51 protein-coding genes and 1 tRNA gene (2 of these 52 cut by a window edge) are annotated in these 57,671 nt (G+C 68.9%); 33 read left to right on the forward strand and 19 right to left on the reverse strand.

Annotation, left to right across the window (positions count from 1 at the left end; translation table 11 throughout):
* The 3 genes from typA to LQZ87_RS03785 form a co-directional block, all read left to right on the forward strand.
* Positions 1-1,582: the 3' portion of a translational GTPase TypA gene (typA, locus tag LQZ87_RS03775; RefSeq protein ID WP_230102121.1), read on the forward strand. It extends 332 nt beyond the left edge of the window; only the last 1,582 of its 1,914 coding nucleotides appear in the window; its start codon lies beyond the left edge, outside the window; the stop codon is at positions 1,580-1,582.
* A gap of 172 nt (positions 1,583-1,754) precedes the next feature.
* Entirely contained in the window at positions 1,755-2,762 is a 1,008-nt protein-coding gene (gene glsA, locus LQZ87_RS03780) for a glutaminase A (RefSeq protein WP_230102122.1), read from the forward strand.
* A gap of 5 nt (positions 2,763-2,767) precedes the next feature.
* A complete protein-coding gene (locus LQZ87_RS03785) occupies positions 2,768-4,393 on the forward strand; it encodes an MFS transporter (RefSeq protein ID WP_230102123.1) in 1,626 nt (541 codons plus the stop codon).
* Between the two features lie 10 nt (positions 4,394-4,403).
* On the opposite strand, the gene LQZ87_RS03790 is transcribed toward LQZ87_RS03785, so the two are convergent.
* Entirely contained in the window at positions 4,404-4,949 is a 546-nt protein-coding gene (locus tag LQZ87_RS03790) for an XRE family transcriptional regulator (protein ID WP_230102124.1), read from the reverse strand.
* A 64-nt stretch (positions 4,950-5,013) separates the two neighbouring features.
* On the opposite strand from LQZ87_RS03790, the gene LQZ87_RS03795 reads away from it, so the two are divergent.
* The 6 genes from LQZ87_RS03795 (at position 5,014) to LQZ87_RS03820 (ending at position 9,432) form a co-directional block, all read left to right on the forward strand.
* A complete protein-coding gene (locus LQZ87_RS03795) occupies positions 5,014-5,754 on the forward strand; it encodes an AzlC family ABC transporter permease (protein WP_230102125.1) in 741 nt (246 codons plus the stop codon).
* Positions 5,751-6,065, forward strand: coding sequence for an AzlD domain-containing protein (locus tag LQZ87_RS03800; protein ID WP_230102126.1), 315 nt, complete (start codon positions 5,751-5,753; stop codon positions 6,063-6,065). Before LQZ87_RS03795 ends, LQZ87_RS03800 begins: the two co-directional genes overlap by 4 nt.
* 37 nt (positions 6,066-6,102) lie before the next feature.
* The gene (locus LQZ87_RS03805; protein WP_230102127.1) at positions 6,103-6,504 is read left to right on the forward strand and encodes a histidinol dehydrogenase; all 402 of its coding nucleotides are present in this window, start codon (positions 6,103-6,105) and stop codon (positions 6,502-6,504) included.
* A 9-nt stretch (positions 6,505-6,513) separates the two neighbouring features.
* Positions 6,514-6,834, forward strand: a complete 321-nt coding sequence (fdxA, locus tag LQZ87_RS03810; RefSeq protein ID WP_227530477.1) for a ferredoxin — start codon at positions 6,514-6,516, stop codon at positions 6,832-6,834.
* Positions 6,835-6,837: 3 nt separating this feature from the next.
* Complete coding sequence (gene dapC, locus LQZ87_RS03815; protein WP_230102128.1) at positions 6,838-7,950, forward strand: succinyldiaminopimelate transaminase; 1,113 nt, start codon at positions 6,838-6,840, stop codon at positions 7,948-7,950.
* Between the two features lie 186 nt (positions 7,951-8,136).
* Positions 8,137-9,432, forward strand: a complete 1,296-nt coding sequence (locus LQZ87_RS03820) for a citrate synthase (protein ID WP_230102129.1) — start codon at positions 8,137-8,139, stop codon at positions 9,430-9,432.
* A gap of 83 nt (positions 9,433-9,515) precedes the next feature.
* Here the strand turns inward: LQZ87_RS03820 and LQZ87_RS03825 are convergent, their stop codons facing one another.
* Both LQZ87_RS03825 and dapD read right to left on the reverse strand, forming a co-directional pair.
* Positions 9,516-11,000 carry a DEAD/DEAH box helicase gene (locus tag LQZ87_RS03825; RefSeq protein WP_230102130.1) on the reverse strand — a complete coding sequence of 495 codons (1,485 nt, stop codon included), beginning with the start codon at positions 10,998-11,000 and terminating at the stop codon, positions 9,516-9,518.
* Between the two features lie 205 nt (positions 11,001-11,205).
* On the reverse strand, positions 11,206-12,165 hold the full coding sequence (dapD, locus tag LQZ87_RS03830; protein WP_230102131.1) for a 2,3,4,5-tetrahydropyridine-2,6-dicarboxylate N-succinyltransferase: 960 nt from the start codon (positions 12,163-12,165) through the stop codon (positions 11,206-11,208).
* Between the two features lie 51 nt (positions 12,166-12,216).
* Between dapD and dapE the strand changes: the two genes are divergently transcribed.
* The 4 genes from dapE (at position 12,217) to LQZ87_RS03850 (ending at position 15,488) form a co-directional block, all read left to right on the forward strand.
* Positions 12,217-13,290: a succinyl-diaminopimelate desuccinylase gene (dapE, locus tag LQZ87_RS03835; RefSeq protein ID WP_230102132.1), complete on the forward strand. Its 1,074-nt coding sequence runs from the start codon at positions 12,217-12,219 to the stop codon at positions 13,288-13,290.
* A complete protein-coding gene (locus LQZ87_RS03840; protein ID WP_230102133.1) occupies positions 13,272-14,504 on the forward strand; it encodes a hypothetical protein in 1,233 nt (410 codons plus the stop codon). The genes dapE and LQZ87_RS03840 overlap by 19 nt, the downstream gene beginning before the upstream one ends.
* A gap of 115 nt (positions 14,505-14,619) precedes the next feature.
* A complete protein-coding gene (locus LQZ87_RS03845; RefSeq protein ID WP_147039918.1) occupies positions 14,620-14,787 on the forward strand; it encodes a DUF3117 domain-containing protein in 168 nt (55 codons plus the stop codon).
* A 149-nt stretch (positions 14,788-14,936) separates the two neighbouring features.
* Complete coding sequence (locus LQZ87_RS03850; protein WP_230102134.1) at positions 14,937-15,488, forward strand: hypothetical protein; 552 nt, start codon at positions 14,937-14,939, stop codon at positions 15,486-15,488.
* Between the two features lie 151 nt (positions 15,489-15,639).
* Here LQZ87_RS03850 and LQZ87_RS03855 read toward each other — a convergent pair whose 3' ends face one another.
* Entirely contained in the window at positions 15,640-16,275 is a 636-nt protein-coding gene (locus LQZ87_RS03855) for an O-methyltransferase (RefSeq protein WP_230102135.1), read from the reverse strand.
* A 74-nt stretch (positions 16,276-16,349) separates the two neighbouring features.
* On the opposite strand from LQZ87_RS03855, the gene LQZ87_RS03860 reads away from it, so the two are divergent.
* Positions 16,350-16,742: a Sec-independent protein translocase TatB gene (locus LQZ87_RS03860; RefSeq protein WP_230102136.1), complete on the forward strand. Its 393-nt coding sequence runs from the start codon at positions 16,350-16,352 to the stop codon at positions 16,740-16,742.
* A gap of 22 nt (positions 16,743-16,764) precedes the next feature.
* Here the strand turns inward: LQZ87_RS03860 and LQZ87_RS03865 are convergent, their stop codons facing one another.
* From LQZ87_RS03865 to LQZ87_RS03880, 4 genes are read right to left on the reverse strand one after another with little or no spacing between them, the layout of a single operon-like run.
* Entirely contained in the window at positions 16,765-17,280 is a 516-nt protein-coding gene (locus tag LQZ87_RS03865; protein ID WP_230102137.1) for a YcxB family protein, read from the reverse strand.
* 12 nt (positions 17,281-17,292) lie between these two features.
* Positions 17,293-18,435 carry an Mrp/NBP35 family ATP-binding protein gene (locus LQZ87_RS03870; protein ID WP_230102138.1) on the reverse strand — a complete coding sequence of 381 codons (1,143 nt, stop codon included), beginning with the start codon at positions 18,433-18,435 and terminating at the stop codon, positions 17,293-17,295.
* Positions 18,432-18,989, reverse strand: a complete 558-nt coding sequence (locus LQZ87_RS03875) for a DUF1003 domain-containing protein (protein ID WP_230102339.1) — start codon at positions 18,987-18,989, stop codon at positions 18,432-18,434. The genes LQZ87_RS03870 and LQZ87_RS03875 overlap by 4 nt, the downstream gene beginning before the upstream one ends.
* Complete coding sequence (locus tag LQZ87_RS03880) at positions 18,989-20,254, reverse strand: CBS domain-containing protein (protein WP_230102139.1); 1,266 nt, start codon at positions 20,252-20,254, stop codon at positions 18,989-18,991. Before LQZ87_RS03880 ends, LQZ87_RS03875 begins: the two co-directional genes overlap by 1 nt.
* A gap of 68 nt (positions 20,255-20,322) precedes the next feature.
* Between LQZ87_RS03880 and LQZ87_RS03885 the strand changes: the two genes are divergently transcribed.
* Together LQZ87_RS03885 and LQZ87_RS03890 are read left to right on the forward strand one after the other, a co-directional pair.
* On the forward strand, positions 20,323-21,150 hold the full coding sequence (locus LQZ87_RS03885) for a general stress protein (protein WP_230102140.1): 828 nt from the start codon (positions 20,323-20,325) through the stop codon (positions 21,148-21,150).
* A 1-nt stretch (position 21,151) separates the two neighbouring features.
* Positions 21,152-21,799: an alpha/beta family hydrolase gene (locus tag LQZ87_RS03890; protein WP_230102141.1), complete on the forward strand. Its 648-nt coding sequence runs from the start codon at positions 21,152-21,154 to the stop codon at positions 21,797-21,799.
* 34 nt (positions 21,800-21,833) lie between these two features.
* Here LQZ87_RS03890 and LQZ87_RS03895 read toward each other — a convergent pair whose 3' ends face one another.
* A complete protein-coding gene (locus LQZ87_RS03895) occupies positions 21,834-22,433 on the reverse strand; it encodes a YdcF family protein (RefSeq protein ID WP_230102142.1) in 600 nt (199 codons plus the stop codon).
* A gap of 13 nt (positions 22,434-22,446) precedes the next feature.
* On the reverse strand, positions 22,447-23,874 hold the full coding sequence (locus LQZ87_RS03900) for an aminopeptidase P family protein (protein ID WP_230102143.1): 1,428 nt from the start codon (positions 23,872-23,874) through the stop codon (positions 22,447-22,449).
* A 36-nt stretch (positions 23,875-23,910) separates the two neighbouring features.
* Here LQZ87_RS03900 and LQZ87_RS03905 point away from each other — a divergent pair, with 36 nt between their 5' ends.
* Complete coding sequence (locus LQZ87_RS03905) at positions 23,911-24,273, forward strand: DUF3054 domain-containing protein (protein ID WP_230102144.1); 363 nt, start codon at positions 23,911-23,913, stop codon at positions 24,271-24,273.
* Between the two features lie 9 nt (positions 24,274-24,282).
* Here the strand turns inward: LQZ87_RS03905 and LQZ87_RS03910 are convergent, their stop codons facing one another.
* Positions 24,283-25,299: an endonuclease/exonuclease/phosphatase family protein gene (locus LQZ87_RS03910; protein ID WP_230102145.1), complete on the reverse strand. Its 1,017-nt coding sequence runs from the start codon at positions 25,297-25,299 to the stop codon at positions 24,283-24,285.
* Between the two features lie 85 nt (positions 25,300-25,384).
* Here LQZ87_RS03910 and LQZ87_RS03915 point away from each other — a divergent pair, with 85 nt between their 5' ends.
* Positions 25,385-26,251 (forward strand): PHP domain-containing protein, encoded by an 867-nt coding sequence (locus LQZ87_RS03915; RefSeq protein ID WP_230102146.1) that lies wholly within the window; start codon positions 25,385-25,387, stop codon positions 26,249-26,251.
* Between the two features lie 13 nt (positions 26,252-26,264).
* Here LQZ87_RS03915 and LQZ87_RS03920 read toward each other — a convergent pair whose 3' ends face one another.
* The gene (locus tag LQZ87_RS03920; RefSeq protein WP_230102147.1) at positions 26,265-27,785 is read right to left on the reverse strand and encodes a DEAD/DEAH box helicase; all 1,521 of its coding nucleotides are present in this window, start codon (positions 27,783-27,785) and stop codon (positions 26,265-26,267) included.
* 171 nt (positions 27,786-27,956) lie between these two features.
* On the opposite strand from LQZ87_RS03920, the gene LQZ87_RS03925 reads away from it, so the two are divergent.
* Complete coding sequence (locus LQZ87_RS03925; RefSeq protein WP_230102148.1) at positions 27,957-28,667, forward strand: ferritin-like fold-containing protein; 711 nt, start codon at positions 27,957-27,959, stop codon at positions 28,665-28,667.
* A gap of 91 nt (positions 28,668-28,758) precedes the next feature.
* Here the strand turns inward: LQZ87_RS03925 and LQZ87_RS03930 are convergent, their stop codons facing one another.
* Both LQZ87_RS03930 and LQZ87_RS03935 read right to left on the reverse strand, forming a co-directional pair.
* Positions 28,759-29,046, reverse strand: coding sequence for a hypothetical protein (locus LQZ87_RS03930; protein ID WP_230102149.1), 288 nt, complete (start codon positions 29,044-29,046; stop codon positions 28,759-28,761).
* Positions 29,047-29,050: 4 nt separating this feature from the next.
* Complete coding sequence (locus tag LQZ87_RS03935) at positions 29,051-29,275, reverse strand: DUF3107 domain-containing protein (protein WP_230102150.1); 225 nt, start codon at positions 29,273-29,275, stop codon at positions 29,051-29,053.
* Between the two features lie 163 nt (positions 29,276-29,438).
* On the opposite strand from LQZ87_RS03935, the gene LQZ87_RS03940 reads away from it, so the two are divergent.
* Positions 29,439-32,711, forward strand: coding sequence for an ATP-dependent DNA helicase (locus LQZ87_RS03940; protein WP_230102151.1), 3,273 nt, complete (start codon positions 29,439-29,441; stop codon positions 32,709-32,711).
* Entirely contained in the window at positions 32,708-36,163 is a 3,456-nt protein-coding gene (locus tag LQZ87_RS03945) for an ATP-dependent DNA helicase (RefSeq protein ID WP_230102152.1), read from the forward strand. Before LQZ87_RS03940 ends, LQZ87_RS03945 begins: the two co-directional genes overlap by 4 nt.
* Here the strand turns inward: LQZ87_RS03945 and LQZ87_RS03950 are convergent.
* Positions 36,109-37,428, reverse strand: a complete 1,320-nt coding sequence (locus tag LQZ87_RS03950) for a phosphotransferase (RefSeq protein WP_230102153.1) — start codon at positions 37,426-37,428, stop codon at positions 36,109-36,111. The genes LQZ87_RS03945 and LQZ87_RS03950 overlap by 55 nt on opposite strands.
* Before the next feature lie 65 nt (positions 37,429-37,493).
* Between LQZ87_RS03950 and nudC the strand changes: the two genes are divergently transcribed.
* Entirely contained in the window at positions 37,494-38,378 is an 885-nt protein-coding gene (nudC, locus tag LQZ87_RS03955; RefSeq protein WP_230102154.1) for an NAD(+) diphosphatase, read from the forward strand.
* A complete protein-coding gene (locus LQZ87_RS03960) occupies positions 38,375-40,096 on the forward strand; it encodes an ATP-dependent helicase (RefSeq protein ID WP_230102155.1) in 1,722 nt (573 codons plus the stop codon). Before nudC ends, LQZ87_RS03960 begins: the two co-directional genes overlap by 4 nt.
* Before the next feature lie 814 nt (positions 40,097-40,910).
* Here the strand turns inward: LQZ87_RS03960 and LQZ87_RS03965 are convergent.
* Entirely contained in the window at positions 40,911-42,302 is a 1,392-nt protein-coding gene (locus LQZ87_RS03965; RefSeq protein WP_230102156.1) for a zinc-dependent metalloprotease, read from the reverse strand.
* A 117-nt stretch (positions 42,303-42,419) separates the two neighbouring features.
* Here LQZ87_RS03965 and LQZ87_RS03970 point away from each other — a divergent pair, with 117 nt between their 5' ends.
* Together LQZ87_RS03970 and LQZ87_RS03975 are read left to right on the forward strand one after the other, a co-directional pair.
* Positions 42,420-43,514, forward strand: coding sequence for a S16 family serine protease (locus tag LQZ87_RS03970; RefSeq protein ID WP_230102157.1), 1,095 nt, complete (start codon positions 42,420-42,422; stop codon positions 43,512-43,514).
* A gap of 40 nt (positions 43,515-43,554) precedes the next feature.
* The gene (locus LQZ87_RS03975; protein WP_230102158.1) at positions 43,555-46,485 is read left to right on the forward strand and encodes a UPF0182 family protein; all 2,931 of its coding nucleotides are present in this window, start codon (positions 43,555-43,557) and stop codon (positions 46,483-46,485) included.
* Positions 46,486-46,648: 163 nt separating this feature from the next.
* On the opposite strand, the gene LQZ87_RS03980 is transcribed toward LQZ87_RS03975, so the two are convergent.
* Positions 46,649-46,722: transfer RNA gene (locus tag LQZ87_RS03980), tRNA-Met, on the reverse strand.
* A 70-nt stretch (positions 46,723-46,792) separates the two neighbouring features.
* Between LQZ87_RS03980 and LQZ87_RS03985 the strand changes: the two genes are divergently transcribed.
* Positions 46,793-47,584 carry a carbon-nitrogen hydrolase family protein gene (locus tag LQZ87_RS03985; protein ID WP_230102159.1) on the forward strand — a complete coding sequence of 264 codons (792 nt, stop codon included), beginning with the start codon at positions 46,793-46,795 and terminating at the stop codon, positions 47,582-47,584.
* A gap of 163 nt (positions 47,585-47,747) precedes the next feature.
* Here LQZ87_RS03985 and LQZ87_RS03990 read toward each other — a convergent pair whose 3' ends face one another.
* Complete coding sequence (locus LQZ87_RS03990; protein WP_230102160.1) at positions 47,748-48,950, reverse strand: aminotransferase class I/II-fold pyridoxal phosphate-dependent enzyme; 1,203 nt, start codon at positions 48,948-48,950, stop codon at positions 47,748-47,750.
* Between the two features lie 97 nt (positions 48,951-49,047).
* Here LQZ87_RS03990 and LQZ87_RS03995 point away from each other — a divergent pair, with 97 nt between their 5' ends.
* The 3 genes from LQZ87_RS03995 to LQZ87_RS04005 are packed head-to-tail and all read left to right on the forward strand — an operon-like array spanning position 49,048 to position 53,264.
* The gene (locus LQZ87_RS03995) at positions 49,048-50,529 is read left to right on the forward strand and encodes a trypsin-like peptidase domain-containing protein (RefSeq protein ID WP_230102161.1); all 1,482 of its coding nucleotides are present in this window, start codon (positions 49,048-49,050) and stop codon (positions 50,527-50,529) included.
* 48 nt (positions 50,530-50,577) lie between these two features.
* A complete protein-coding gene (locus LQZ87_RS04000; RefSeq protein WP_230102162.1) occupies positions 50,578-51,831 on the forward strand; it encodes a CDP-glycerol glycerophosphotransferase family protein in 1,254 nt (417 codons plus the stop codon).
* Positions 51,828-53,264 (forward strand): CDP-glycerol glycerophosphotransferase family protein, encoded by a 1,437-nt coding sequence (locus tag LQZ87_RS04005; RefSeq protein ID WP_230102163.1) that lies wholly within the window; start codon positions 51,828-51,830, stop codon positions 53,262-53,264. The genes LQZ87_RS04000 and LQZ87_RS04005 overlap by 4 nt, the downstream gene beginning before the upstream one ends.
* Positions 53,265-53,269: 5 nt before the next feature.
* Here LQZ87_RS04005 and LQZ87_RS04010 read toward each other — a convergent pair whose 3' ends face one another.
* Positions 53,270-54,295, reverse strand: coding sequence for a glycosyltransferase family 2 protein (locus LQZ87_RS04010; RefSeq protein WP_230102340.1), 1,026 nt, complete (start codon positions 54,293-54,295; stop codon positions 53,270-53,272).
* Positions 54,296-54,392: 97 nt separating this feature from the next.
* Between LQZ87_RS04010 and LQZ87_RS04015 the strand changes: the two genes are divergently transcribed.
* The 4 genes from LQZ87_RS04015 to LQZ87_RS04030 form a co-directional block, all read left to right on the forward strand.
* The gene (locus LQZ87_RS04015) at positions 54,393-55,676 is read left to right on the forward strand and encodes a CDP-glycerol glycerophosphotransferase family protein (protein WP_230102164.1); all 1,284 of its coding nucleotides are present in this window, start codon (positions 54,393-54,395) and stop codon (positions 55,674-55,676) included.
* 53 nt (positions 55,677-55,729) lie between these two features.
* Entirely contained in the window at positions 55,730-56,494 is a 765-nt protein-coding gene (locus LQZ87_RS04020) for a biotin--[acetyl-CoA-carboxylase] ligase (RefSeq protein WP_230102165.1), read from the forward strand.
* Between the two features lie 67 nt (positions 56,495-56,561).
* On the forward strand, positions 56,562-57,116 hold the full coding sequence (locus tag LQZ87_RS04025) for a PH domain-containing protein (RefSeq protein WP_230102166.1): 555 nt from the start codon (positions 56,562-56,564) through the stop codon (positions 57,114-57,116).
* A 19-nt stretch (positions 57,117-57,135) separates the two neighbouring features.
* A protein-coding gene (locus LQZ87_RS04030) for a 5-(carboxyamino)imidazole ribonucleotide synthase (RefSeq protein WP_290368242.1) crosses the window boundary here: on the forward strand, positions 57,136-57,671 show its 5' portion. It continues 625 nt past the right edge of the window; the window shows 536 of its 1,161 coding nt (coding positions 1-536); the start codon lies at positions 57,136-57,138; its stop codon lies off the right edge, out of view.

The following is a 57,671-nucleotide window of genomic DNA, read 5'->3' on the forward strand; positions in this document are numbered from 1 at the left end:
CTCCTCGGAGGGCCCGCTGCCGCAGACCCGCTTCGTGCTGCGCAAGGCGCTCGAGGCGAAGCTCCCGGTCATTCTCCTGGTCAACAAGACCGACCGTCCGGACGCCCGTATCGCAGAGGTGGAGGAAGAGGCGCACGACCTGCTCCTCGGCCTGGCATCCGACCTGGTCGACGACGTGCCCGACCTCGATGTCGATGCGCTGCTCGACGTCCCCGTCGTGTACGCGTCCGGCCGTGCCGGTGCTGCCAGCCTCAACCGTCCCGACAACGGCAGCCTGCCCGACAACGACGACCTCGAGCCGCTGTTCGGTGCGATCCTCGAGCACATCCCGGCTCCGTCGTACGACGACGAGGCGCCCCTGCAGGCGTGGGTCACGAACCTCGACTCCAGCCCGTTCCTCGGCCGCCTCGCCCTGCTGCGCGTCTTCAACGGCACGCTGAAGAAGGGCCAGACCGTCGCCTGGGTCCGTGCAGACGGCACCACGAGCAACGCCCGCATCACCGAGCTTCTGAAGACCCGCGCTCTGGAGCGCTACCCGGCCGAGTCCGCCGCGCCGGGCGACATCGTCGCGATCGCCGGCTTCGAGGACATCACGATCGGCGAGACCATCGCCGACCCAGAGGACGTGCGCCCGCTGCCGCAGATCCATGTGGACGACCCGGCCATCTCGATGACGATCGGCACCAACACGTCGCCTCTGATGGGCAAGGTGAAGGGGCACAAGCTCACCGCTCGCATGGTGAAGGACCGCCTGGACCGCGAGCTCATCGGAAACGTGTCGCTCAAGGTCGTCGACATCGGCCGACCGGATGCCTGGGAAGTTCAAGGCCGCGGCGAGCTGGCGCTGGCCATCCTCGTCGAGAACATGCGCCGTGAGGGCTTCGAACTCACCGTCGGCAAGCCGCAGGTGGTCACCAAGAAGGTCGACGGCAAGGTCCACGAGCCCTTCGAGCACCTGACCATCGACACGCCGGAAGAGCACCTCGGCGCGATCACGCAGCTTCTGGCGAACCGCAAGGGTCGCATGGACAACATGATCAACCACGGCACCGGCTGGGTGCGCATGGAGTTCATCGTCCCGTCGCGCGGCCTCATCGGATTCCGAAGCGAGTTCATGACCACCACGCGCGGCACCGGCATCGCGAACGCGATCTCGCACGGCTACGAGCCCTGGGCTGGTTCGATCACCACGCGTCAGAACGGCTCGATCGTCGCCGACCGACAGGGCGTCGTGACCCCGTTCGCGATGATCGCGCTGCAGGAGCGCATGTCGTTCTTCGTGCAGCCGACGCAGGAGGTCTACGAGGGCATGGTCATCGGCGAGAACTCGCGCGCCGACGACATGGACGTGAACATCACCAAGGAGAAGAAGCTCACGAACATGCGTGCCGCGAGCTCGGACTCCTTCGAGTCGATGACGCCGCCGCGCCAGCTCACGCTCGAGGAGAGCCTCGAGTTCGCCCGCGACGACGAATGCGTCGAGGTGACTCCTGAAGTCGTCCGCATCCGCAAGGTGATCCTCGACCAGACGATCCGCGGCCGCGAGACCTCGCGCATGAAGCGTCAGGACGCGAACGCGTAACACCTCATTCCGTCGAGGCCCCCTCCGGCCGCCGACGCCCCGCTGACGTACGTCGCTGCGCGGGGCGCGGATGCCGCGAGGGGGTTTCGTCGTGTCAGGATCCTGTGCAGGCCGGTCTGTACAGAGACCTCGGCCGGGTCTACGGTGGCACCGAGAGCGTGAGGAGCCTCGGGTGATCCCGACCGACACCGAAGGAATCGACCAAGCGGTCGCCACGGGCGCGCTGCCGGGCTGGGAGCGTGTCGAAGAACTCGTGCTCGAGGCGCATCGTCGGCACTCGGGTGATGCGTCGGGCGAGGTCGCCGACTATATTCCGATCCTCGGAGCAGCCGACCCGGCGCTGTTCGGGCTCGCCGTGGTGGATGCCACGGGCGGCGTCCACGACGCCGGTGACGCTCTGCATCCGTTCTCTATCCAGTCGATCTCGAAGATGTTCGTGTACGCGCTCGCGATCCAGGAGCACGGCCATGAGACCGTGCGCGACATCGTCGGGGTCAACAACACCGGGCTCTCGTTCAACTCGGTCATGGCGCTCGAGCTCAACGGCGGGCATCCGATGAACCCGATGGTCAATGCCGGGGCGATCGCCACGACGGCATTGATGCCCGGTGCCGACCCTGATGCCAAATGGGAGAGCATCCGCGACGGGCTCTCCGCATTCGCCGGGCGGGAGCTCCCGTTCGACGACGACGTGTATCACTCGGAGATCCAGACGAACGAACGCAACCGCGCACTGGGTCGGCTGCTCGGCAGCTACGGACGCTTGACGGGCGACTCGGACGAGATCGTCGACGTCTACACGCGCCAGTGCTCGCTGAACGTCACGGCGCATGACCTCGCCGTCATGGGCGCGACTCTCGCGGACGGCGGCGTGAACCCCGTCACGGGGCGTCGAGTCGTCTCCGCGGATGTCTGTCGCGACACTCTCGCCGTGGTCGCGGCATCCGGACTATACGAACGCTCGGGGGAGTGGCTCTTCGAGATCGGCCTTCCGGCGAAGTCAGGGGTGTCCGGCGGCATCGTCGCCGTCGCGCCCGGCAAAGGGGCGGCCGGCGCGTTCTCGCCGCCATTGGACAGCGCAGGCAACTCGGTGCGCGCGCAGCTCGCGATCGGCCATCTCTCACGATCACTGGGATTGAACCTGTTCGCATCAGCGCCGATGACCCGCGCCGAGGAGTGATGATCATGACCGACACCGTCGCGAAGGAGGCCTCGCAGAGGACGTCCTGGCTGCCCATGGTGAGCCTGTTCCTCGCGCAGGTGCTCATGTCGTTCAACGTCGCAGCGCTGCCGATCTCGCTGGGCGGCATGGTCGAGGACTTCGGTGTGCCGCCGACGATCGCGAGTTCGACCATCGTCGTGTACGGGCTCGCGGTGGCGGCGCTCGTGATGACTGGCGCGAAGCTCGGGCAGCGCGTCGGTTGGGTGCTGATCTTCCGCATCGTGATCGTGCTGTTCGCCGGCTCATCCCTGCTGATGATCTTCGCGCCCACGGTGGCCTGGGCGATCACGGGTCAGGCCGCCGCCGGAGCCGCGGCAGCGATCATCGTGCCATCGCTCGTCGCGCTGATCGCCGAGAACTACCACGGCCCGCAGCAGGCGACCGCGATCGGCGCTCTGGGTTCGGCGCGTGCGATCTCCGGTGTGAGCGCGTTCCTCATCGGAGGAACGCTCGGTACCCTGGTCGGCTGGCGACCGGTGTTCATGATCGTGCTGGGCATCGCCGTCGTCGTCTTCGCGCTGAGCTTCACACTGCGCGGCGACCACGGGAACGCCACGATCCGCATCGACCTCGTCGCCGCGCTGCTGATCGGCTCGGCGATCGTGCTCCTCACCCTGGGCTTCAACAACCTCAACACCTGGGGAGCGCTCGCCGCGACCGAGGGGGCACCGTTCACCGTGTTCGGCCTGTCGCCGGCACCGCTGTTCATCATCGTCGGCGTCGTGCTCGGTCAGGGATTCTTCCTCTGGACGAGACGGCGGATGTCGCGAGGGCAGGTGCCCCTGATCGACCTCAGCATCATCGACTCACCGCGGGAGCGCGCCGCCGTCTACGCGATGTTCATCGTCGTGGCGCTCGAGGCCTGCGTCAACTTCTCGATCCCGCTGTACATCCAGATCGTGCAGGGGCGCACGCCCTTCGACACCTCTCTGGCGATGATGCCGTTCAATCTCACCGTGTTCGTCACCGCGACCCTGGTCGTTCGCTTCTACAAGCGGTATCCGCCGCGGACGATCGGCGTCTTCGGCTTCATTCTGACGACTGCGGCACTGATCTGGCTGTCGATCGTCGTGAACAACAACTGGGAGACGCTTCCGACCATCCTCGGCCTGTTCGTCTTCGGCGTCGGGCAGGGCGCTCTGGTGACGCTGGTGTTCAATGTGCTCGTCACCTCCGCCCCTGCCGCGCTCGCGGGAGATGTGGGTTCCCTTCGCGGCACGACGCAGAACCTCGCCTCGGCAGTCGGAACAGCGGTCGCCGGCGCACTCCTGGTGTCTCTGCTCGGCATCAGCGTCGGGCGAGCAGTGCTCGAGCATCCTGAGCTGCCCCCGTCGCTGGTCGCGCAGGTCAACATGGATGACATCAACTTCGTCAGCAACGACGATCTGCGCGCGGTGCTCGAGAGTACCGATGCCACGCAGGAGCAGGTCGATGCGGCCGTCACCGTCAACGAGGAGTCCAGGCTCGGAACATTGCGGCTCGGCCTTCTGATCCTCGCCGGCATCAGTGCGCTGGCGATCCTGCCGGCCTCGCGTCTGCCTCGATACAAGCCCGACGAGATCCCCGATCCGGATCCTGTGTCGACCTAGCGCCCGCCGCTCAGCGCAACTCGGAGATGAGCACAGCGCTCGTGCCGGCGACCTTCGCCTCGAACAGGTGCGGGGTGTCGCCGGCGTACGCGAGATAGTCCCCGGGGTTCAGCAGCACGCCGTCTCCCGCCGGTCCGATCAGCGCCTGGCCGGAGAGCAGGATGACGTGCTCCGTCGTGCCGGCGTGATGCGGGTCGGATCGGCGCGGTTCACCGGGCTCGGCCTGGATGAGATAAACGTCGCGACGGGCGCCAGGAGGGCTGGCCGACAGCAGCGTTGCGCTGTACGCGGCGGCCGCCGATGGCACTCCGGCGAGGTCGGCTGCGCGGATCAGCGTCGGCGCGTTCGCCTGCTGATCCACGAGGACGGCGAACGGGACGTCCAGCGCGACGCCGAGGGCCCAGAGCGTCTCGACGCTCGGGTTCCCCGATCCGCCCTCGAGCTGCGACACCGTCGCCTTCGACACTCCGGCTCGCCTGGCGAGCTCCGAGACGGACAGCCCGCGTGCTTCGCGCTCTCGGCGCAGAGTTCGCGCGATGCGTGTTCCGAGATCCATGCGTTCATCATGTCAAACGTTCGTTCACTTGACTATCCCGCGGCAGGTGTTCAGAATGACGAGCATGCGTTCATCGAATCGAACGGCGGATGCCGGATCCGCCGATGTCGCGCGCCGCGAGGTCTGGCGCGAGGGCATCGGCGTCGCCGTGGCCACGAGCGCGTACGGCATCTCGTTCGGAGCCCTCGCCGTGGCATCCGGCCTCGACGTCTGGCAGACGTGCGTGCTGAGCCTGCTGATGTTCACCGGCGGATCCCAGTTCGCGTTCATCGGGGTGCTCAGCGCAGGAGGCATCGGCGCCCTGCCCTCGGCGATCGCTTCGGCTGCCCTCCTGGGCGTGCGCAACGTGGCGTACGGCATGCGGATGTCGCCCATCATCGGCGCCGGCGCCCTGCGTCGCACGGCCGCCGCGCATGTCACGATCGACGAATCGACGGCCGTGGCGATCTCGCAGAGCACGACGCCTCTGCGTCGTCTGGGCTTCTGGGTCACCGGTCTCGGCGTGTTCATCGGCTGGAATCTCACCACACTCCTCGGCGCGCTCCTCGGCGACGTGCTCGGCGATCCCAAGACCTGGGGGCTGGATGCGGCGGCCGCAGCCGCATTCCTCGCGCTGCTCTGGCCGCGCCTCAAGCAGCGTCAGGCCATCGCGGTCGGCGTGGCGGCTGCCGTGGTCGCAGCGGCGCTGACCCCGTTCATCATGCCGGGGCTGCCGGTGCTCGTGGCCGCCGTCGTCGCCATCCTCGTCGGGTGGTTCAACTGGCTGGGGCGCGACCAGAGCCCGTCGGGCGAGGGAGCCCGGTGAGCGTCTGGAGCGCGGTGCTGCTGGCCGCATGCATCTGTGCGGCGCTCAAGGCCTTCGGCTACCTGATCCCCGCACGCCTGCTCGAAGCGCCGCGGCCGGCGCGGATCTCGGATCTGCTCACCGTCGCCCTTCTCGCCGCCCTGGTCGCCGTGCAGACCCTCGGCAACGGTCAGGCCATCGTGGTCGATGCGCGGATCCCGGCCGTCCTGGTCGCGGCTGGGCTGTTGTACCTGCGCCAGTCGTTCCTCGTCGTCGTGATCGCTGCAGCCGCAGTCGCCGCCGTGCTGCGGCTCGTCGGCTGGGCTGTCTGAAGGCGGGAACCCGGCACTCGCGGCGTAAGATCTGTCCGTGCCCAACTGGTTGTCTCGAACGCTGTCCTGGATCGCCGCTGCCCTTGTCGGTGTCGTCTACGGCGCCGCCGGCACCATCGCGCACAGTCTGATGTGGGGGCCGGTGCCGATCGGGCTCATCGTCGGCGCGATCGCCTGTGCCGCACTGCTCATTGCTGTGCGCGCACTCACCCACGACCGTGCGGCGACCATCGCCACGGCTCTCGGCATGATCGGGATGCTGCTGATCATCTCCGGCCCAGGGCCCGGCGGCTCCATCATCGTTCCGAACACCCCGATCGGGCAGGTCTGGATCTACCTCGTCGCCGGCATCGCGCTGCTCGTGATCGCCTGGCCGAACCTCCGACGCCAGGCACAGCACGCGCCGCGTGAGGCGCCTCACCCCGAGAACGGGTCGTAGACTGAAGGGGTGACGTATGTGATCGCCCTTCCGTGCGTCGATGTCAAGGACCGCGCCTGCATCGACGAGTGCCCCGTTGACTGCATCTACGAGGGCGAAAGGTCGCTGTACATCCACCCCGACGAATGCGTCGACTGCGGCGCCTGCGAGCCCGTGTGCCCCGTCGAGGCGATCTACTACGAGGACGACCTGCCCGACGAGTGGCAGGACTACTACAAGGCGAACGTCGAGTTCTTCGAAGAGATCGGCTCGCCTGGCGGCGCCGCCAAGGTCGGCGTCATCAAGCACGATCACCCGATCATCGCCGCGCTCCCGCCGCAGGGGGAGTGACGCGTGGGGGTTCGGGACCTCGCCGACTATCCGTGGGATGCCGTCGTCCCGTTCCGTGAGCGCGCGGCACTGCATCCACGGGGGCTCGTCGACCTGTCGATCGGCTCTCCCGTCGACCCGACGCCTGAGGTGATCAGGCGCGCGCTCGCCGAAGCGACCGACGCTCATGCGTACCCGCAGAACATCGGCACCCCGGCGCTGCGCGAGGCGATCGTCGCCTGGTACGCCCGCCGCAGGGGAGTGCCCGACCTCACCGTGGACAACGTCCTGCCCACCGTCGGCTCGAAGGAGCTCGTGGCGCTGCTGCCGACGCTGCTCGGCCTCGGCCAGGGCGACATCGTCGTGTTCCCCCGCGTCGCGTACCCGACCTACGAAGTCGGTGCGCGCGTCGCCGGCGCCGCACCGGTCGCCGAAGACGACCCCGCGGCGTGGCCGGAGGGCACGAAGCTCATCTGGATCAACACCCCCGGCAACCCGGACGGGCGCACCTGGACCGTCGACGAGCTCGCGGTCGCCGTCCGCCGTGCCCGCGAGCTCGGCGCCGTGCTCGCGAGCGACGAGTGCTACGCGGAGCTCGGCTGGGACGGTCCTTGGGCCGCCGAGCCGGTGCCATCAGTGCTCGACCCTCGCGTCACCGGGGGCTCGCGGAAGAACCTGCTCAGCGTCTATTCGCTGAGCAAGCAGTCCAACCTCGCGGGGTACCGTGCAGCGTTCGCAGCCGGCTGCGCACGTGTCATCGCCGACCTGCTGAGCGCTCGCAAGCACCTCGGTCTGATGATGCCCGCCCCTGTTCAGCAGGCGATGGTCGCAGCTCTGGGCGATGACGAGCACGTCGCCGCCCAGAAGGAGCGGTATCGCGCCCGCCGTGACCTGCTGCGCCCAGCCCTGCAGGAGGCCGGCTTCCGGATCGACGGCTCGGAGGCCGGGCTGTATCTCTGGGCCACAGAGGGCAGGGACGCCTGGGAGTCGATGGGCGCGCTCGCCGATCTCGGCATCCTGGCCGGCCCTGGGCCCTTCTACGGAGCGGATGCCGCGCAGCATGTGCGCCTCGCGCTGACGGCCCCGCTCGACCGCGTCGCCGAGGGTGCTCGCCGCCTGCGCGGCGAGTCGCTGTAGGTTCCCACCGCTGAACTCCTCCATCTCTTGGCGGATGTCACAGTAGGCCGATCTGGCGACTAGGCTGTAAAGGCGATTCGGTCGTGACCCGGCCAGGCGCTCTGCGCCGTGCATCGCCCTCGATCCATCCGACCAACAGGACGACTCTGACCGACCACGGTCGCGTAAACGTACAAGGAGGTCCGCGTGAGTGCAGCGGGAGACCAGCAGGCGAAGGCCACTCTCACGATCGGCGAGACCACTGCCGAATTCCCCATTCTGCGCGGCACTGCAGGCGCCGACAGCATAGACTTCTCGACGCTGACCAAGCAGACCGGCTACACCGGTCTCGACTACGGGTTCGTGAACACGGCATCCACGAAGTCGGAGATCACGTTCATCGACGGCGACCAGGGCATCCTGCGCTACCGCGGATACCCGATCGAGCAGATCGCGAAGAACTGCACGTACCTCGAGGTCGCCTGGCTGCTGATCTACGGTGAGCTGCCGACGCCGTCCGAGCTCGCCGATTTCGACGACCGCATCCGCCGTCACACGCTGCTGCACGAGGACATCAAGCACTTCTTCTCGGCGCTGCCGCACACCGCGCACCCGATGTCGGTGCTCTCGTCCGCAGTCGCGGCCCTGTCGACGTACTACGAGGGCCAGACCGACCCGAACAACCCCGAGCACGTCGAACTGAACATGGTTCGCATGCTCGCCAAGCTCCCGGTCATCGCCGCTTACGCGCACAAGAAGAGCGTCGGGCAGGCGTTCCTGTACCCCGATAACTCGCTGAGCTTCGTGGACAATTTCCTCAAGCTCAACTTCGGTGTCCACTCCGAGTCCTACGAGATCAATCCGGTCATGTCCAAGGCGCTCGAGCTGCTGCTGATCCTCCATGAGGACCACGAGCAGAACGCCTCGACGTCCACGGTTCGCCTGGTCGGCTCGACCGGCGCCAACCAGTTCGCGTCGATCTCCGCCGGCATCCAGGCTCTCTCCGGCCCGCTGCACGGCGGCGCGAACGAGGCCGTGCTCAGCATGCTCGCCGAGATCCGCGATTCGGGTCAGGGCGTGCAGCGCTTCGTCGAGCGCGTCAAGAACAAGGAAGAGGGCGTCAAGCTCATGGGCTTCGGCCACCGGGTGTACAAGAACTACGACCCGCGCGCCAAGCTCGTCAAGGAGGCTGCCGACGAGGTGCTGCGCGAACTCGGCGTCACCGACCCGTTGCTCGACCTCGCCAAGGAGCTCGAAGAGATCGCCCTCGCGGACGACTACTTCAAGGAGCGTCGCCTGTACCCGAACGTCGACTTCTACACCGGTGTCATCTACAAGGCGATGGGCTTCCCGACCCGCATGTTCACCGTGCTGTTCGCGATCGGTCGTCTTCCCGGCTGGCTCGCGCAGTGGCGCGAGCTGAACCTCGACAAGCAGACCAAGATCGGTCGCCCGCAGCAGCTGTACACGGGGGCGCCGGAGCGGCAGTTCCAGACCCGCTGATCGGACGGTTCCGCACAGCGCGGGATGCGAAAAGCCCCGGCCGCTTCCCGAAGGAAGCGGCCGGGGCTTTCGTATCCGAGGGATCAGCGTCCCTGCGAACCGCCGCCCTGCGCGCGGCGCGGGCGCCGGGTGTCGACGCGCTGGCCCACCTGGATGCGGTTCTGCTGGCCGCCGCGCTGCCCGCCACCGGAACGCTGGCCCTGACCTGCGGACTGGCCCTGGATGCTCTGTCCGTGGCCGCCTTGTCCGTGTCCGCCCTGCCCCTGGCCGCCCTGTCCCTGCGGACGACGACGACGGCGAGCGGGGGAGCCGGAGGCCGGCGCGCCGCCCTGCTGGGGCTGACGCGGCTTCTTCGGCTGCTGGCGCTGCTGCGGCTGCACCGGCGCCGGCTTGACGTGGGCGGCGCGATCTCCGACGAGCTCGTCGACGATCGTGGAGTTCGCCGTCTCGAGCTCGGCCGTGATCTGCGCCTTGCGCAGCAGATCCTTCACATCGCGGCGCTGCTCTGGCAGCACGACGGTGACCACGGTGCCGGCAGCGCCCGCACGCGCGGTGCGGCCGGAGCGGTGCAGGTACGCCTTGTGCTCCATGGGCGGGTCGACATGGACGACGAGATCGACGTTGTCGACGTGCACGCCGCGGGCAGCGACGTCGGTTGCGACGAGCACACGCACGCCGCCCTCAGCGGGGTCGGCCGAGAACGCGCTGAGGTTGCGCTCACGAGCGTTCTGCGACAGGTTGCCGTGCAGGTCGACGGAGGGGATGCCGGCCGCGGTGAGCACCTTGGCGAGCTTCTTCGCCTGGTGCTTGGTGCGGGTGAAGAGGATGCGACGCCCGGTACCGGAGGCGAGCTCGCGCACGAGCACAGTCTTGTGCTCGGTCGAGGTCGTCACGAGCACGCGGTGGGTCATCTCGCCGACGGGGACGCTTGCCTCGTCGACCTCGTGGCTGACCGGGTTCGACAGGAAGCGCTTGGCGAGCGAGTCGATTCCGCGGTCCAGCGTCGCGCTGAACAGCAGGCGCTGGCCACCGGCGGGAGTCGAGGCGAGGATGCGCGTGACACCTGGCAGGAAGCCGAGGTCGGCCATGTGGTCGGCCTCGTCGAGCACGGCCACCTCGACCGAGTCGAGCGAGACGAGCTTCTGCTTCATGAGGTCTTCGAGGCGGCCAGGGCACGCCACGACGATGTCGACGCCGCTGCGGAGCGCCTGCTCCTGCGGACGCTGGCTGACACCGCCGAAGACGGTGGTGACGCGGAGGCCGGCGGCCTCGGCGAGAGGCGCGACGGTCGCCGCGATCTGCGTGGCGAGTTCACGCGTCGGTGCGAGCACCAGACCGCGCGGGTGCTGAGGGCGCGTGCGCTTCTGCGAGGCGCTCAGTCGAGCGACCAGCGGCAGTGCGAACGCGATCGTCTTGCCGCTGCCGGTGCGGCCGCGGCCGAGCAGGTCGCGCCCGGCGAGCGAGTCGGGGAGGGTGTCGCGCTGAATCGCGAACGCCTCGGTCTTGCCGTCCGCGGCGAGCACGTCAGCGAGGCGTGCGGGCACGCCGAGTTCAAGGAAGGTGGGCATAGAGATACTCCGTCAGCGCACGATGATCCGTGCGCGAATAGTGAGATGGGCGACCGCGCACAGGAGGTGCGCAGAGGTTCGCCGTTCGAAACGCCAACTGGTGGAGGAGCTCTGCAGCTCACTTCGGTCTGGGTGGACCCCGTGTCGACGACGCAGTCGCCCGATGCCGGGCAACCTCACAAGACTAGCAGAGTGCGGCTGGGTATCAGGCGTGCAAGGTGTCGTTGAGCGTCACGCCGGCGCCCTGGCGCTGCCTCGCCTCGATCGCGCCGGTGACCGAGTTCCGCCAGAACAGGATGCCGTTCTGCCCGCTGAGCTCCGCTGCCTTCACGATGCGCTGGCCGCCGTCGGCTGTGCGAGTGCCGTCGGCGAGGACGACCTTCGACCCGGCGGTGATGTAGACGCCAGCCTCGACGATGCAGTCATCGCCGAGGGCGATGCCGAGCCCCGAGTTCGCACCGAGGAGGGTGCGCGCGCCGATCGAGACGCGGACGGTTCCGCCGCCGGACAGCGTGCCCATGATGGATGCTCCGCCGCCGATGTCGCTGCCCTCGCCGACGACGACACCCTGCGAGATGCGACCCTCGACCATCGAGGCCCCGAGCGTGCCGGCGTTGAAGTTCACGAACCCCTCGTGCATGACGGTGGTGCCGGGGGAGAGGTGGGCGCCGAGGCGAACGCGCGAGGCATCCGCGATCCGGACGCCGGCGGGCTGCACGTAGTCGGTCAGGCGCGGGAACTTGTCGAGCCCCTGAACCTGGATGCTGTGGCGGCGCATCTGCGGCTGCAGGCGAGCGGCGTCGTCGGGGTGCATGGGGCCCGCATTGGTCCAGGCGACATTGGGCAGGTGGCCGAAGATGCCGTCGAGGTTCAGCTCGTTGGGACGCACCAGCAGATGCGACAGCGCGTGCAGGCGCAGGTACGCGTCCGCGGTCGAGACGGGGGGAGCGTCCAGATCGATCTCGAGCGTCACCGTCTCGATCGTGACGCCTCGGCGCTCGTCCGCACCGGTCTGCGCCTCGAGGTCTGCGGCCGTCGAGTCCGTCGCCGGGGAGGACTCCATCACGGAGCCGATGCCGACCTTCGGGTACCAGGCATCCAGAACGGTGCCGTTGCCGGCGATCGTGGTGAGGCCGAGTCCCCAGACAGTGCGCGCGTTGGTCATACGTCCACGCTACCGCGCTCCCGAGGCAGGGCCGCGCCGTAGGCTGGACGCATGCTGCTCGACCCGACCGTCTCCTCCGTCGACCTCACGCGCGCGATCTGCGACCTCCCCAGCGTCTCCGGTGACGAGGCAGCCCTGGCGGATGCCGTCGAAGCCGCTGTCGCACCGCTGGCCCACCTCGAGGTCATCCGACACGGCAACACGATCGTCGCCCGCACGAACCGCGGCCGCGACCGACGGGTCGTGATCGCCGGTCATATCGACACGGTCCCCATCAACGGCAACCTGCCGACGCGGCTCGTCGACATCGACGGGAAGCCGCATCTGTGGGGGCGCGGAACCGTTGATATGAAGGCCGGCGTCGCGGTGCAGCTCAAGCTCGCCGCCGAGCTCACCGAGCCCATCGTCGACATCACCTGGATGTGGTACGACAACGAAGAGGTCGCGGCATCCCTCAACGGGTTGAACCTGCTCTCGAAGGACCGCCCCGATCTGTTCACCGCAGACTTCGCTATCCTCGGCGAGCCGTCGAACGGCGAGGTCGAGGGTGGATGCAACGGCACTCTGCGCGCGATGGTCCGCACACGTGGTGTCCGTGCGCACAGCGCGAGGGCGTGGATCGGCGAGAACGCGATCCACGCCGCGGCGCCGATCCTGTCGCGTCTGGCCGAGTACCGGGCGAAGGAGGTCACTGTCGAAGGGCTCGCGTACCGCGAGAGTCTGAGCGCCGTGCGCATCACCGGCGGTGTCGCGGGCAATGTCATCCCAGACCTGTGCGAGGTCGAGGTGAACTATCGCTTCGCCCCGAGCAAGACGTCCGCAGACGCAGAGGCGCACCTGCGAGGAGTGCTCCAGGGCTTCGACGTCGAGATCACGGACGCCGCCGACGGCGCTCGTCCCGGCCTGGATGCTCCGATCGCACAGCAGTTCGTCGCCGCGGTCGGCGCCGTCCCTCGGCCCAAGTACGGCTGGACCGACGTCGCGCGGTTCAGTGCTCTCGGCATCCCTGCCGTGAACTACGGCCCAGGCGACCCGCACCTGGCCCACCACGACGAGGAGCGCGTGCCGCTCGCGCAGATCGACGCGATCGAGCAGGGCCTTCGGGCGTGGCTCACCGGGCGCTGACCGTCGGCGCACGCCGCGGGGTGCTCGAGCACTGGGTGCGCCTGCCCGTGATCGCGCGGATCGCCGTCGTCTATCTGCTCGGCAGAGCGGTGACGACCGGATTCCTGCTGCTGGCCGCGGAGCGCTCGACAGTCGGATCGCGGTTCGGTGCGGACGCGACCATCGGCAGCTTCGTGCTCGGATGGGACGCGCAGTGGTACTGGCTGGTCGCCTGGGAGGGCTATCCCCATGTGCTGCCCCTCACCGAGACCGGGCAGGTCACCGAGAACGCGTGGGCGTTCATGCCCGTATACGCGTACGCCGCGCAGATCGTCGGCCTGCCGTTCGGCGCGTGGGGCGCAGGGGCCCTGCTGATATCGCTCATCGCCGGGTTCTTCGCCTGCGTCGCGCTGCATCGGCTTCTTCGGCATCGGATCGGCGCCTCGGCGACGATGTGGGCGGTGGTCTTCTTCGCCTGGGGCCCGCTGGCCGCGCTGTTCCAGGTCGGTTACGCCGAGTCGCTGTTCGTGCTCCTGCTGCTCATCGCGCTCGATCTGGTCGCTCGGCGCAGGTACGCCTGGCTGTACCTCGTCATCCCCGTGATGGCTTTCACCCGTCCAGGCATCCTGGCTTTCGCGCTGTATCTCGGGCTGCACGGCATCCTGCGCTGGATCCGCCGCCGTCATGACCCGCTCTCGACCCGTGAGGTCGTGCACATCATCGCGCTCGGGGCGCTCGCGACAGCCACCGGCTTCGCATGGCAGCTGATCGCCTGGTTCGTCACGGGAGACCCCGGGGCGTACATGGCGACCGAACTGTCCTGGCGTCGCAACTGGGGCGTCGACGACGCGGCGTTCGTGCCGTTCGACGGCTGGGTGCAGGCCGCGCAGTTCTGGTTCACGCAATGGGGGATGCCTGGGTGGTGGGGTCTCATCGCTCTCGGGATCCTCGTGCTCGCTGCGGCGGCGATGCTGCTCTTCTCCCCGCACGTGCGGCGCCTCGGAGCCGATCTGCGGCTGTGGAGCGCGAGCTACCTGCTGTATCTGCTGGCCGTGTTCTTCCCGCAGTCGAGCACGTTCCGCCTGCTGCTGCCGCTCACGCCCCTGGCCGGAGCGCTTGCCGTTCCGAGGTCGCGGGGCTACCGCATCGTGGTGCTCGCGCTGTGCGTGCTCGGTCAGTGGATCTGGGTCGATCAGGTCTACGCGCAGGGAAGCGCCTACTGGCAGGTGCCGTGACCGGGTCGAAGACGTCACGTGACGTGGTGTTCACGAGGTATTACCGCACCGCGCGCGCCGGGGCGGAAGTGTACCGATAAACTTGATGCATACCACCGAGGGAAAGGAAGCCACGATGGCAGCGATGAAGCCGAGGACCGGAGACGGACCCATGGAGGCCGTGAAAGAGGGACGACTCATCATCGTGCGGGTTCCCCTCGAAGGTGGCGGCCGACTGGTCGTCTCGGTCAACGACGAAGAGGCGAAGGAGCTGCACGACGTCCTCGCCGGCGTCGTGAGCTGAACCGGTAGCACCTTCAAGGGCGGCGGATCCTCGGATCCGCCGCCCTTCTGCGTCTGCTGCGGCGATCCGAGCACGATCCCATCCGATTCCACGACGGGTCCGAACGACCTGTTGTGCGGCGAATGTCGCACGAAACGGAAAGGAACATCATGCGCAAGATGACACGACTCGGACTCATCAGCACCGCGGGCGCCGGCGCAGCCGCTCTCGCGATCGCAGGATTCGCTCTGCCGGCCACGGCCGCTGAGTCGTCCGACAGCACGCAGGAATCCACCTCCACCACCTCGACGACCGACTTCATGAGCTCGATCGAGGGACTCCAGGCCTGGCTCGGCGAGACCGTCCTCGCCAGCGGAAACGACACCGGTCTCGTCGATGGCCCCGTGGTCGACGGCCCGCTGGTCAGCGATTCCCTCGGCGGTGACGTGCTCTCGGGCAACGACACCCCGGTCGCCTCCGGCAACGAGGTCTCGGCCCCTGTCGGCTCGGGCAACGACGTGACCGCCCCGATCGATGCTCCGATCGGCTCCGGCAACGACGTCTCAGGCAACGAGGTCGGCTCCGGCAACGCCAACGGCAACGTTGTCGGCTCCGGCAACGACTCCGGCGTCTCGGTCGGCGACATCGGCGCTGACGTCGATGACCTCATCGGCGACGTGTCCGGCGATGTCGACTCGATGCTCGGCGGCATCCTCGACTGATCCGACCGCCACGCAGAAGCGGCGCCCCGGCTCAGGCCGGGGCGCCGCTCACGTCTGCGGGTGCGACTGCTCGGTGCTTGCAACTACTCGGCGCTTGCGACTGCTCGGCGCTTGCGACTGCTCGGTGCTTGCGACTGCTCGGTGCTTGCGACTACTCGGTGCTGAGACTGACCAGCTGCAGCAGGCCCTCACCTGCGGTGGAGATCGCGGCGAGGACGGCAGGCGACTCCTGCGTCTCCTGGATCAGTGAGCGGAATGCGCTGGTGACGGCATCCCGCTGCACAGGATCGGCGACGCGGCCACCGGCCAGCACGCGCGGCACTGCGACGACCCCACCGGTGCGCACCAGGCGCAGGCCGTGCTCGACGTACTCGATGACGTTCTCCGGGTCGGCGTCGAGGAGGACGATGTCGTAGGCGCCCTCGTTCATGCGGGGCAGGACGTCGGCGGCGCGACCGGTGATGAACCGCGCGCGGGTGGACGGCACCTTGGCCTCGCTGAAACCGCGACGCGCTGCGGCAAGGTGCTCCGGCTCGTTGTCGATCGAGGTCAGGACGGCACGGGGGGCGCCGCGCAGCATCCACAGGCCGGAGACCCCGGCGCCTGTGCCGATCTCGACGATCGAGCGGGCGTCGGTCGTCGCGGCGAGCACGGCCAGCTGCGAGCCGACAGCGGGGCTCACCGAAGTGACGCCGAGCTCCTGCGCGTGGGTGCGGGCCCTGGCGATGTGCGCCGGCTCGATGATCGCCTCGCGGATGTACCGTGCGTTCGCGTCGTTCTCACTCATGGCCGTATCCTCCGCATCCAGAGTATTCGCCCGTCGTGTTCATCGCCGTCAGGCGCGGCGGGTAGCCTGTCTACATGGATTTCGGCCTCACCATCGAGAAGCTCTTTCTCATCGGTGTGATCGCCGCGCTCATCATCGGCCCTGAGCGTCTTCCGAAGGCCGCTGAGACCTTCGCCGGCGTCGTCCGCAAGGTCGGGGAGTACCTGCGGGACACCCGCACGAGGATGCGTGACGAGATCGGTCCTGAGATCGACGAGGTGGACTGGCGAAAGCTCGATCCACGTCAGTACGACCCTCGCCGGATCATCCGCGACGCGCTGCTCGAGGACGCCCCGTCGACGACCGCGACCGCGACTGCCGTCGCTCCTGCGGCGGTGCCCGCTGCGGTCGCAGAACGACAGCCGTCGCGGGTGCGCCCGGACTTCACGAAGGCTTCGCCGCCGCCGTTCGACCTCGAGGCGACCTGATCCGACCGGCCGGCCCGCGGGGTCAGTTCGTCGACTTCACGCGTGATTTCAGGCGCGCCACGTCGTCATCGCTGAGCAGGATGCGCGGCACCACAGTGACCACCGACGTGCCCCGAAGGCGCAGGAGCGCGGCGTACCTGCCGACGTGGACCGACCGGAACGTCGAGTAGGCGACATCGGAGACGCCGCTCTTGGACACCATCTTGATCGACTCGTCGCCGAGTTCTACGCGCACGACCGACCCGGATGGCATCGTCGTGCTGATCGCACGGCGGGTGGATGCACGGGTGAAGATGATCGAGGCGACGATCAGCGCCGCGATCGCCACCATCGTCCAGGTCAGAGTGGTCGTCTGCTCCTGATCGGCGCCACCGACCATCCCCAGCACGATCGCGTTCACCACGAACGCCGCGATGAGGGCCGTGTACGCGATGACGGCGAGCGGGCGCGTGAGCGTGTAGATGACGGCATCCCATGTCATGCCGCGGATCATCTCGGCGTCGACGGTGGCGGTACGGGCGGCGGAGTCGGCAGTCACGTCACGAGTCTGTCATGACTCGGATGCCGGGGTCCGGGCCACGGACATCGGCAGCGACCGGCCGGAGAGGCTTCGGCCGTGCTGCGCCAGCCGGTCCGCGATGCCGCGGATGGTCTGCGCCGCGGCATCCTGCGGGTCGCTGAGCACGATCGGGACGCCGGCGTCGCCCCCTGCGCGCAGCGCGGGGCTCAGCGGCACGGAGGCCATCAGCGGGACCGCGTCATCCGGTCCGGACAGTGCGCCGGCGACTTGGGCCCCGCCGCCTGATCCGAACAGGTCGACCGTCGTGCCGTCGGGAAGCGTGAACGCGGCCATGTTCTCGACGACGCCGATCACGCGCTGTCCGGTCTGCCGCGCGACCAGACCGCTGCGGATCGCGACGTCGGAGGCAGCCGTCTGCGGTGTCGTCACGACCAGCACCTCGGCATGGGGGAGGAGCTGCCCGATCGAGATCGCGACATCGCCGGTGCCAGGAGGCATGTCGATGAGTAGCACGTCCAGATCGCCGAAGAACACGTCCGTGAGGAACTGCTGGACCGTGCGATGCAGCATCGGACCGCGCCATGCGACGACGGCCTCGCCGTCACGCAGGAACATCCCGATCGAGACGGCCTTCACGCCGTGGGCGACAGGCGGCAGCATCAGATCGTCGATGCGCGTGGGCTGGGTGCCTGCGGGGATTCCGAGGAGTCCGGGGATCGAGAAGCCGTGCACGTCGGCATCCACGAGACCCGTGGCGAGCCCCTTCTCGGCCAGGGCGACGGCCAGGTTCGCGGTGATGGTCGACTTGCCGACCCCGCCCTTGCCGCTGGAGACGAGGATCACCCGCGTCAGCGAGTCGGGCCCGAACGGCATCTGCCGTGCAGGGCGTCCGTCGCGCAGCTTCTCGGTGAGGGCCTTCCGCTCGCCCGGAGTCATGACACCGACCTCGACCGTGACCTCGTCGATGCCGACGACGGATGCTGCGGCACGGCGCACATCCGATTCGATGCGGTCGGCGGCGGGGCATCCGACGATCGTCAGGGCGATGCCGACCGTCGCATGATCGCCCTCGACGGAGACGTCGCGGAGCATGTCGAGTTCGCCGATCGGTCGGCGCAGCTCCGGATCGGAGACCGCGCCGACCGCGCGGCGAACCTGGTCGGCACGGCTCATGGTCGCTGGCGGCCCGGCCTGTTGACCGGAGCCGTCCTGGTGTCGGCGTCGCCGTCGTGCTCCTCGCTGAGATCGGCGAGCAGCGCCCGCAGCTCCTGCCGCAGCACATCGCGAGTCACGGCCTGGGTGTTGCGCTCCTCGAGCGACATGCGCAGAGCGACGATCTCGCGGGCCAAGTACTCGGTGTCGGCGAGGTTTCGTTCTGCGCGCTGCCTGTCCTGCTCGATCTGCACGCGGTCGCGGTCGTCCTGGCGGTTCTGCGCGAGCAGGATGAGCGGGGCGGCGTACGAGGCCTGCAGCGACAGGATCAGCGTGAGCGCCGTGAAGCCGAGCGCGGCTGAGTCGAAGCGCCACCAGCCGTTCTGCTCGGCGACGACCGTGTAGACCATCCACAGCAGGCAGAACAGGGTGAGCATGAGCAGGAACGTCGGCGTGCCCATCGCACGGGCCACCCACTCCGTGAACCGGCCGAAGCGGTCGCTGGATTCGGGGCGCTGCCGCGTCGTGCCGCGGCCGAGGGGGGCGTCGAGACCGGAGCGGTCGCTCTTGGCCATCATCGTGCACCGCCCGCCGTCTCGCTGTCGTCGGCATCCTGTGTGCGCCAGTCATCGGGCAGCAGATAGTCGAGAACGTCGTCGATGCTCACCACCCCGACGAGGCGACCGGCGGCATCGACCACCGGCAGCGACACGAGGTCGTAACTGGCGAGCAGCCTGGCGGTCTCCGCTGCGGAGGCCATCGCCGAGATGGGCTCCATCGTCTCGTCGACGATCGCACCTAGGCGTTCGTGCGGGGGGTAGCGCAGCATCCGCTGGAAGTGGACGACGCCGAGCAGGCGACCGGTCGGCGTCTCGAACGGCGGAAGGGTGACGAAGACCGCGGCGGCGAGTGCGGGGTGCAGCTCGTGCCGACGGATCAGTGCCAGAGCCTCGGCGACGGTGGCATCGGCCGAGAGCACGATCGGCTCGGTGGTCATCAGACCGCCGGCGGTGTCCGGCCCGTAGCTCAGCAGAGTCCTGACGTCCTCGGCCTCTTCCGGCTCCATGAGGTCGAGGAGTTGTTCGAGGCGCTTCTTCGGGAGCTGGGCGAGCAGGTCGGCCGCGTCGTCCGGTTCCATGTGGTCGAGGATGTCGGCGGCGCGCTCGTCGCCGAGACCGTCCAGGATGTGCACCTGGTCCTCTTCCGGCATCTCCTCGAGAGCGTCGGCGAGCCGGTCGTCCGGCAGCTCTTCGGCGACCTCGATCAAACGCTGCTGCGGAAGGTCGAGCAGCGTGGTGGCCAGGTCGGCGGCGTGCAGCTCGGAGTAGGTCGCGACGAGCTGCTCGGCGGACTGCGACTCGCCCGGTGCGCGCTTCTCGGCGACCTCGTTCCACGCGGCGAACGTGGTCGGTCCCTTCGCGAACGGCGAGGCGCTCGTCTTGGGTTTGCGGAGGAAGAGCTGATTGACGCTCCACTCTCCGAGGCGGTTCGGCTCGATCGCGACGTCTTCGATCACGGCGCTGCCGCTGCCGTCGGCGAGCTCGACCCGCCGGCCCAGAAGCTCGGCGAGCACACGGACTTCACCGGGCCGGGGCTGGAACCGGCGCACGTTGATCAGTCCGGTGGTCAGAACCTGCCCGGCGCGGATCGACGTGACCCGGCCGATGGACATGAACACGTGCCGGCGGCCGGGGATCTCGACCACCAGTCCGATCACGCGGGGGGAGGCGGTACTTCGGTAAACGATGACGACATCCCGGACCTTGCCGAGCCGGTCGCCCACGGGGTCGAAGACGGCGCAGCCTGCCAGGCGCGCGACGAAAACCCGTTGTGTGCTCACGCTGTCCAGCGTAGTGCGCGAGCCTGCGAACTCGGGCCCCGCAGAGACGCGCATGGAACAATGGAGGTATGAGCATGTTGAACCGTCCTGCGAACGGCACTGCCGTCGGTGAGACCGTCGCGTCGGTCCGCGAATACGAGGCCGCGCAGAAGACGGTGTCGAAACTGATAGCCGCCGATGTCCCCGCCAGGGACATCGCGATCGTCGGCCAGTCCGTCCGGACGATCGAGCGCGTCACAGGACGGCTCGGCTATGCCGCAGCGGCACGCTCCGGGGCGGTCAACGGCGTGCTCATCGGGCTTCTGCTGTCGGCGATCCTCGTGATCGGCAACCCGGATGCTCCGATCCAGCTGTTCGTGGGTTTCGTGTTCATCGGTGTCGCGCTCGGCATGATCCTGAGCCTTGTGACCTATGCGATCGTTCGCCGCAGGCGGGATTTCGCGAGCGTGACGCAGCTCGCGGCCGATCACTACGAGGTGACGGTGGCGCCGGACTCCCTCGCGAAGGCTCGCGCGGCGCTCGGATCCGCCCCGCGCACCCAGGTCGCCCGGCCGACGGTCGACCTGGACGAACCGCCGCGGTACGGCGAGCGGGTCGCTCCTGGCACCGAGACCGCGGCGCAGGCGGGCGCGCAGGCTCCCGCCGGGCACGTGATCCCTCCCCGTCCCGCTGACCCGCGTCCCGCTGACCCGCGTCCTGCGGAAGCGCGGCCGCAATACGGCGAGCGGGTCGAGCAGGCCGCGCCGACGCAGGACCCGACGCCGACGGATGCCGCTGACGGGGATGCTGCGCCCGAGTCGGCCACCGCTGAGACAGCGCCCGGAGGGACGGGGACTTCCGCAGAAGCCGCGCCCGTGACGGACGAGTCGGCCCAGAAGCGCGACGACCGGGCCTGACATGGGCTTCGACGTCGAGCTCCCTCGGGGGACGGTGCCGATCTCTACGGCCTGGGGAGACGGCATCGGGCGCGGAACCGTCCTCGTCGCTCATGGCGCCGGCGCCGGGATGGAGCATCCGTTCCTCGTCGGATTCACCGACGCTCTGAACGCCATCGGTCTCTCGACCCTGCGGTTCAACTTCCCGTACCGCGAGCAGGGCAGGCGGATGCCCGGACCCGCCGCCCACGCGATCGCGACGTGGAAGGCCGCAGTGGCGTATGCCCGCACTTTCGATCCCGCCGGTCCGCTGTGGGCGGCGGGCAAGTCCTACGGGGGACGGATGGCATCGATGGCAGTCGCTGAGGGGCTCGTCGTCGACGGACTGGTGTATCTCGGTTACCCGCTGCACCCGCCGGGCGACCCTGGGAAGCTGCGCGCGGAGCACCTGCCGGCGATCGCCGTGCCCCAGCTGTTCATCGAAGGAACGAACGACCCCTTCGTACAGCCCGTTGCCCAGCTCGAGGAGGTCGTCCGGACCTGCCAGGACGCCCAGGTCGTCTGGGTCGAAGGCGGCGGACACTCGTTCGAGGTGAAGGGGCAGAAGCGACCGGCCGCCGAGATCGGGGCATCGCTCGCCCCGGTGGTCGCGGACTTCACCTCGAACTGATGATCTCAGCGGGTGAACGACGCCGACCTGCCTCTCAGCGGTGCTTCCACCGGAACAGCAGCAGCCGCAGCGACGCTCCGATCTTCATCGGCACGATCTCGCCGAAGCGGTGCTCATCGGCTCGCACGAGGCGGTCGGCCAGGTCCGGACGCTGCTGACGCAGGTACTCCCGAGCCACTTCGGCATGCGGGGAGTTCGAGACGATCTTGATCCGGTCGGCGTGCTCGATCAGCGGAATCGCGTTCTCGATGTTCTCCCACGTGGAACGGCTGTCCGGCTCGAGCACGATGTGTCCGGTGTAGTCGAGTTCCTCGCGCGCGTACCGCTCCATGATGACGGCCTCCGGCACGTCGCCCTCCACGGTGCCGCCGCACATCACGACGGTGCTGCGGGCATCGCGATCGATGGAGCGGATGCCGGCGCGCACGCGGTAGCGGTTGATGAAGTTCGCGCGCTCGCCGCGGTTGCCGTAGCCGAGGACGACGACGGCCTCGGTGCTGCTCGCCGGTGCGGCTGCACCAAGCATCCGCCTGCTCGATCGCCAATGGACGTACTCCGCCCACACGGCGAACGCGGAGTACGCCGCGAAACCGGCCCAGAAGAGCCGGCCGGCGACGCCGCGCGAACTGCTCAAGCCCCCGGGCCCGTCATCCCTCAGAGCCCCGAGCCTCAGAGCCCCGAGCGATCCAGGCCTCGATCTCGTCGGCCGTGCGAGGGATGTCGGCCGACAGGTTCACGGGACCGTCCGCGGTCATGAGGATGTCGTCCTCGATGCGCACGCCGATGCCGCGGAACTCCTCCGGAACGGTGAGGTCATCGATCTGGAAGTACAGGCCGGGTTCGATCGTGAAGACCATGCCGGCCTCCAGCACGCCGTCGTAGTACATCTCGCGGCGTGCCTGTGCGCAGTCGTGCACGTCGATGCCGAGGTGGTGTGAGGTGCCGTGCACCATGTAGCGGCGGTGCTGGCCCCCTGCGTCGGCGTCCAGAGCCTCATCGGCGGTCACCGGCAGCAGGCCCCACTCGGCAGTGCGCTTCGCGATCACAGCCATGGCGGCCTCATGAACCTGGCGGAAACGGACACCGGGGCGCGCTGCGGCGAATGCGGCGTCAGCGGCTTCGAGAACCGTCTCGTAGACGCGGCGCTGCACGTCCGAGAACCGCCCGTTCACCGGCAGGGTGCGGGTGATGTCCGCGGTGTACAGGCTGTCGGCTTCGACGCCGGCGTCCACGAGGATCAGGTCACCGGGAATAACGGCGCCGTCGTTGCGCGTCCAGTGCAGGTAGCAGGCGTGCGGTCCGGAAGCCGAGATCGTGTCGTAGCCCTCGCCGTTGCCGTCCTCGCGGGCGCGGCGGTGGAAGACCCCCTCCACGACGCGTTCGCCGCGGGCATGCTGGGCGGCGTCGGGGAGAGCCGCGATGATGTCGTCGAATCCGCGCGCCGTGATCTCGACGGCTCGGCGCATCTCGGCGATCTCGTAGTCGTCCTTGACCAGGCGCAGTTCGGACACGAAGCGTTCGAGGTCGGCATCCGCCAGCGTCACGTCGTCGTCGGTCGCGCCGAACGCGGAGAGGTGCTCTGTGGTCACCGCCAGGTCGGCGGCGACGCCGGCGAGCGAGGGGCGGGGGCCGATCCAGAACTCCCCGACCGTGGCATCGGCGTAGAACTCGGTCGTCGTGCGGTCGGCCCGCTCACGGAAGTAGAGGGTGATGTCGTGACCGTCATCCGCTGCGTCCGAAGAACGGGGCTCGAACACCAGGACGGAGTCGGGCTCGGTGTCGGCCGCCCACCCGGTGAGATGGGCGAAGGCGGAGTGCGCACGGAACGGGTAGTCGGTGTCGTTGCTGCGCTGCTTGAGGGAGCCGGCCTCGATCACCAGGCGCTTGCCGGGGAAGGCTGCGGACACCTTGTCGCGACGAGCAGCGGCGTAGGCGGCCTGCTCGCGGGCGGCGGGGAGCGACTCCGGACGCTCGGCCCACCCGGTGGAGATCGTGTCCAGGAATCCTCGCGGGAACGGCTGCTTGCGGTTCGTGACGGGGGCTTCTTCGATCGTCTCGTTCTCTGCGGTGCTCATCCATCCAGTCTCTCACTCCTGCGTAGGGTGGGGAATGTGGTGATTCTCATCGATCTGGTGCTCGTGGTCGTCTTCTGCGTGATCGGACGGCTCTCGCACGCGGAGGGGATCTTCGGCGACCTACCTGGACTCATGAACACGATCTGGCCGTTCGCGGTGGCGGCGCTCATCGCGCACGCCGCGCTTCTGCTTCGCCGGGCGCGGCCCGACAGGATGCTGCCAGGGCTGCTCGTGTGGGCCGTCACGGTCGTCCTCGGCCTGCTGCTGCGCGCCGTCAGCGGTCAGGGGACGGCGGTGCCCTTCATCATCGTCGCTACGCTCACACTGGCCCTGTTCTTGCTCGGCTGGCGCGCTGTGGCCGCACTCGTGCGGCGGGCACGGGCGCGTTCGGCCTCCTGAGCGCAGGGCTCAGCCGGCGGGTTCGAGCTGCACGACGAGTGCACGGTGGTCGGAGCCGGCGGCATCCAGCACCAGCGAGCCGGTCGGGACCCAGTTCTCGGTCGCCATGACGTGATCGATCGGGGCGCCGATCAGCTCGGGATAGTCCGCCGGCCACGTGCCGGTGATCCCGGTGCCGGTGCGCGACGCGACGTCACGGCAGTTGCCCATGTCGCCGCCGTCGACACCGAGCCCGGCCATGTGGTCGAGGGTCGCGTTGAAGTCGCCGGCGAGGATGAAATCGCCCTGAGGGCACTGATCGGCGATCCATTCCAGGTCGGACTGCCACCGCGCCATCGCTTCGACGCGCGGTGCCACAGCGTGCACCGCGACGATCGTGGGGCCCGAACCGCTGACCGGCATGATCACGGCACTGGGAACGGAACTGGTGTTGCTGCTGCCGTCCTCGGACGATGCGATCACCGAGTAATCGCCGAGCTCGGGCGAGATGAGGATCGTCGTCTCCCACGCCTGCGGGCCGTTCTCGACGTTGCCGAACTGGACGTGGTGGACCCACATCGGATGCCCCTGCTCCCGCAGCATGACGGCGATGCGCTCGCCCACGGATTCCGCCGTCTCGGGGAGCGTCACGACGTCGACCTGCTGCGTCAGGATGGCGTCGGCGATCGTCTCGGCCGAGACCGCCTCGCCGGCGGTGTTCCACGTGAGGACCCGAACGCCGGCATCCGTCTTCTCGGGCAGGGAACCCGTGCCGAACCCGCGCATCGCACCGATCGCGCCTGTCGCCGCCGCGCCCAGCAGGGCGACGATGAGGATGGATGCTGCGAACCCGCGCAGCGGGCGGGCGAACAGCAGCAGCAGCGAGAGCAATGCTATGGCCACGAAAGCGGCCAGCACGAGGCCGCGAACGGCTACCAGCTGCGCGAACGGGAACGTCTGCTCGAGCTGGAAGAACTGCGGCCACACCACGATCGCCGACGCGATCGCGAACAGCACGGTGAGGAGGATTCCCAGCAGTCGAAACATCCTCTCGAGCCTAAGGGCGCACGCTGTGAATCGCCTGCCGTGACGCCGCCGCGCCGTCGTCCTGGGCCCGCAGTAGTGTCGAGTCATGACCGACCGGAGCTTCGCGGGGCCGAGCGACCTGCACATGCACTCGAATCACTCCGACGGCACCGAGAACCCCGGTCAGGTCGTCCGTCAGGCGCGTGACCACGGCATCCGCACGATGGCGCTCACCGACCATGACCGCACCACAGGGTGGGACGAGGCGGCTCGCACCGCCGTTTCTCTCGGCATGACCTTCATCCCCGGCATGGAATTGTCGGCGAAGCACCAATGGCGCAGCGTCCACGTGCTCGGATACCTGTTCGATCCGGAGGACGCGGCGCTCCGTGCCGAGACGGACCGCATCCGCGACGACCGGGTCGGGCGGGCGGAGCGGATCGTCCGCAACATCGGCCGGGACTACGAGCTGAGCTGGGCGGATGTGCTCGAGCAGACGACGGTGGATGCCACGGTCGGCCGCCCGCACATCGCCGACGCACTCGTCGCCCGCGGGATCGTCCGCGACCGCGCAGAGGCGTTCGACGGCATTCTCCATCCCCGCGAGGGGTACTACGAGCCGCACTACGCGCCGGATCCGCTCACCGCCGTCCGGCTGATCGCGGATGCGGGGGGAGTGACGATCATCGCGCACCCCGTCACGTCAGGGCGCGATCGCATGATGCCGCTCGACTTCATCGAGCAGCTCATCGCCGCAGGGCTCGGCGGCTTCGAGATCGACCACCGCGAGAACACCGAACAGGGCAAACGGACGCTGCAGAAGCTCGCGTCGAAGCACGACCTCATCGTGACGGGGTCGAGCGACTACCACGGTGCTGGCAAGCCCAACAGGCCGGGCGAGAACACCACCTCGGACGAGATGGTGGCTCGGATCATCGCCCAGGCGACGGGGACGAGCCCCCGCTACCCGTAGCCGGCGTCGTTGCTCAGGCTCCGGCCGGCGCTGCACCGCCGGAGCGGCGACGACGGCGACGACGCTGCGGCGCCGGCTTGCCGTCGCGGTGCTCGCTGGTGGCGTCGCCGTCATGGGTGCCGGCGCCCTCGGCATCACGGCCTGCGGCCGGTGCCGACTCCGATCCGCCGGCGGCGGGGGTCGCAGCGTCCTCGGTGAACGTCGAGCCGACTGCACCGCTCGCGCCACCGCGGCGGCGGCGGCGCCGACGCTTCGTGGTGCCTTCGTCCGTACCCTCTGCGGCGGCATCCGCTGCCTTCTGGGGCTGACGCTGACGACGCTCTGCCGCCGGCTTCTCGGCCTTGGGTGCGGTCGTCAGACGGCCCTTCGTGCCCTCGGGGATATCCAGGTCGGTGTACAGGTGCGCGCTCGACGAGTAGGTCTCGACGGGCTCGGGCTGACCGAACTCGAGCGCGCGGTTGATGAGGGCCCACTTGTGCAGGTCCTCCCAGTCGACGAACGTCACGGCGATACCGGTCTTGCCGGCGCGGCCGGTGCGCCCGGCGCGGTGCAGATACGTCTTCTCCTCATCGGGGATCGTGTGGTTGATGACGTGCGTGACGTCGTCGACGTCGATGCCGCGGGCGGCGACGTCGGTCGCGACCAGGACGTCGCGCTTGCCGGCCTTGAACGCGGCCATTGAGCGCTCGCGCTGCTCCTGACCCATGTCGCCGTGAACGCCGCCGACGTTGAACCCGCGATCGCCGAGTTCGTCGACGAGTCGCTGCGCCGCGCGCTTGGTGCGCGTGAAGATGACGGTCTTGCCGCGGCCCTCGGCCTGCAGGATGCGGGCGATGACCTCATCCTTGTCGAGTGAGTGCGCGCGGTAGACGAGGTGCTTGATGTTCGCCTGGGTGAGGCCCTCGTCGGGGTCGTTCGCACGGATGTGGATCGGGTTCGACATGAAGCGGCGGGCGAGCGCCACGATCGGGCCGGGCATGGTCGCCGAGAAAAGCTGGGTGTGGCGGACCGCCGGCACCTTCTGGAAGATCTTCTCGATGTCGGCGAGGAAGCCGAGGTCGAGCATCTTGTCTGCCTCGTCGAGGACGACCTCCGTGGCGTTCGACAGGTCGAGCAGACGCTGACCGGCGAGGTCGATCAGACGGCCCGGTGTGCCGACGACGATCTGCGCACCGGCCTTGAGCTGGTCGATCTGGCCCTCGTAGGCCTTGCCGCCGTAGATGGCGACGACGCTGGTCGAGCGGTTGCTCGTCAGCAGGTCGATGTCCTCGTACACCTGCACCGCGAGCTCGCGGGTCGGGACGACGATGAGGGCTTTGACGCCGTGCTCCGGGTCCTTGCCGAGTCGTTGCACGACGGGGATGCCGAAGCCGAAGGTCTTGCCGGTGCCGGTCTTCGCCTGCCCGATGATGTCCTGCCCGGGAAGGCCCAGGGGGATGGTCTGCTCCTGGATGGGGAACGCGTCGACGATGCCCTTGGAAGCGAGCGCGTCGATGATGTCCTGATCGATGTTGAGATCAGCGAAAGTTGTCACTTGTTCTGTTGCCTGTCCGGCGGCCTTCACGAAGACGGAGCCACCACGTTACGGATCCACGCCGTCTCTTGTGCCACAGGCGCGGCGTCCTGCTCCACCGGCAGGACGCGTCCAGCCTACCCGAGGCGGCCCCGCAGACGAGGATCCGGTGCGCGCAGGTAGTCTGATCCCGTGGTGAAGTGGTTCTGGCAGCGAGACAAGCCCCGGCGCACCCTGACCCTGCGCAGTCGGGGGGACATGGGAGACGCGACACGCGTCGACTTCGCCGAACTCGCGCCGGAGCTCAACCGCTTCCTCGGGCAGGCCGCCTATCTGCAGCTCGGTTACTTCGAGACGCTCACGCGCCTCATCCGCGCTACCCCTGAGCTCGATGAGAAGGAAGCGCTCGCACGAGCCGCCGGCGCGGCCCTCAGCAAGCACCGCGGCATCGTCGAGGTGATCCGCGCCCAGGGCGAGGATCCGACCGAGATCATGCTGCCGTTCCAGGAGCACCTGGACGCCTTCCGGCGCAAGACCATCGGCGCGAGGCCGCGCGAGACGCTTCTCGCGGTGTACATCACGGCGGGGATGCTGGACGACTTCTACCTCGCCCTCGCCTCGAGCTACGGCGATACCGGCGCACGGGTCGCCGAGATCCTGCGCGAGGACGATGACACCGGCGAGATCGTCGCCATCCTCAAGCGCACGATCGAGATCGACAACGAGTGGCGCTCGCTGTTGTCGATGTGGGCGCGGCGCATGGTTGGGGACACCGTGCTGGTGGCGCGGCAGGCGCTGCGAGCCGAGCGCCTCATCGAGGACGAGGACCGCGTCGAGCCCGTGTACACCGAGCTCATGGGCGCGCATGCGCGCCGCATGGACGCGATGGGGCTGGCCGCGTAGCGTCCGTCCCGCGAGAAATCACGAACTGCACGAAACATCACGTGGCGCGCGGTGTCTCGCGTCGGAAGTGGTTTCTCGGGCGGCAGCGGACTCAGATTCCGAGCGCTGCGCGCTTCGCGGCATCCGACCTGCGACGGGATGCCGTGAGGGCGAGGCCCGCGGCCGCGGCGACGACGAGGCTGCCGAGGATACTGGCCAGCCAGAGCCAGCCGCTGTCCTCGCCGACGCCCGACCACTGCATGAGCGTGTAGATGCTCGCCGCCGCGGCCGTGGCGACGGCCGGCACGACCGCGACGCCGCGCAGCGCGCGGTCTGGAAGCAGGAAGTGCACGCCGATGCCGAACGCGCACGCGGCGATCAGCGCGAGGAGGATGTACATCGGGTCAGGCGACGAAGCCGACGCGACGGGACTCCTCGGTGCCGAGCTCGATGTATGCGAGGTTCGCGGTCGGGACGATGTAGGAGTTGCCCTTGACATCGGTGAAGCTCACGTGAGCGCTGTTCTGCTCGAGAGCGGCGGCCACCTGGGTGCGGACATCGTCCGCGCTGGTGGCGGTCTCGAAGTTCAGTTCGCGGCCGGTGTTGATGATGCCGATGCGGATTTCCACGCGTGCTCCTTGAAGATTCGGGGACTGAGACGACTCTACCCCGGCGATGCAGCGGCGGATCGGGCACACGACCGGTTTCGCCCTGGGCGCACAAGCATCTCGGCGGGGCGGCCCGCGAGGCCGCGAACGGACGATGTCGGCAGCGGCCGATAGCGTGGATGCCATGACCGATGCCGCTGCCCGAGTGACGGCGGATGCCGGGCAGCAGGCGGTCGTGGACGCACCTGTCACGGCATCCGGCGTCGTCATCGGCGCGCCGGGAACAGGCAAGACGCACACGCTCATCGACCGTGTCGTGGCTCTTCTGAGTCACCACGCGCTCGCGCCGCAGGAAGTGCTCGTCCTCACGCCGAGCCGACAGGCAGCGACGACCCTCCGCGATCGGATCGGCGTGCGCATCGGCCAGGCGACGCCGGGGCCGCTCGCTCGGTCGCTGGGGTCGTTCGCCTTCCAGCTCGTCCGCGGCGCGATGGTGCACGCAGGCTCCGAGCCCCCCGCCCTGCTCACCGGGGCCGACCAGGATCGCATCATCGCCGACCTGCTGGCCGGAGACGCCGACGATGAGGCCGCCGGGATGCTCAGCCGTTGGCCGGCGACGCTGTCGGCGAGCGTGCGCGCCTCGAAGGACTTCCGATCCGAGCTGCGCGCCTTCCTCGCCGAATGCACGGAGCTCGAGGTGCTGCCCGGCGACCTGCAGCGTTCGGACAATCCTGTCTGGGCGGCCGCCGGGACGTTCATCGACGAGTACCGCACGGTGCTCGCCGGCATGCGCACGGCGTACCGCGACGCGGCCGATCTGCTGAGCGAGGCGTCGGCGATCCTGCGCGACGCCGAACCGGCCGCTCTCGGTCCGCTCGCGGCACTGCGCGTCGTGCTGATCGACGACGCGCAGGAGGTGACTCGCGGCGGCATCGCGCTCATTCGTGCGCTGCGTGATCGCGGCATCTCGGTGACGGCGTTCGGCGATCCCGACATCTCATCCGGTGCGTTCCGCGGGGCGAGCCCGCAACTGTTCCACGAGCTGTCCAGTCTGCTCGGCGACGTGCACGTGCTCGACGGCGCGCATCGGCAGCGCCCTGCGCTCACCGACCTGACCAGAAAGGTCACGCAGGCCATCGGCGTCGCCGGTCGCGTCGAGCATCGGCGTCCGCCTCGGCCGGCGCCGCAGACGCCAGACCCGGTGCGCACCTCCGATGAGCCGGTGCAGGCGTATCTGGCGTCCTCGCCGTATGAGGAGGTCGACCGCATCGCAGGCACCCTTCGTGACTGGCACCTCAGCCATGGCATCCCGTGGAGCGACATGGCCGTGATCGCGCACGACACCCGTCAGGTGTCGACGCTCGAGACCGAGCTGGCCGCGCGGGAGGTGCCGACAAGGGCGGCCGGCGTGCAGCGGCCGCTGGGCAGCGAGGGCGTAGTGCGCGACCTCGTCGGCATCGTGCGTCTCGCGCTGCAGCCGGCATCCGAACGCACTCCGGAAGACCTCGTCGAAGCGCTGCGCTCGCCCTTCGGCGGGCTGGACGCCGTCGGGCTCCGGCGCCTGCGGGCTCGTCTGCGGCATGTCGAGCTCGCCGACGGGGGCGCCACGCCGGCTTCCGAGCTGCTGCGTCAGGCGCTGGAGTTCCCCGCGCACTTCACCTTCGTCGACGCGCCGGAGGCACGCACCGCGGCGCGATTCGCCACCACCCTCGCCGAGACGGCTGCTGCCGCCGAGGCGCACGAGACTATTCATGAGCTGCTCTGGCGCGTCTGGGACGCTGCCCGCGCTCTCGACGGCTCGAAGCTCGCCCGGCATTGGCAGGAGGCCGCAGGGCAGCCTGGCGGCGCGGAGATCGCACGCAACCTCGACGCTCTGGTGGCGCTGTTCGACGCCGCCAAGCGATTCGTCGAGCGCACGCCGAACGAGGATCCGGAGACGTTCGTTCGCGACATCCTCGACAGCGAGGTGCCAGAGGACTCGCTCTCGACGCCCGATCGGCCGGGCCTCGTCACCCTGCTGACACCGGCCACCGCTCTCGGCACCCAGTTCGAGGTCGTCGTCGTCGCGGGTGTCCAGGACGGCGTGTGGCCCAACACGCGCCTGCGCGGCGGACTGCTCGAGACCTGGCGGCTGGCCGATGCCGTGGTCTCTGCCCGCACGGGGAGCCCAGCAGGAAATCCCGGTGTGCTCGACCGTCGCCGCGACGCGCTGCATGACGAGCTGCGCCTGTTCGTGCGTGCGGTGTCGCGTGCGCGTTCGCGCATCCTCATGACAGCGGTCGATGACGACGACTCCAGCGCCAGCCCGTTCTTCATGTTCCTCCCCGAACCGCCCCCGGCATCCGACCATCCGGCCGCCGAGCATCCCCTGACGCTGCGCGGTCTGGTCGCACGTCATCGACGCACGCTCACGAGCTCGCCCGATCCTGCCTCGCGTGCTGAAGCCGCCGGCCAGCTCGCTGTGCTCGCGAGGGAGGGCGTCCCCGGCGCCGATCCCACCGAGTGGTACGGCACGGCCGCGCCGTCGACGCTGGCGCCGCTGAACGATCTGGCCGTCGAAGCCGCGCGGGTGTCGCCGTCGCGGATGGAGTCCTTCGAGGAGTGCGAGCTGCACTGGGCGATCTCCGCCCTGGGCGGTGACACGGTGCTGCCCCCGTCTGCTGGTATCGGCACGATCATCCATGAGGCGATGGAGAAGGTGCCGGACGGAGATCTCGACGTCATGCGCGCGATCGTCGCCGAGCACTGGGGAGAGCTGGACTTCGAGACCGAGTGGATCAGTCGCAAGGAGCACCGCAGGGCCGATCTGTACGTCGATCGGCTGAGCTCGTACCTCGGAGAGGTCGCGCGCGACGGAGGCCGGGTGCTCGCGAGCGAGGTGGAGTTCCGCTTCGCGGTCGAGGTGGGCGACGCGGGCTCGGCGGCGACGCCGGCGGTGCACATCGGCGAAGACGCGGGCGGGCCGTCGCGCGCCGTCGTGCACGGCTTCATCGACCGCGTCGAGGCATACCCGAGCGGTGCGGGGGAGCACATGGTCGCACGCGGCCGCGGGGCTGCGCCGATGGGTGAGGGCTCCGACGGGGAATGCGTCGTCGTGGTGGATCTGAAGACGGGCAAGTACGAGCCGGAATCCGACGGCAAGGTCGAGGAGCACGCACAGCTCGCCGCCTACCAGATCGCTGTGGAGCAGGGGCTCATCGAGGGCGCTGACCCCGCCGCTCTCACGGGTGCACGACTGCTCATCGTCTCGAAGACCCTGTCAGGCAGCGAGTATCGGGTCGCCCATCAGCACACGCTCGAGGGCGAGCTGCGCACGCGCTTCCTGAATCGGCTCGCCGACGCCGCTCGAGGCATGTCCGCCGGCAGTTTCACGGCCCATGTCGAGGCCCACTGCGCCGATGTGCAGTGGCGTGTTCAGCCCTGTCGCATCCACACGGTTCCCTCGGTGAGCGCATGAGCGCCGTCTGGGGTGACACCGGCCCTGGGCTGTCCGCGCTGGAGGTGGCTGCCGCTCTCGGTCAGCCGCCGCCTACGCACGCTCAGCAGCGCGTGATCGAGGCTCCCCCGACACCGGCGCTCGTCGTGGCCGGCGCTGGGAGCGGCAAGACGGAGACGATGTCGGGACGGGTCGTCTGGCTGGTCGCGAACGGTCACGTTCGCCGGGATGAGATCCTCGGCCTGACCTTCACGCGCAAGGCAGCAGGCGAACTGGCCGAGCGCATCGGCGCCCGCCTCGCCGTGATCGACGAGTTCGGACGCCGCGGCCTGCTCCCGCACGTCCCCGCCATCGTCGCATCCGGTGCGCTGGCGCGCGTCGACGCCGCCGACGCCGCGAACCGATCCGCCGTGCGAGCACACGTGCTGGACGAGCTGGCGGCGCGTTATGAAACGGGCTGGGATGCCGCGACGCCGCGCACCGCTGAGGAGATGCTGATCCGCCCTCGGGTGTCGACCTACAACGCCTTCGCCGATTCGATCGTGCGCGAGCACGCCGCCAGAATCGGTCGTGACCCTGATGTCGCGATGCTGAGCCAGGCAGCGTCGTGGATGCTGGCGCGCGAGGTCGTGCTGCGCGCCGACCTGCCGCAGTTGGAGGACATCGAGCTGTCCGTCGCCACCGTCGTCGACGCCGTGCAGCGTCTGGCAGGGGAGTCACTCGATCACCGCGCCGACCTCGAGCGTGCGGAGCGGATCGCTCTCGAACATGCGGCCGCGTTCGAGCCGTATCGCAGCAACGGCGAGGTCCAGAAGGCAGCGGACAACCTGCTCGCCCTTCCCACGCTCGCCTCTCTCGTTCGCGAGTACATCTCCGAGAAGCAGCGCAGGGGCGTGCTCGACTTCGCCGATCAGGTCAGCGGTGCCTTCGACATCGTCGAATCGTCGCCCGACGTGCGTGACGCCCTACGAGAGCAGCACAGGGTGGTCCTCCTCGACGAGTATCAGGACACCTCGGTAATCCAGACCCGGTTCCTCTCCGCCGTCTTCCGGGACTCGGCCGTTATGGCCGTCGGCGACCCGCACCAGTCCATCTACGGGTGGCGCGGGGCCAGCGCCGACAACCTGTACGCGTTCGCACGGACGTTCGCCGCCGAGCAGCCTTCGCACAGCTACAGCCTGATGACGAGCTGGCGCAACGACAGCGCGATCCTCGGCATCGCGAACCGCGTTCTCGAGCCGTTGCAGCGGCCGGGCCTGGACGTCCCGCCGCTCGAGCCGCGACCGGGCGCCGGCGCCGGCAACGTCGAGGTCCGCTATCCGCTGACCGTCCACGACGAGGCAGCCGAGGTCGCCGACTGGTTCGCCGAGCGTCGTGCAGAGCATGACGGTCGTGCTCCGCTGGGGACGGCGAAGCCGCACACCGGGGCGATCCTGTTCCGCTCGAAGCGTCACATGCAGACCTTCGCCGAGGCGCTCGCCGCCCGTGACATCCCGCACCGCATCCTGGGGCTGGGCGGGCTGCTCGCGACGCCGGAGGTGGTCGACCTGGTCTCGATGCTGCGGGTGGTCCACGATCCGAACGCCGGGTCAGCGCTGATCCGACTGCTCGTCGGGCCACGGTTCGCCGTCGGCGTCGCCGACATGGGCGCCCTCTACGATCTCGCCGGCGAGCTCGCTCGGCGCGACAGCGGGCTGCTGCCCCTGCCCGATGAGCTCCGCGCCCGCATCCGCGCTTCCCGCGGGGCGGACGAGGCCGTGTCGATCGTGGACGCGGTCGATGTCGTCCGGGGACTCCGTGACGACTACCGGCTCATCGAGAAGATCACTCCAGAGGGGCGCGAACGCATCCGCGCGGCGGGGGAGATGCTCGAAAGGCTTCGGCGCGCGTCCGCGCAGCCGATCCCTGAGCTCATCCGCCTCATCGAGGTCGAGCTGCGGCTGGACATCGAGCTGGCAGCCAATGAGACCCGGGGTCCTGCGCGCGTCGCATCGACCCAGCTGCGCGCGTTCACCGATGAGGTGCGCACATTCCTCGCCGCTGACGAGCGCGGCACCATCGGCAGCCTCCTCGCGTGGCTCGACAAGGCCGAGAGCACCGATGAACTCATGCCACGCCCCGAGCCACCGGAGCCCGGTGTCGTGCAGCTCCTGACGATCCACGGATCCAAGGGCCTCGAATGGGATGCCGTGGCAGTGGTGCGCATGGTCGACGGCGAACTGCCGTCCAGGCCGACGGACACGTCGGGCTGGTTCGGATTCGGCGTGCTGCCCTTCGCGTTGCGCGGCGACAGCGACGCACTGCCGAGGTTCTCGTGGAGTGCTCCGCTCGATGATGAACCGGATCCGGCCAAGCGCTTGAAGGCCGGCGTCGCGTCGCTCACCAGCAAGAGCAAGACGGCTCCTGGTGCTATCACGATGTTCAAGGACGCGTACCGCGGGTATCAGCAGCAGGAGGAGCGTCGCCTGGCGTACGTCGCCGTCACCCGCGCGCGCACCGACCTGCTGCTGACCGGCGCGCACTGGGCCGGGCAGAAGAAGCCGCGTGAGGCCGGGCCGTATCTGCTCGAGGCGATGACCGTCCTCGATGCGGACGTGATCGGAGAGGTGGACGCCGAGGACAACCCGTACGAGGGCGAGGGCAAGACCACCGTGTGGCCGCTCGACCCCTTGGGGGCGCGCCGTGCGAAGGTCGAGGCTGCCGCCGCGTTCGTGAGAACCGCGCTCGAGGGCGAGCCGACCTCCGCGTCGCCGCACCTCGAGCGTCTGCTCGCCGAGCGTGCCGAGCGGCAGCGGGGAGTCATCGCCGAACCGCCGACACGTGTGCCGGCATCCAAGTTCAAGGACTACGTGACCGATTTCGACAGCACGGTGCGCGAGCTGTCGCGTCCGATGCCGGAGCGCCCGTACCGGCAGACGAGGCTCGGGACGCTCTTCCACGCCTGGGTCGAGCACCGATCGGGTCTCGTCGGCGCCGGTCCCAGCGTCGACGCCGCGCTGTGGGAGAGCGATGACGAACAGCCGGAACAGGGGAGCGTGTCGGCAGCGGACGACGCTGACCTGCAGTCGCTTCGTGACATCTTCGAGCGCAGCGAGTGGGCCCCGCTTCGTCCGATCGCGGTGGAGATCGAGATCGACTTCGCATTCGGGGGTACCGGCTCGGTCGCCGGCCACCCGGAGCACATCGTGATCTGCAAGCTCGACGCGGTCTATCGCCGTGAGGACCGCGGCGGGCGCATCGAGATCGTCGATTGGAAGACCGGACGAGCGCCCCGCACGGCCGCTGAGCGGGAGGAGCGGATGCTGCAGCTCGCTCTGTACCGACTCGCCTATCACCGCCGCTTCGGTGTTCCGCTCGAGGAGATCGACGTGGCGCTGTACTACGTCGCAGACGACCTGATCATCCGCGGCGACCGGGTCTACTCCGAGGAGGAGTTGGTCCAGCGGTGGAGTGCCGCTCGCGCGGCCCGCTGAGCCTCGTCGGCTGGGTCGTGCTCTTCGCCGTCGTTCTCCGGCCCGTCGACGGGCCCAGCGAGCGAAGACGCTTCAGCCGCGTCGGTCCCTGAGCCCGTCGATGGCCCGGCACCGTCCCCTGATCCGTCGTCCCAGGCGGCGGCGACCTCGCTGAGGTCCTCCGTGGCGTCACCCACCGGCGCCTCCTCGAGGTCGTGGAGTTCTTCGGGCATCAGATCGCTCGGGTTGTATGCATCGGTCTGCATCGAGGTGTTGATGCTCGGGGCTGCTGTCTCGGGCACACGGTCGAGCGCATCGAGCGCCGAGTCGACGCCCTCGCCTCGCGCTGCGATGACGGACAGGTCGTTCTCGCGCAGTCCGTCGGCGAGGGCTTCGAGAAGGGCCGCAGCATCGTCGACGATGTCCGGACGGCGCAGCACATCGCCGTGCACCAGCCAGCGTGCGAACTCGAGTTCTGCCAGCATCCGCGCCCGCACGGCCAGCGCCGCATCCGGTGCGCGGTCGGACGCCTCGGCGTATGCGGCGTGCACGTCGCCTGCGGCGTCCGGTGCGGACGACAGCCAGGCGAGATCGACTGCGGGGTCGCCGAGCGACAAACCGTTCCAGTCGAGGACGCCGATGACCTCGGGCCCGCGGTCAGGGTCGTCGTCGAACAGGAACGACGTCGCCTTCGTGCCGCCCAGTGTCACGGCGGATTCGAAGCGCCACAGGTCGTCGTCCTCGACGGCTTCGCGCCACCGCACGGTCAGGCGGGCCGGCACCCGGCCGGTGGCTGCAGCACGATCGACGAGCTGACGGATCTCGTCGCGCGCCTCCTCGGCGCTCCGTGCGGTGAGCCCAGCGCTGCGGACCACCGAAGCGGGGAGGGAATGGACGGCGGCGATCGATGCGCCCATCGAGGTCGCGGCACCACGGCCTCGGGGTACGTGGTGCGCCTCGATCTGGAAACCGGGCAGCAGCTCCGCGACCAGCGCGCGGCCCTCTGCGAGGCGGGTCTCGCCGACGTACTCGGGCACGGCGAAAGGCAGCATCGCGCGAGCGCCGGCGGTGAGCGCGCGCAGCGCCAGTGCCTCGGCTGCGAGCTCGCGCGATGTCTCATCGTCCTCGGCGACCCGGATAGCGAGTTCGCGTCCATCGGCGAGAGTGGCGACGGCGGAGTCGAAGCGTCCGTCACCGTCGGCGGTGAGCGATCGTGCGCCCACGACCTCCGCCCCGGGCAGTGCGGCTGTGACCGCCGCCGCTAGAGTAAAGGGAGACCGTGCCATGACCCCAAGATTAGGTCTGGTCGGGCGCGGTTCCGCCTACGCCACGCCTGTGAGAGAGGGAGTCGATGACCGTCCAGAGCGCTCAGTTCGATCGAGCGGGACACCTCCGCGACGAGCCGGGCATCATCGACGCACTGCGGTCATCAGCCGACGCCCGCGTCATCGTCGTCCGAGACGGTCGCGCCCGTGTCGAGGACGGCGCGCTCGTCGCCGTCACCCCGGCCGACGTCGACGACGACGCTGTATGGACGCTCCTCGGCCGCCGCAGCGACGGAACCCCGCTGCTGCTGGCCGCCGAGGGCCCGGAAGCCGAGTCGATCGATTCCGCACCGGCCGAGACCTGGCTCGGCGTCCGCGACAGCGGCGGAGTGCTGGATGCCGAGGGCACCGATCTCCTGGTCACAGCGGTCGCCCTCGCCTCCTGGCTTCGCGAGGCGCGCTTCTGTCAGGCGTGCGGCGCCGAGACGGTTCTCGGTCAGGGCGGGTGGTCGCGCCGCTGCGAGAGATGCGAACACGACATCTTCCCGCGGACGGACCCCGCGGTGATCGTCGCGGTCGAGAGCGCCGATGGGGAACGGCTGCTTCTGGGCGCGAACGCGAACTGGCGGGGGCGGATGTACTCGTGCTTCGCGGGATTCGTCGAAGCAGGGGAGTCGCTCGAGACGACGGTGCACCGCGAGATCCAGGAGGAGGCGGGTGTCCTGCTCGACGAGGTCCGCTACATCTCCTCGCAGGCATGGCCGTACCCTCGGTCGCTGATGATCGGCTTCCGGGCCACGGCATCCGATCAGCGACGCGCCCGTCCGGACGGCGAGGAGATCATCGACGTCCGCTGGTTCACCCGCGACGAGATCCGCAGCGCCCTGAGGGGCGATGGCCCCGTCGGGCTGCCTGGTCCGGCATCCATCGCCAGATCACTCATCCTCGACTGGTGCGAGGAGCGCGCGTGAGTGCGCTCGACGCACTCGACGAACGCCAGCGGGAAGCAGCATCCGTGCTGCGTGGGCCGGTTGCGGTGCTCGCCGGCGCCGGTACCGGAAAGACGCGCGTCATCACCCACCGGATCGCGCACGGCGTCGACACCGGCGCCTATTCGCCGAGCCGTGTCATGGCGGTGACATTCACGGCGAAAGCCGCCGGTGAGCTCAGGGGGCGGTTGCGCGCGCTCGGGATCGAAGGTGTCGCGGCACGCACCTTCCACGCCGCGGCCCTCGCGCAGCTGAACTTCTTCTGGCCGACTCTCGCCGGCTCTCCCGCGCCCTCGATCATCGACAACAAGGTGCGCGTGCTCGGCCAGGCCGCGGAGCAGCTGCGTCTGCGGCTCGACACCGCGACTCTCCGTGACGTCGCGAGCGAGATCGAATGGCGCAAGGTCTCGATGATGTCGATCGACCAGCACGCAGCGCTCGGCAAGTCGGTCGGCAGGGTCGGCACCGAGCAGCTCGCCGACCTCCAGCGCGGTTACGAGGTGCTCAAGGACGACCGGCGTCAGCTCGACTTCGAGGACGTCCTGCTCGCCTGCGCCGGGATGCTGGAGGCCGAGCCCCGAGTGGCGGCATCCGTGCACGAGCAGTACCGCCACTTCACCGTGGACGAGTACCAGGACGTGTCGCCGCTGCAGAACCGGCTGCTCGAGCTCTGGCTCGGTGAGCGCAGAGACCTCTGCGTCGTCGGCGATGCCAGCCAGACGATCTACTCGTTCGCCGGCGCCGACCAGCGCTACCTGCTGGAGTTCGGCCGGCGGTTCCCTGATGCCACGATCGTGCGGCTGGAGACGAACTACCGGTCGCAGCCGCCGATCCTCGCAGCAGCCAACGCACTCATGAAGGGGCGGCCCGGCGCGCTCGAGCTCGTCGCAGCGCGCGAGGCACCGACAGCCGAACCGCCGACGCTCACGGCGTTCGACAGCGAGACGGAGGAGGCGGCGGGGATCGCCGCATCCGTGGCGGCCCGCATCAAGTCCGGAGCGGCGTCGTCGGAGATCGCGGTGCTGTACCGCGCCCACGCGCAGTCCGCCGCGATCCAGCAGGCGCTCGCCGGCGCAGGTATCGCCGCGACGGTCCTCGGCGGCAAACGATTCTTCGACATGCCAGAGGTCCGTCAGGCCGTTCTCGCTCTGCGCGGCGCCTCGGTCGCGCCCACCGAGCGCGGCTTCCTGCCGAACGTACGGCGGGTGCTGCGTGAGATGGGGCTTACGGATGAGCCCCCGACAGCGGGCGGAGCGCAGCGCGACGGATGGGAGGCGAGACGGGCCATCCTCCGACTCGCCGAGGAAGCCCCGGACGACACCACCCTGCGATCCTTCAGCGACACGCTCATGGCTCGCGCGAAGGACCAGCACGAGCCCACCATGCAGATGGTGACGCTGTCGACGCTGCACGCGGCGAAGGGACTCGAGTGGCCGCACGTCATCCTCGCCGGATGCGCGGAGGGTGCGCTTCCCATTTCGTACGCGACGAGCTTCGACGCGATAGACGAGGAACGCAGGCTCGCCTACGTGGGTATCACGCGCGCCGCGCGAACGCTGGAGCTGACATGGTCGCATTCGGCGGGCCGAGGGGAGCGTCGTCCGTCGCGGTTCCTTCAGGAGATCGGAACGACTGGTCGTGGCACCGGCATTCTTCGTGAAACGTCGCCTCGCGCCACACGCGGCGTCCGTCGGGGCTGATCCGCACGGACTTCCTGCGCTTGGCGACATCGGCGTCGCCGAGCAGTCGGGCGATGAGACCTGCTGCCTCTGCAGTGCGAGTGGTGGTGATCTGTCCGCAGTTCGCGCCTATGAGCTGCGCATGCATGCCCGGCCAGGCCGGATCGCGGTCGCGCTCGTGCGCGTCGCGGCAGGACAGGCACGGCGTGCGACCCGGGACGATCAGGGGGCCGACGACGGTGGCTCCCGGTTCGAAGGCGACCGGCACGTGCGTGAGGTCGTCGCGCAGATAGCTGCCGAGCCGATGGGCGGATGCCGCGCCCTGCACGAGCACGATACCCACGGAGCCAGCGGCGCCTCGGGGTGCTGTCCCGAACCCCTCGTCGCACAGGGCGAGCTCCATGCGTGCATCGACGCGGGAATCGTCGATGTCGATGCTCTCGATCCAGACGCAGGGGAGAGGCGGACGGTCGGTGATGAGAATCGGTTCTAGTGCAGCCAGCAGTGCCCGTGCGTCTTCGCGTGGCGCGCCGATGCCGTGCGCGATGACATCGAACGCCGAGCGCCGGAACCCCGATCGCATCCTCTGGAGGAGCGGCTCGATCCAGGGTGCCGTCAGCGGAACCCTGAGCGTGCCGTCAAGGCCGAACTGGATCGTGTCGGCGTCGCGCCACAGCAGCGGCTGGGCCGGATCGATCCTGGTCACGGTGGTCGGTGTCGTCGGAGACATGCCCCGATTCTGCTCAGCCGGGGGCGTCGGTGGAGCGCCGATCGACGATCCGTGCACAACTTCGGCGGATCGCCGAGTGGTGCAGAACGAGTTGCGCTGGGCGGATCAGACCGGCTTCTCGCCCTCGCCGGAGTCGTCGTCCTCTTCGGTGTTCTCGTCGCCATCGCCGGAGAAGTCGTCGCCGTCGAGCAGGCGGGCGAGCGCCTCGTCGAACTCGTCGGCGGCAGGCGCCTCGCCGCGGGCACGGGCCTGGAGCCGCTCGATGAGTCCTGTCGGGTCATCGATGTCGGCGGCTGTCGGCAGCAGATCGGGGTAGTCCCACAGCGAGTCACGCGCCGCGATGCCGACGGCATCCGTCACCTTGCGCCACATCGCGGCGGCCTCGCGCATGCGACGCGGACGCAGCTTCAGTCCGACCAGGGCGCCCAGAGCATCCTCGGCGGGTCCGCCGACGGCGCGACGACGACGTGCGGCCTCGGCGAGTCGAGCGCCGTCGGGGAGGCGTGAGGTCGCTTCACTGGTGACGACGTCGACCCAGCCGTCGATCATGGCGATGATGTTCTCGAGACGGGCGAGCGCCTCGCGCTGCGCCTCCGTCTGCGCCGGCAGCAGCGCCCCGCCCTCGATCGCCGCACGCAGCTCCTCGGGGTTGGACGGGTCCAGCCTGCTCGCCACGTCCTCGAGCGCGTCGACGTCGACCGTCACGCCCCTGGCGAAGTCCGTGATCTGCGACATGACCTGAAGGTGCAGCCACTTCGCGTGGCGGTACAGCCGGGCGTACGCGAGTTCGCGGGTCGCGAGGTAGAGCGTGATCTGGTCTTCGGGGATCTCGAGGCCCTCGCCGAACGCGGTGATGTTCTGCGGGATGACGGCCGCCGTGCCCGGTGGCAGGACGGGAATGCCGACGTCGCCGCCGGAGACAGCCTCGAGTGAGAGATTGCCGAGCACCTGCCCGAACTGAGCGGCGAAGACTGAGGAGCCGAGGCCGCGCATGAGCTTGCCCGCCCCCTGGATCGCGCCCCGCATGTCATCGGGAACCTGCGTGTCCAGGGCGCTGGTGAGGGCGTCGGCGATGCTCGTCGAGACGGGGCCGGCGATCTCCTTCCACACCGGAAGCGTCTTCTCGACCCACTCGCCGCGGGTCATCGGACGCGGGCTCGCGGACAGCTCCGAGATCGTGGTCGCCTCGCCGAGCCACAGGTTCGCCAGTGCGAACGCGTCGACGAGCGAGTGCCGCGAGCCGTCGGTGATTCCCTGGCCCTCGCGATTGGCGATGTGCAGCGCCTGGCGCAGCGTGTTCTCCCACGGGTCGCCGCTGAAGGCGTTCTGCAGCTGCTGCGACAGCGCGGCCATCATCGCCGGGTCGATCTGGAGTCCCTCAGCCCCGCCGAACGCGTTCTGCAGCGCGCTCAGGTCGAAGTCACCGGGGCCCTCGCCGGACATCATCCTTCGCAGGAACTCCTGGAAGTCTTCCGGGTTCGGATCGTTGTCTGCCATGTCGGTCGCCTCTCAGCACGTCGCTAGCCGTGCCATCTACGCTAGTTGCAGGTTTCTGCACGCACCCCCGACGCGAGCAGATCGCTGTACGCCGGTCGCGAACGACGGAGGATAACCGTGACACGAACCCGCCCTGCCCGCATCGGGCTCGGAGTCTGGGCGCTCATCGTCGCGCTCGTCGCGCTGGTCGTGCTCACCTTCCTGCCCACCCCCTACGTGATCCAGCGACCAGGACCCGTGTACGACACACTCGGCAGCGCCGCCAGCACGGACGGCGAGCAGGTGCCGCTGATCGCGATCGACGGTGCGGACACGTACGAGACGGGTGGCAGCCTCAATCTCACGACCGTGCAGGTCGTCGGCAACCGCGAGCGCACGCCGTCGTGGTTCGAGCTCGCCCTCGCCTGGATGGATTCCTCACGCGCCGTGGTGCCCCTCGACTCGGTATTCCCTGAGGGTGTCACCACCGAGGAGCGCGACGAGCGCAACGCCGACCTCATGGTCGACTCGCAGCACGAGGCGACGGCCGCTGCCCTGCACGAATTGGGCTACGACACCGGCGCCGAGGTGACGGTCGTCTCGACCATCGACGACTCACCGGCCGACGGGCTGCTCGAGGAGGGCGACATCGTCGAGAAGGTCGACGGCGTCGACGTCACGAGCGCCGCCGCATTGCGGGCGGCGATCCAGGATTCCGAGGGGGATGCCGTCGAGCTGACCGTGCGGCGGGGCGGCGATCAGCAGATGGGCATCGACGTCACCCCCGAGCTCGAACAGGTGAACGGGGTCGACACCTGGCTGGTGGGAATCACACTGAGCACGGAGTACGACTTCCCGTTCGACGTCCACATCCAGCTCGACAACGTCGGCGGACCGAGCGCAGGCATGATGTTCGCCCTCGGCATCGTCGACGAACTGACCCCGGGGGAGCTGACCGGAGGCAACGACATCGCCGGCACCGGCACGATCGACGCCACCGGTGCGGTCGGGCCGATCGGCGGCATCCGTCAGAAGCTCTACGGAGCGCGCGATGCCGGAGCGGACTACTTCCTCGCGCCGGCGTCCAATTGCGACGAGGTCGTGGGTCATGTGCCCGACGGCCTCACTGTCATCAGCACCGCGACGCTGGAGCAGTCGATCGACGCCATCGAGGTGATCGCCGACGGAGGCGACGTCGGCGATCTGCCGAAGTGCGCTGCCGACGTCTCCTGACACGCGGCCCGCACATAGGGAGCGCACATAGGATGGTCAGGTGACCACGACCTCAGCGCCGAATCCGGCCACGCCCCGAACCTCCCGACGGATCCTCACGATCTCGCTGGTGATCATCGCCGCGCTGGTCGCGGCCTTCTTCGTCTTCGCCTCGCTGTACACGGACTTCCTGTGGTTCGATCAGCTCGGATTCCAGCGAGTGCTCACCACGCAGTGGCTCGCGGCGGCAGTGATGTTCGTCATTGGTTTCCTCAGCATGGCCGCACCGTTGTTCGTCGTCATCCAGCTGGCCTATCGGCTGCGCCCGGTGTACGTGCGGCTGAGCTCGCAGCTCGACCGCTACCAGGAGGTCATCGAGCCGCTGCGCCGCCTGGCCATGTGGGGCATGCCGATCTTCTTCGGCATCTTCGCGGGCTTCGCCGCAGCCGGCAACTGGGAGACGGTCTGGCTGTGGTTCAGCGGCGGTTCCACTGGCGTCGCCGACCCGCAGTTCGGCATGGACACCGGCTTCTACCTGTTCGCGATGCCCTTCTACTCGATCGTCCTCGCGTTCGTGTCGGCCGTCCTCCTGCTCTCCCTCATCGTCACCGCCCTCGTCTCGTACCTGTACGGCTCGGTGCGCATCGGCCAGGGCGAGCTTCGCATCTCCAAGCCGGCCCGGATCCAGCTCGCGGTTCTGGCCGGTCTCTACCTGCTGGTGCAGGCGGCCAGCCTCTGGCTCGACCGCTTCAAGACCCTCGTCACCGAGGAAGACCGCATCACCGGTGCGGCCTACACCGGTGCGAACGCGACCATCCCCGGCCTTGCGATCCTCGCGATCCTCGCCGCGCTCGTCGCGGTGCTGTTCTTCGTGACCGCCGTGATCGGCCGCTGGCGCTTCCCGCTGGCGGCGACCGCGCTGCTCATCGTCGCTGCCCTGGTCGTCGGCATCGGCTACCCCTGGGTGGTGACCACCTTCCAGGTGCGCCCGAACCAGAACAGCTTCCAGGCCGAGTACTACCAGCGCAACATCGACGGCACCAAAGAGGCGTACGGCATCGACGACCTCGAGGTCACGCCGTTCAAGGCGGAGACCACGGCCGAGGCCGGTCAGCTGCGCGATGACGCCGAGACCACGGCATCCATCCGCATCCTCGATCCGAGCATAATCAGCCCCACCGTGCAGCAGCTCGAGCAGTTCCGCGGTTACTACCAGTTCCAGGACACGCTCGACGTCGACCGGTACGAGATCGATGGAGAGACGCAGGACACCGTTGTCGCGGTCCGTGAACTCGACGTGAATCGCCTCGGCGACAGCAACAACTGGAACAACCGCACAGCGGTGTACACGCACGGCTACGGCCTGGTCGTCGCCGCCGGCAACCAGCGCAGCAGCGAGGGCGAGCCGGTGTTCCTCGAGCGCGGCATCCCGTCGTCCGGCTTCCTCACCGACGCCGAGAAGTTCGAGCCGCGGGTGTACTTCGGCGAGACCTCGCCGCCGTACTCGATCGTCGGAGCCCCGGAGGGCACCGACCCCGTCGAGATCGACTACCCGCGCGGTGAGGACGGTGCCAACGAGACGAAGAACACGTTCGACGGTGACGGCGGCCCGGCGATCGGCAACACGTTCAACAAGCTGCTGTACGCCCTGAAGTTCCAGGAGGCGGAGATCCTGTTCTCCGACCTCGTGAACGACGAATCGCAGATACTCTACGACCGCGACCCGGTCGAGCGCGTGCAGAAGGTCGCGCCGTACCTGACGCTCGACAGCGACCCGTACCCGAGCGTCGTCGACGGCGAGATCGTGTGGGTCGTGGACGGGTACACGACCAGTGCGACGTACCCGTACTCCACCGGTGTGAACCTGCCGGATGCGATCACCGATTCGAACACACCGGCGCCGAGCTTCGCGCTCGACAACATCAACTACATCCGCAACTCCGTCAAGGCCACGGTGAACGCCTATGACGGTTCGGTGACGCTGTACGCCTGGGACGACGAGGACCCGATCCTCAAGGCGTGGGAGAACGTCTACCCGACGACCGTCGAACCGATCAGCGAGATGTCCGCCGATCTGATGAGTCACGTCCGGTACCCGACCGACCTCTTCAAGGTGCAGCGCCAGATCCTCGGCGTCTACCACGTCGACACGGCAGGATCCTTCGCTCAGCAGGACAACCGCTGGCAGACGCCGGACGACCCGCGCGACCCGACGTCGCTGCAGCCGCCGTACTACCTGTCGATGCAGATGCCCGGTCAGGATTCGCCGCGATTCTCGATGTTCTCGACGTTCATCCCCGCCTCGGCGCAGGGTACGACGAGTCGCAACGTCCTGATGGGCTACCTGGCCGTGGATTCGGATGCCGGATCCACCGCCGGTGAGAAGTCCGAAGGCTACGGAAAGCTGAGTCTGCTCGAGATCGACGCGGATACGACGGTGCCCGGCCCCGGTCAGGTGCAGAACACGTTCAACTCCGACCCGAACGTCGTGCGAGAGCTCAACCTGCTGCAGCAGGGCGAGTCCGAGGTGAAGTACGGCAACCTGCTGACCCTCCCGGTCGGCGGCGGTCTGCTGTACGTCCAGCCCGTGTACGTTCAGTCGTCCGATGCCGGCGGCACGCAGCTGCCGTTGCTGCAGAAGGTGCTCGTGACCTTCGGCGACAACGTCGCCTTCGAGGACACGCTCACCGCGGCGCTCGACACGATCTTCGGCGGAGACTCCGGTGCCACCGGCGGCGATGAAGAGGTGGAACCGACTCCTGGTGAGACGACGCCCCCGGATGAGGGCGGCACGGACCCGGGAACGGAGACTCCGGGTACCGGAACCGACGCGGACGCCTACCAGACGGCGCTCAACGCGGCTCAGCAGGCGCTGGCCGACCGCGAGGCGGCTCTGAAGGACGGCGATCTCACGGCGTTCGCCGAGGCGGACAAGCGCCTGACGGATGCCGTCACCGAGCTGCTGGCGCTGGAGGCCGCAGCCGGGGAGTGATCGGAGCCGGTCCAGCCGGCGGAATGTCTGGGAAATGGCGGGTTCGCGCGTGCGCGACCCGCCATTTCTGCGACACGGATGCGGGCCGCTTGCGTGCGCGCAAAGCGAAAGGCCCCTGATCGGATTTCTCCTGATCAGGGGCCTTTCGTGTGTCGCATTCTCGTTGCGGGGACAGGATTTGAACCTGCGACCTCCGGGTTATGAGCCCGGCGAGCTACCGAACTGCTCCACCCCGCGGCACGTCTTATAGCTTAGCACGCGTTCGGAGTGCGGGATGCCACCGGCCGGGATGCGCGAGGATGGGGGCATGTCCACGATCGTCGCCGTCTGCCAGTTCAGCCCGACCGCCTCGCGTGCGGACAATCGTGCGCGCATCGCGGATCTGACAGCGGAAGCCGCGCGCCGAGGGGCGCACCTGGTGGTCTTCCCGGAGTACTCCAGCTACTTCGTCGACCCCATGGACTCCACCCTCGCCGAGAACGCCGAGCCGCTGGAGGGCGCGTTCGTGCGGGCGCTGCAGGAGACGGCATCCGCTCACGACGTCACGATCGTCGCGGGGCTCGTCGAGGATGCCGGCGAGAAGGTGCGCAACGCCCTCGTCGCCGTGGATGCCACAGGGCTGCGCGCTGTGTACCGCAAACAGCATCTCTACGATGCGTTCGGGCAGACAGAGTCCGACTGGATCGAGGCCGGCGCGATCGACGAGCCGCAGACCCTCGAGATCGAAGGACTGCGGTTCGCCATGATGACCTGCTACGACCTGCGCTTCCCCGAGGTCGCCCGCACGCTCGTCGACGCCGGGGCCGACGTGATCGTCGTTCCGGCCGAGTGGGTGCGCGGCCCGCTCAAGGAGCAGCACTGGACGACCCTGCTCGCAGCCCGCGCGATCGAGAACACCGTGTACGTCGTCGCCGCCGACCACCCAGGACCGATCGGCGTCGGCCACTCGCAGGTCATCGACCCGCAGGGCGTCGTCCTCGCCGGCGTCGGGACAGGGGAGGGCATCGCCGTCGCGGAGATCACGGCCGGTGCCATCGCTCGAGTGCGCGAGGTGAACCCCGTGCTGCGACTGCGTCGTTACGCAGTCGTCCCGCGCTGACGCCGTCTCGACTCGCCTGCGGCTCGCTCAACGCGTTTCGTCTTCGGAGGCTGCGCCTCCTCCGATCAACGACTCGCCGGGGAGCAGCATCGGGTCGCTGAGCGAGCGAAGCGAGACGAAACGGGCTGAGCGAGGAGGGCAACGACGAGCCGAAGCCTCGACCTCAGAACGTGGCCGCGGCGAGCCGCGACGCGGCCTCCTCGAGCACGTCGACGCGCTTGCAGGCCGCGAACCGCATGAGCCCAGCGAAATCGCCCTGGTGCTCGGGGCTCACGAACGCGCTCAGGGGAATCGCGACGACACCCGCCTGCTCTGGTAGCGAACGGCAGAACGCCGCGGCATCCACCCCGCCCAAGGACGTGGCGTCGGCGACCGTGAAGTACCCGCCCTGGGGCGGGATGACGTCGAAGCCGGCTGCGCGCAGGCCATCGCCGAGAATCGCATGCTTGCGTCGCAGGGCGTCCGCGGCATCCGTGAAGAATGAATCCGGCATCCCCAGACCGACCGCGATCGCCGGCTGGAACGGTGACCCGTTCACATATGTCAGGTACTGCTTGACGGTCAGCACTGCCGTGATGAGGTCGGCGGGGCCGTGCACCCAGCCGATCTTCCATCCGGTCGTCGAGAAGGTCTTGCCGGCCGAGGAGATCGTCAGCGTCCGTTCCGCTGCGCCAGGGAGCGTCGCCAGCGGCACATGAGAGCCGGAGAACGTCAGGTGCTCGTAGACCTCGTCGGTGACGATGACCGCGTCGTGCGCGTCGGCGAGCCGGACGATCTCGGCCTGCACCGCCGGCGTGAAGACCACTCCGGTCGGATTGTGCGGGTCGTTGACGAGGATGATCCGGGTTCGATCGGTGACAGATGCGGCGAGCACCTCGAGATCCGGTTGGAATTCCGGCAGCCGCAGCGGAACCGTCCGCAGCCGCGCTCCGGCGAGGGCGACGGCCGCCGCATAAGAGTCGTAGTACGGCTCGAAGACGACGACCTCGTCGTCCGGTGAATCGATGAGTGCGAGCAGCGTCGCCGTCAGCGCCTCGGTCGCGCCGGCAGTGACGATGATCTCTGTCGCCGGGTCCACCTCGAGCCCGTAGAAACGGCGCTGATGCTCGCTGATCGCCGTGAGCAACTCGGGATTGCCACGACCTGGCGGGTACTGGTTCACGCCCCGCGCGATCGCTTCGCGCGCAGCCTCGAGAACCTCAGCCGGGCCGTCCTCGTCGGGGAAACCCTGGCCGAGGTTGATCGCCCCGGTTCGGACCGCGGCCGCCGACATCTCTGCGAAGATGGTGGGCGCGACAACGCCGTCGGGGGAGAGCAGGCCCGCTCCGGCTGCAGTGCGCCGCCAGGCGCCGGGAATAGCACTCATGCAAACCAGGCTAAGGCCATAGGCCGCACTCACCTCGCCCATATCGAACGCACAGCAACAGGCGGCAATCTGAGATGGCGTCGATGAAGGAGCAGACATGAACGACAACAACACCCCCGAAGAGAACTCGGTTCCCGAGCAGACTTCACAGCCCCAGGGCGGCACCGGTTCGGGCCACGACATGCCGGCCGCGTTCACGTCGCACGCCTCGCAGCAGACGGCACCGACCGAGCAGTTCACCGCTCCTGTCGCGCATTTCACCGCACCGGCGGCGAACACCGCGAACGGTTCGTCCTTCGGCATCCCGCCGCAGGGACCCGAGGGAATCGGCCAAGACCAGACAGCACCCGTGACGCCCGTCGCGACCAAGCCCAGGGACAAGAAGTCCTTCGGCGCAGGCAAGGTCGCGGCGCTCATCGTCGCTGCGTCCCTCGTCGGCGGCGCAGCAGGACTCGGCACCAGCTACCTCGGCAGCACCCTGTGGTCGCAGCCCGTCGGATCGACTGCAACCGGCCCGGACACGATCACCGTCAACAATCCCGGCTCCGTGAACGAGACCACGGCGATCGCCACCGAGGTCCTCCCGTCCGTCGTGACCATCCAGGTCGCCGGCAGCAGCGAATCAGGCAGCGGCTCCGGCGTGGTTCTCAGCGATGACGGCTACGTACTCACGAACACGCACGTCGTGACCCTCGGCGGCGCCGAGGCCGACCCGACGATCCGCGTGACGACCTCCGACGGCCACCTCTACAACGCCAAGGTCGTCGGCACCGATCCGATCTACGACCTCGCGGTGATCAAGCTCGAGGGTGCGAGTGACCTCGCGCCGATCGAGTTCGGAGACTCGTCCAAGCTTAATGTCGGTTCCACAGCGGTCGCCATCGGTGCGCCTCTGGGCTTGTCGAACTCAGTGACCACCGGAATCGTCAGCGCGCTGAACCGCAGCATCCAGATCGCCTCCTCGGCCGTGCCGGACTCCACTCAGGACTCGCAGGATGACCAGGGCGACCAGGGGGATCAGGGCGGCAGTCCGTTCCAGTTCGACCTCCCAGGCACTCAGCAGCAGAACCCGAACTCGTCGATCTCGATCTCGGTGATCCAGACGGACGCAGCGATCAACCCCGGCAACTCCGGTGGCGCACTGGTCGACAGCGAGGGCAAGCTCATCGGCATCAACGTCGCGATCGCGACCGCGGGGAGTTCGGAGGAGTCCGGGTCGATCGGCGTCGGATTCTCGATCCCCTCGAACATCGCCAAGCGCGTCTCCGAGGAGATCATCGAGAGCGGCGCGGCCACGCACGGGCTGCTCGGTGCGACGGTGCAGGACGCCACGTCGGTCTCGAGCGCGGATGTCGCCGGTGCCGTGATCGTCGACCCGACCCCGGGAGGCCCTGCGGCCGATGCCGGCCTGAAGAAGGGCGATATCGTCACGAAGTTCAACGGGCTGCCGATCTCTGGAGCGACCGACCTCACCGCTCAGGTGCGGGCGGCCGCCGCGGGCAGCGACGCGACCGTGACCTACGTCCGCGAGGGCAAGACCTTCGAGGTGGATGTCACCCTCGGCGAGCTCGATCTCTGAGCCGAGACCGTTCAGGGAGAAGGACGCCACCCGCGATAGGCTCGCGGGGTGGCGTCCTTCTCTTTCGGCTCCGGCAACGCGGCCAAGCTGCTGCGGATGCCGTTGTATGCCGCAGGACGCATAGGAACCCTCGTCGTTCCGCGCGGTCGCCGTTGGGTGTTCGGCTGCGGCGCGGGGATCGGTGACGGCGCGCTGGCGCTGTGGCGGGTCGCGACCGACGAGGGGCGCGATGCCGTCTGGCTCGTCTCTTCGGCCCGTGAGCGCGCGGATGCGGCATCCTTGGGCATCCCGACGATCGCGAAGTCCTCGCTGCGCGGCTGGTGGGCGACCGCCAGAGCGGGCGTCCTCGTCGTCACGCACGGGCAAGGCGATGTGAACCGCTACGCGACCTCGGGCGCGTTTCTCGTCCAGCTGTGGCACGGAATCCCGCTCAAGCGCATCGGTCTGGACTCCTCGGCGACGACCCAGGTCCCTGATGTGCCCGGAGCTTCGCTGCTGCGCCGGCTCGTCGGGGTCCTGTACCGCAGCACGGCTCAGCGCATCTCCCTGATGCCTGCGGCATCCGATCGCTCCAGGGGACGACTGGAATCCGCCTTCGCACTCGGTGGCGGCCGTGTCATCGTGACCGGAGAACCGCGCGTCGACGTGCTCTCGGCCGGCACGAGCGACGAGCGCCGGCAGGCGGCATCCGTTCTCCTCGAAGCGACCGCCGGCCCCATTCCGCCGAACGCCCGCACGGTGCTGTACGCGCCGACGTGGCGCGACGGGGCAGAGGACCCTGCCGTGCCGACGGCGGCGGACTGGGTGCGGATCATCGCGCTGCTCGAGCAGCAGAACGCGGTCCTGTTCGTGAGGTCGCATCCGCTGGGAGCCGGTTCCTACCAGCCACCCCTCCCGAGCGCCCGCGTGCGGATGCTCGGGTCGGATGTCCTCTCTGACGTGACGCCAGCGCTCCCGGGCATCGACGTGCTCATCACGGACTACTCGTCGATGGCGTACGACGTCGGACTGCTCGCGATGCCCGTGCTCTACCTCGCACCGGACGCCGCGGACTACGCGCGAACGCGTGGTTTCTACGGCCGCTACGAGGCCGTCACGGGCGGCAGCGCGACCGCCGACTGGCCCGCGCTGACCGACCGGCTCGAGAGCCTGCTGACCGATGAGCGCGCGTTCGCCGAGCGCTCCGAGCAGTCCGCAGCGCTCAGCGCTCGGATGCATGCCCATCGTGACGGTCGCAACACGCGGCGCGTGTACGACGCGATCCGCGCGCGGATGATCTCCGCGCCGAGAGGAGAACGATGACGACTGCCCGCATCGACGAGCAGGCCGAGCGACTGATCATCGCAGGGGTCGGACCCCGACCCGCGTCTGCGGTTCTGGCCGGCGCCCGTGCGCGCGTCGACGGTGTCATCACCGGGGGCGGGAAGACCTGGAAGGCGGCGTTCCCGCTTCGGGCGTCGCGGTGGGGTGGCGAGGAGCTTCCGCTGCCGTCAGGGTCGTACCGGCTGGCGGTCGACGCCGTCGATCTGTCGGCGATCGAATCGGAGGTGCGCCTGCTGCCGACGCTGCGGATCTCGATCCACGGCGCCGACGTCGAGATCGCGCCGCCGCTCGATCAGGAGAACGAGTCGCCAGGCGGGCAGGCGGCGCTCGAGGCGAGCTACGCCGCTCAGGCAGGCGGCGACGAGAACGCGGTGTTCTTCGAGAGCTTCTACGGACAGAGCGCAGGCTGCAATCCGCGTGCGATCGACCGTGAGCTCGCACGTCGAGCACCGGGCGTGACCCGGTACTGGAGCGTCGTCGACCTGTCCGTCCCCGTGCCAGAGGGTGCGGTGGCGATCGTCGAGGGGAGCCCGGAGTGGTGGCGCGCACGGGGAGCTGCCCGCCTGCTCGTCGTCAACGACTGGCTGCGTCGACGGTTCGCGCGCAAACCGGGCCAGAAGGTTCTGCAGACCTGGCACGGCACACCGCTGAAACGTCTGGCGCTGCACCGCCCCGGGTTCGACCCGCGGCGCATGGCCGCCGTGGTCAAGGAATCACGTCGTTGGGACGTGCTGCTCGCGCAGAACCTGTACTCCGAGCGCATCCTCAAACGGGCATACGCATTCTTCGGCAAGCCGATCTGGACCGACGGGTACCCGCGCAACGACATGCTCAGCACCGACGACGGCGCAGCCACGCGTGCGCAGCTCGGCATCGCGGAGGACGAGAAGGTGCTGCTGTACGCGCCGACGTGGCGTGACGACCGGTCGGAGATCGTCGACTTCGTGGATCCGCAGCTGCTCGCCGAGCAGACGGATGCCGTCGTTCTGGTGCGCGGCCACTCGCGGACGCTGCGACCCGGCAAGGACCACGGCGGAGCGCGGGTTATCGATGTGACGGGTTTCTCCGAGACGGCACGGCTCCTGAGCGTGGCCGATGCGCTGATCACGGACTACTCCTCGGTGATGTTCGACTTCAGCGTCACCGGCAAGCCGATGTACTTCCTCGTCCCCGACCTCGAGCACTACCGGGGGCAGCTGCGCGGCTTCTACTTCGACCTCGCTCAGCGATCGCCTGGACCGCTGGTCGGGTCGCAGGACGACCTCGTCGCCGCGGTGCTCGACGAGGGCGTGCCCGCGCAGTACGCCGAGCGATACGCCGCATGGCGGCGTCAGTTCAACGGCCTGGACGACGGTCAAGCGGCGGAGCGCGTCGTCTCCCGATTGATCGATCTCGGGTACATCGACGGCTGAGGCGGCTACGGCAGCGGCGTGTTCCGGGTGCCGAGACGCGAAGCATCCACGGTGTCACGTGCGCCGCGCAGCACGCCGCTGATGAACCCCAGACCCCACGAGAGGTGCATCGTCGGCAGCACTGCCAGCGTCCAGAGCCGTTCTCTCGGGGTGCGCCCGCCTCCTGGCTTCAGGGCCATGACGGTGACGAGCAACGCGTAGGCGATGAGCGGCAGATAGACGATGGATGCCACGACCGAGGCGACCCAGCCGAGCACGCGGGTGAGTTGCAGAACTCCGGCTATGAGCGCGAGTGCGACGTTCAGGACGAGCGCGGGTGGCGCGAAGAAGCGCAGGCCGTTGCTGCGGCCGTACCGGCGAACGAGTTCGCCGCGCCACGCGCCGGTCGCGCGGAACTGCCTGGCCAGACGCCACCAGCTCTCCCGTGGCCAGTAGGTGACGGACAGCTTCGGGTCCAGCCACACCTTGTACCCGGCCTGCCGGATGCGCAGGTTGAGTTCCCAGTCCTCGCCTCGCCGCACCGACTCGTCGAACAGACCGACTTCGTCGAGCACGGAGCGCCGCATGACCCCGAGGTAGGCGGACTCGGCTTCACCCTCGTGGGTCGTGCCGTGATACGCGCCGCCGCCGAGGCCGATCGGGGAGTTGTAGGCGCGTGCGACTGCCCGCTGGAACGGCGTGCGGCCGTCGGCGCGCATGACACCGCCGACGTTCGCCGCTCCGGTGCGCTCGAGCGTCGCCAATGCGCGCTCGGCGTACCCCGGTGCGAGTTCGGAGTGCGCGTCGACGCGGACGATGGTGGGGTAGCGGCTCTCGCGGATGGCGGCGTTGAGGCCGACGGGGATGTGCGCCGCCGGGTTCTCCACGAGGCGGATGCGGTCGTCCTCCGCTGCCAGGCGTCGGGCGAGCTCCGTCGTGCCGTCCGTCGACGGCCCCAGTGCGAGCACGAGCTCGCTCGGCCCCGTCAGCTCCTGCGCGAGCACGGAGGCCACTGCGTGCTCCAGATAGGCCCTCTCGTTGAGCACGGGCATGACGAACGACACCCCGGTCGCAGGTGTTGTCGAATCGTGCTCTTCCACCCGTCGATCATGTCATGGCGCGCGCAGGCTCCATGCGTACTCTTGAGTGGTGAGTGGTGTCAGCGATGTCAAGAAGGCGTACCGGCTGCTGCGGAAGGCCCTGCGTTCGCGCAAGGCCGTGCAGCGCGTCCGTCGAACGCTCGCAGCACGCCCCGTCCACCCGGAGCAGCACTACAAGATCGCGGTCTATTTCGCCGACGGCGCGGTCAACATGTACCAGATGCGCCAGTGGTACCGCCCGCTCGCCGAGTTGCAGAAGCTGTGGCCGGTCGTGGTGCTCGCGCGCAACGCCGGCGGTGCCGAGAAGCTGATCGAAGAGGATGCTCCGCCCGTCGCGTTCGTCCCGACCGTTCGCGACCTCGAGCGCTTCATCGCCAAGCAGGACATCCGCATCGTCCTCTACGTGAACCAGAACACGCGCAACTTCCAGATGTTCCGGTACGGCCGACGCTGGCACGTGTTCATCAACCACGGCGAGTCCGACAAGATGTACATGACCACGAACCAGTACAAGTCGTACGACTACGCGTTCGTCGCCGGTCAGGCCGCGCGCGACCGGCTCAGCCGCACACTGTGGCACTACAACGTGGATGCCAGGACGATCGACATCGGCCGCCCCCAGGCCGACCACTACTCCGGCACCCTGCCCTACGCCCAGGACGACCGGGTCGTCGTGCTCTACGCGCCGACCTGGGAGGGCGACCGTCCGAGCGCCCATTACGGCTCGATAGCGACGCACGGCGAGACGCTCGTGAAGGGGCTGCTCGCCACAGGCCGGCACCGGGTCGTCTACCGGCCCCACCCGCGCAGCGGTGTCGTCGACGACGAGTACGGCGCCGCGCACCGGCGCATCGTCACGGCGATCGCTGAGGCGAACGCGAGTGACACGGCGGCGAACCACATCTACGACGACGGACCGGAGCTCGGCTGGCAGCTCGCCGCAGCCGACGTCGCGATCGTCGACATCTCGGCGATGGTCTACGACCGCCTCGCATCCGGCAAGCCGCTGATGATCACCCGGCCTCTCGACGAGCGCGCCTCGATCGACACCGGGGGGTACCTCTCGGACTGCGAGTGGTTGACGGCGGACGCGGCGGCCGACATCGTGGCCGAGGTCGACCGGGTCCGTGCCGACGACGAGGCGATCGCGAAGCTGCGCATGTGGGTGCAGCACTACTTCGGCGACACCACGCCCGGGGTGGCGACGGCGAAGTTCCATGCGGCGATCGAACAGCTCATGGGCCTGTGGGAGCACTGGCGCGACCGCGAGATCGGCGCCATCACGCCCGACGAGGACGACGACGACGAAGAGGACAAGGACGACGAGCTCTGACGAGCTCTGAGTCACCCCTGACGGATGCGCGGTCGGATTCATAGACTGGTCGCATGGACTTTCCTCAGGCTTCGGCCGTGGCATCCCGTTTCGAGTACCTTGCCGAATCGGCGTCGACGAACGCGGCGATGCGCGTCCTGTCCAGCGATGCGGATGCATGGCCGCACCTGTCCGTCGTGCTCACGGACAACCAGACGGCTGGACGAGGGCGTCTCGACCGGTCCTGGGAGACGCCGGCAGGGAGCGCGCTCGCCGTCTCGGTGCTGATCCGAGAGCTGCCGAGCGACCCGGAGGCGGTGGGGTGGATCCCCCTGGTCGCCGGGCTCGCGATGGCGGATGCCGTCACGGTTCAGCTCGCGGATCGTCCGGTGGGCGTGAAATGGCCCAACGACGTGCTGGTCGGCGATAAGAAGCTCTGCGGGATCCTGGCCGAGTCGACCGGATCGGCGATCGTGCTCGGCGCCGGTGTGAACACGGCGATGACGGCGGCCCAGCTGCCGGTGCCGACCGCGACGTCCTTCGCCGCGCTGGGCGCCGTGGCCGACGAAGACCGACTGATCGCGGACTATCTCCGTCGCCTGGACGGGCTGCTCGCCGCGCTCTCCGCGTGGGGCGATGCCGACCGCAGCGGGGTGCATTCCGCCGTCTCGGCGCGCTGCGTGACGCTCGGTCGCGAGGTCGAGGTGTCGTTGCCGGACGACTCGACGCTGCAGGGTACGGCCGTGAGGCTGGAACGCGATGGCCGGTTGTGCGTCGATGTCGACGGTGCTGAGAGGCTCATCTCGGCGGGTGACGTCGTGCACGCGCGGCTCGCCTGAAGCGAGGCCTGCCAGGACACGCCGTCACACGGCGTGAGATGTCTGCGGCGGCAGGCACAATGGAGCCATGACCCAGCCAGTGACCCTCGGAGGTCGGCCCATGATGCCGCCGCCGGGAGCGCCTGCCGAAGAGCTGCTCATCGCGCGCTTCCGCAGCCAGGGGCGCGGGCTGTTCTGGTCAGCGCTGCTGCTGATCGCCGTGTGCGGGGCGACGGCGTTCTTCTACGACAACCTGCCTGCGGGCTTCGAGAACTGGATGCTGCTCGCAGCCGCCGCTGCGCTCATCCTTGTCGGTGTCGTCGTCCCCTACTCGGTCTGGCTCTCACGCACCTACACCCTGACCACCCGCCGTGTGATCGTCCGCCAGGGCATGGGGGCGCGCCAGCGGCGGGAGATGTCGCACGTGCGCGGGTACTCGATCGGTGTGCGCCGCGGCATCCCGCAGCGCATGTGGGGTGCGGGAACGATCACGCTGACCAACGGCCTGGACGCGCCGTTGCGCCTGGTGAACATCCCGCACGTGACTCTGGTGCACGAGGCTCTCGCCGACCAGATCGAGGTGAACCAGATCCTCGCCCACCGCGACGCGCAGTCGATGGGCGATACCGATCCCGTCGCCTGACGCACGCGCCGTTCGTCCGGTGCGAGACAATAGGACCCGACGAACGGAGAACCACATGGCGTTGCGCATCGGTGTGATCGGCGGCGGACAGCTCGCCCGGATGATGATCGCCCCGGCGGTCGAACTCGGCATCGAGATCCGCGTGCTCGCCGAGTCCGATGGCATGTCGGCGCAGCTGGCTGCGACGGCGGTCGGGGACTACCGCGATCTCGACACGGTGCGCGCTTTCGCGAAGGACGTCGACGTGATCACGTTCGATCACGAGCACGTGCCGCAGGAGGTTCTTCGGGCCCTGGTGGCCGACGGCGCCGCCGTGCACCCAGGACCCGACGCCTTGCGGTACGCGCAGGACAAGCTCGACATGCGCGCGCGTCTCGCCGAGCTCGATGTCCCGCAGCCCGACTGGGCTCGGGTGACCGATGCCGACGAGCTGCAGGCCTTTCTGGACGACCACGGCGGCCGTGCCGTCGTGAAGACACCGCGCGGCGGTTACGACGGCAAGGGCGTGCGGGTCGTGCGGTCTGCGGACGACGCCGCGGACTGGTTCGCGCAGAC

It is taken from the genome of Microbacterium sp. Bi121 (assembly GCF_918698005.1).
Taxonomy (GTDB): Bacteria; Actinomycetota; Actinomycetes; order Actinomycetales; family Microbacteriaceae; genus Microbacterium.

Coding starts and splice junctions, on each gene's coding strand:
- LQZ87_RS03890 (WP_230102141.1), top strand. CDS start 21,152: ATGGGCTTCGACGTCGAGCTCCCTCGGGGGACGGTGCCGATCTCTACG.
- LQZ87_RS03850 (WP_230102134.1), top strand. CDS start 14,937: ATGCGCAAGATGACACGACTCGGACTCATCAGCACCGCGGGCGCCGGC.
- LQZ87_RS03790 (WP_230102124.1), bottom strand. CDS start 4,949: ATGGATCTCGGAACACGCATCGCGCGAACTCTGCGCCGAGAGCGCGAA.
- LQZ87_RS03910 (WP_230102145.1), bottom strand. CDS start 25,299: ATGTTTCGACTGCTGGGAATCCTCCTCACCGTGCTGTTCGCGATCGCG.
- LQZ87_RS03945 (WP_230102152.1), top strand. CDS start 32,708: ATGAGCGCCGTCTGGGGTGACACCGGCCCTGGGCTGTCCGCGCTGGAG.
- dapD (WP_230102131.1), bottom strand. CDS start 12,165: ATGACCAACGCGCGCACTGTCTGGGGACTCGGCCTCACCACGATCGCC.
- LQZ87_RS03885 (WP_230102140.1), top strand. CDS start 20,323: ATGAGCATGTTGAACCGTCCTGCGAACGGCACTGCCGTCGGTGAGACC.
- LQZ87_RS03845 (WP_147039918.1), top strand. CDS start 14,620: ATGGCAGCGATGAAGCCGAGGACCGGAGACGGACCCATGGAGGCCGTG.
- LQZ87_RS03915 (WP_230102146.1), top strand. CDS start 25,385: ATGACCGACCGGAGCTTCGCGGGGCCGAGCGACCTGCACATGCACTCG.
- LQZ87_RS03985 (WP_230102159.1), top strand. CDS start 46,793: ATGTCCACGATCGTCGCCGTCTGCCAGTTCAGCCCGACCGCCTCGCGT.
- LQZ87_RS03785 (WP_230102123.1), top strand. CDS start 2,768: ATGACCGACACCGTCGCGAAGGAGGCCTCGCAGAGGACGTCCTGGCTG.
- LQZ87_RS03930 (WP_230102149.1), bottom strand. CDS start 29,046: ATGTACATCCTCCTCGCGCTGATCGCCGCGTGCGCGTTCGGCATCGGC.
- LQZ87_RS04025 (WP_230102166.1), top strand. CDS start 56,562: ATGACCCAGCCAGTGACCCTCGGAGGTCGGCCCATGATGCCGCCGCCG.
- LQZ87_RS03995 (WP_230102161.1), top strand. CDS start 49,048: ATGAACGACAACAACACCCCCGAAGAGAACTCGGTTCCCGAGCAGACT.
- LQZ87_RS04010 (WP_230102340.1), bottom strand. CDS start 54,295: ATGCCCGTGCTCAACGAGAGGGCCTATCTGGAGCACGCAGTGGCCTCC.
- LQZ87_RS03965 (WP_230102156.1), bottom strand. CDS start 42,302: ATGGCAGACAACGATCCGAACCCGGAAGACTTCCAGGAGTTCCTGCGA.
- dapE (WP_230102132.1), top strand. CDS start 12,217: ATGCTGCTCGACCCGACCGTCTCCTCCGTCGACCTCACGCGCGCGATC.
- LQZ87_RS03860 (WP_230102136.1), top strand. CDS start 16,350: ATGGATTTCGGCCTCACCATCGAGAAGCTCTTTCTCATCGGTGTGATC.
- LQZ87_RS03940 (WP_230102151.1), top strand. CDS start 29,439: ATGACCGATGCCGCTGCCCGAGTGACGGCGGATGCCGGGCAGCAGGCG.
- LQZ87_RS03870 (WP_230102138.1), bottom strand. CDS start 18,435: ATGAGCCGTGCCGACCAGGTTCGCCGCGCGGTCGGCGCGGTCTCCGAT.
- LQZ87_RS03795 (WP_230102125.1), top strand. CDS start 5,014: ATGCGTTCATCGAATCGAACGGCGGATGCCGGATCCGCCGATGTCGCG.
- LQZ87_RS03855 (WP_230102135.1), bottom strand. CDS start 16,275: ATGAGTGAGAACGACGCGAACGCACGGTACATCCGCGAGGCGATCATC.
- LQZ87_RS04005 (WP_230102163.1), top strand. CDS start 51,828: ATGACGACTGCCCGCATCGACGAGCAGGCCGAGCGACTGATCATCGCA.
- LQZ87_RS03950 (WP_230102153.1), bottom strand. CDS start 37,428: ATGGCACGGTCTCCCTTTACTCTAGCGGCGGCGGTCACAGCCGCACTG.
- LQZ87_RS03990 (WP_230102160.1), bottom strand. CDS start 48,950: ATGAGTGCTATTCCCGGCGCCTGGCGGCGCACTGCAGCCGGAGCGGGC.
- LQZ87_RS03900 (WP_230102143.1), bottom strand. CDS start 23,874: ATGAGCACCGCAGAGAACGAGACGATCGAAGAAGCCCCCGTCACGAAC.
- LQZ87_RS03825 (WP_230102130.1), bottom strand. CDS start 11,000: ATGCCCACCTTCCTTGAACTCGGCGTGCCCGCACGCCTCGCTGACGTG.
- LQZ87_RS03875 (WP_230102339.1), bottom strand. CDS start 18,989: ATGGCCAAGAGCGACCGCTCCGGTCTCGACGCCCCCCTCGGCCGCGGC.
- nudC (WP_230102154.1), top strand. CDS start 37,494: ATGACCGTCCAGAGCGCTCAGTTCGATCGAGCGGGACACCTCCGCGAC.
- LQZ87_RS04020 (WP_230102165.1), top strand. CDS start 55,730: ATGGACTTTCCTCAGGCTTCGGCCGTGGCATCCCGTTTCGAGTACCTT.